General features: G+C 46.3%; 44 protein-coding genes. 20 read left to right on the top strand and 24 right to left on the bottom strand.

All coding sequences use genetic code 11. The annotated features are described in order from the left end of the window. Together QUB70_RS13145 and QUB70_RS13140 are read left to right on the top strand one after the other, a co-directional pair. Positions 1-1416 (top strand): leucine-rich repeat domain-containing protein (locus QUB70_RS13145; protein ID WP_332980893.1); only part of this gene is annotated, 1416 nt, incomplete at its 5' end. Between the two features lie 70 nt (positions 1417-1486). After that, positions 1487-2050 (top strand): Uma2 family endonuclease, encoded by a 564-nt coding sequence (locus QUB70_RS13140; RefSeq protein ID WP_332980892.1) that lies wholly within the window; start codon positions 1487-1489, stop codon positions 2048-2050. A 778-nt stretch (positions 2051-2828) separates the two neighbouring features. On the opposite strand, the gene QUB70_RS13135 is transcribed toward QUB70_RS13140, so the two are convergent. From QUB70_RS13135 to QUB70_RS13110, 6 genes are all read right to left on the bottom strand, one after another. Beyond that, the gene (locus tag QUB70_RS13135; RefSeq protein WP_332980890.1) at positions 2829-3674 is read right to left on the bottom strand and encodes a nitrate ABC transporter ATP-binding protein; all 846 of its coding nucleotides are present in this window, start codon (positions 3672-3674) and stop codon (positions 2829-2831) included. Between the two features lie 138 nt (positions 3675-3812). Next, positions 3813-5813, bottom strand: a complete 2001-nt coding sequence (locus QUB70_RS13130; protein WP_332980889.1) for an ABC transporter ATP-binding/substrate-binding protein — start codon at positions 5811-5813, stop codon at positions 3813-3815. Between the two features lie 239 nt (positions 5814-6052). Continuing rightward, the gene (gene ntrB, locus QUB70_RS13125) at positions 6053-6898 is read right to left on the bottom strand and encodes a nitrate ABC transporter permease (RefSeq protein ID WP_332980886.1); all 846 of its coding nucleotides are present in this window, start codon (positions 6896-6898) and stop codon (positions 6053-6055) included. A 64-nt stretch (positions 6899-6962) separates the two neighbouring features. Then, entirely contained in the window at positions 6963-8348 is a 1386-nt protein-coding gene (locus QUB70_RS13120; RefSeq protein WP_332980884.1) for a CmpA/NrtA family ABC transporter substrate-binding protein, read from the bottom strand. A 981-nt stretch (positions 8349-9329) separates the two neighbouring features. Further along, entirely contained in the window at positions 9330-9608 is a 279-nt protein-coding gene (locus QUB70_RS13115; RefSeq protein ID WP_332980883.1) for a hypothetical protein, read from the bottom strand. Positions 9609-10126: 518 nt separating this feature from the next. Beyond that, positions 10127-12892, bottom strand: coding sequence for an HAD-IC family P-type ATPase (locus QUB70_RS13110; protein WP_332980882.1), 2766 nt, complete (start codon positions 12890-12892; stop codon positions 10127-10129). Positions 12893-13403: 511 nt separating this feature from the next. Here QUB70_RS13110 and QUB70_RS13105 point away from each other — a divergent pair. Then, positions 13404-14426, top strand: coding sequence for a cysteine peptidase family C39 domain-containing protein (locus QUB70_RS13105; protein ID WP_332980881.1), 1023 nt, complete (start codon positions 13404-13406; stop codon positions 14424-14426). A gap of 354 nt (positions 14427-14780) precedes the next feature. Here the strand turns inward: QUB70_RS13105 and QUB70_RS13100 are convergent, their stop codons facing one another. Further along, complete coding sequence (locus QUB70_RS13100; protein ID WP_332980879.1) at positions 14781-15824, bottom strand: isochorismatase; 1044 nt, start codon at positions 15822-15824, stop codon at positions 14781-14783. Positions 15825-15901: 77 nt separating this feature from the next. On the opposite strand from QUB70_RS13100, the gene QUB70_RS13095 reads away from it, so the two are divergent. Together QUB70_RS13095 and QUB70_RS13090 are read left to right on the top strand one after the other, a co-directional pair. Beyond that, complete coding sequence (locus QUB70_RS13095; protein ID WP_332980876.1) at positions 15902-16633, top strand: TVP38/TMEM64 family protein; 732 nt, start codon at positions 15902-15904, stop codon at positions 16631-16633. A 16-nt stretch (positions 16634-16649) separates the two neighbouring features. Further along, complete coding sequence (locus QUB70_RS13090; RefSeq protein WP_332980873.1) at positions 16650-18185, top strand: mercuric reductase; 1536 nt, start codon at positions 16650-16652, stop codon at positions 18183-18185. A gap of 274 nt (positions 18186-18459) precedes the next feature. Here the strand turns inward: QUB70_RS13090 and QUB70_RS13085 are convergent, their stop codons facing one another. From QUB70_RS13085 to QUB70_RS13070, 4 genes are all read right to left on the bottom strand, one after another. Next, the gene (locus tag QUB70_RS13085) at positions 18460-19050 is read right to left on the bottom strand and encodes a Uma2 family endonuclease (protein ID WP_332980872.1); all 591 of its coding nucleotides are present in this window, start codon (positions 19048-19050) and stop codon (positions 18460-18462) included. A 71-nt stretch (positions 19051-19121) separates the two neighbouring features. Next, positions 19122-19499, bottom strand: coding sequence for a hypothetical protein (locus tag QUB70_RS13080; protein ID WP_332980871.1), 378 nt, complete (start codon positions 19497-19499; stop codon positions 19122-19124). A gap of 4 nt (positions 19500-19503) precedes the next feature. Beyond that, positions 19504-20352, bottom strand: a complete 849-nt coding sequence (locus QUB70_RS13075; RefSeq protein WP_332980869.1) for a phosphatase domain-containing protein — start codon at positions 20350-20352, stop codon at positions 19504-19506. A gap of 221 nt (positions 20353-20573) precedes the next feature. Continuing rightward, on the bottom strand, positions 20574-21659 hold the full coding sequence (locus QUB70_RS13070) for a T4 RnlA family RNA ligase (RefSeq protein WP_332980867.1): 1086 nt from the start codon (positions 21657-21659) through the stop codon (positions 20574-20576). Between the two features lie 192 nt (positions 21660-21851). On the opposite strand from QUB70_RS13070, the gene QUB70_RS13065 reads away from it, so the two are divergent. The 3 genes from QUB70_RS13065 (at position 21852) to QUB70_RS13055 (ending at position 23937) form a co-directional block, all read left to right on the top strand. Continuing rightward, positions 21852-22415 carry a hypothetical protein gene (locus QUB70_RS13065; protein WP_332980865.1) on the top strand — a complete coding sequence of 188 codons (564 nt, stop codon included), beginning with the start codon at positions 21852-21854 and terminating at the stop codon, positions 22413-22415. A gap of 158 nt (positions 22416-22573) precedes the next feature. Then, on the top strand, positions 22574-23623 hold the full coding sequence (locus QUB70_RS13060) for a hypothetical protein (RefSeq protein WP_332980864.1): 1050 nt from the start codon (positions 22574-22576) through the stop codon (positions 23621-23623). A gap of 77 nt (positions 23624-23700) precedes the next feature. After that, positions 23701-23937 carry a type II toxin-antitoxin system Phd/YefM family antitoxin gene (locus QUB70_RS13055; RefSeq protein ID WP_332980862.1) on the top strand — a complete coding sequence of 79 codons (237 nt, stop codon included), beginning with the start codon at positions 23701-23703 and terminating at the stop codon, positions 23935-23937. Positions 23938-23973: 36 nt separating this feature from the next. Here the strand turns inward: QUB70_RS13055 and QUB70_RS13050 are convergent, their stop codons facing one another. Further along, positions 23974-24414 carry an MAG6450 family protein gene (locus QUB70_RS13050; protein WP_332980860.1) on the bottom strand — a complete coding sequence of 147 codons (441 nt, stop codon included), beginning with the start codon at positions 24412-24414 and terminating at the stop codon, positions 23974-23976. After that, on the bottom strand, positions 24415-24870 hold the full coding sequence (locus QUB70_RS13045) for a Panacea domain-containing protein (protein WP_332980858.1): 456 nt from the start codon (positions 24868-24870) through the stop codon (positions 24415-24417). Between the two features lie 318 nt (positions 24871-25188). On the opposite strand from QUB70_RS13045, the gene QUB70_RS13040 reads away from it, so the two are divergent. From QUB70_RS13040 to QUB70_RS13030, 3 genes are all read left to right on the top strand, one after another. Continuing rightward, complete coding sequence (locus QUB70_RS13040; RefSeq protein ID WP_332980856.1) at positions 25189-25341, top strand: hypothetical protein; 153 nt, start codon at positions 25189-25191, stop codon at positions 25339-25341. 193 nt (positions 25342-25534) lie between these two features. Further along, the gene (gene hemC, locus QUB70_RS13035) at positions 25535-26506 is read left to right on the top strand and encodes a hydroxymethylbilane synthase (protein ID WP_332980854.1); all 972 of its coding nucleotides are present in this window, start codon (positions 25535-25537) and stop codon (positions 26504-26506) included. A gap of 359 nt (positions 26507-26865) precedes the next feature. Next, positions 26866-27693, top strand: a complete 828-nt coding sequence (locus QUB70_RS13030) for a S1C family serine protease (RefSeq protein WP_332980853.1) — start codon at positions 26866-26868, stop codon at positions 27691-27693. Positions 27694-27775: 82 nt separating this feature from the next. On the opposite strand, the gene QUB70_RS13025 is transcribed toward QUB70_RS13030, so the two are convergent. The 4 genes from QUB70_RS13025 to QUB70_RS13010 form a co-directional block, all read right to left on the bottom strand. Further along, a complete protein-coding gene (locus tag QUB70_RS13025) occupies positions 27776-28153 on the bottom strand; it encodes a DUF2283 domain-containing protein (protein ID WP_332980852.1) in 378 nt (125 codons plus the stop codon). Positions 28154-28157: 4 nt separating this feature from the next. After that, positions 28158-28487, bottom strand: coding sequence for a hypothetical protein (locus tag QUB70_RS13020; RefSeq protein ID WP_332980850.1), 330 nt, complete (start codon positions 28485-28487; stop codon positions 28158-28160). A gap of 504 nt (positions 28488-28991) precedes the next feature. Further along, positions 28992-35747 carry an RHS repeat-associated core domain-containing protein gene (locus QUB70_RS13015; protein ID WP_332980847.1) on the bottom strand — a complete coding sequence of 2252 codons (6756 nt, stop codon included), beginning with the start codon at positions 35745-35747 and terminating at the stop codon, positions 28992-28994. Between the two features lie 467 nt (positions 35748-36214). Beyond that, positions 36215-36538 (bottom strand): hypothetical protein, encoded by a 324-nt coding sequence (locus QUB70_RS13010; RefSeq protein WP_332980845.1) that lies wholly within the window; start codon positions 36536-36538, stop codon positions 36215-36217. 209 nt (positions 36539-36747) lie between these two features. Between QUB70_RS13010 and QUB70_RS32705 the strand changes: the two genes are divergently transcribed. Then, positions 36748-36927 (top strand): DUF6888 family protein, encoded by a 180-nt coding sequence (locus QUB70_RS32705; RefSeq protein ID WP_442927783.1) that lies wholly within the window; start codon positions 36748-36750, stop codon positions 36925-36927. Positions 36928-36929: 2 nt separating this feature from the next. After that, complete coding sequence (locus tag QUB70_RS13005; protein WP_332980844.1) at positions 36930-37148, top strand: DUF6887 family protein; 219 nt, start codon at positions 36930-36932, stop codon at positions 37146-37148. A 286-nt stretch (positions 37149-37434) separates the two neighbouring features. On the opposite strand, the gene bchM is transcribed toward QUB70_RS13005, so the two are convergent. Then, positions 37435-38121 (bottom strand): magnesium protoporphyrin IX methyltransferase, encoded by a 687-nt coding sequence (gene bchM / locus QUB70_RS13000; protein ID WP_332980842.1) that lies wholly within the window; start codon positions 38119-38121, stop codon positions 37435-37437. A 72-nt stretch (positions 38122-38193) separates the two neighbouring features. On the opposite strand from bchM, the gene QUB70_RS12995 reads away from it, so the two are divergent. After that, a complete protein-coding gene (locus QUB70_RS12995) occupies positions 38194-38904 on the top strand; it encodes a DUF4058 family protein (RefSeq protein WP_332980839.1) in 711 nt (236 codons plus the stop codon). 231 nt (positions 38905-39135) lie between these two features. On the opposite strand, the gene nagA is transcribed toward QUB70_RS12995, so the two are convergent. After that, complete coding sequence (gene nagA, locus QUB70_RS12990; RefSeq protein ID WP_332980837.1) at positions 39136-40365, bottom strand: N-acetylglucosamine-6-phosphate deacetylase; 1230 nt, start codon at positions 40363-40365, stop codon at positions 39136-39138. 85 nt (positions 40366-40450) lie between these two features. On the opposite strand from nagA, the gene purE reads away from it, so the two are divergent. Together purE and QUB70_RS12980 are read left to right on the top strand one after the other, a co-directional pair. Further along, positions 40451-40972 (top strand): 5-(carboxyamino)imidazole ribonucleotide mutase, encoded by a 522-nt coding sequence (gene purE / locus QUB70_RS12985; protein ID WP_332980834.1) that lies wholly within the window; start codon positions 40451-40453, stop codon positions 40970-40972. An 83-nt stretch (positions 40973-41055) separates the two neighbouring features. After that, positions 41056-42654 (top strand): ammonium transporter, encoded by a 1599-nt coding sequence (locus tag QUB70_RS12980; RefSeq protein WP_332980833.1) that lies wholly within the window; start codon positions 41056-41058, stop codon positions 42652-42654. A gap of 200 nt (positions 42655-42854) precedes the next feature. Here QUB70_RS12980 and QUB70_RS12975 read toward each other — a convergent pair whose 3' ends face one another. Further along, positions 42855-43595: a DUF1868 domain-containing protein gene (locus QUB70_RS12975; RefSeq protein ID WP_332980895.1), complete on the bottom strand. Its 741-nt coding sequence runs from the start codon at positions 43593-43595 to the stop codon at positions 42855-42857. Between the two features lie 176 nt (positions 43596-43771). Here QUB70_RS12975 and holA point away from each other — a divergent pair, with 176 nt between their 5' ends. The 4 genes from holA (at position 43772) to QUB70_RS12955 (ending at position 47723) form a co-directional block, all read left to right on the top strand. After that, positions 43772-44791, top strand: coding sequence for a DNA polymerase III subunit delta (gene holA / locus QUB70_RS12970; RefSeq protein ID WP_332980831.1), 1020 nt, complete (start codon positions 43772-43774; stop codon positions 44789-44791). A 63-nt stretch (positions 44792-44854) separates the two neighbouring features. Further along, positions 44855-45055: a hypothetical protein gene (locus QUB70_RS12965; RefSeq protein ID WP_332980827.1), complete on the top strand. Its 201-nt coding sequence runs from the start codon at positions 44855-44857 to the stop codon at positions 45053-45055. Further along, positions 44994-46061: a hypothetical protein gene (locus tag QUB70_RS12960; RefSeq protein ID WP_332980825.1), complete on the top strand. Its 1068-nt coding sequence runs from the start codon at positions 44994-44996 to the stop codon at positions 46059-46061. The genes QUB70_RS12965 and QUB70_RS12960 overlap by 62 nt, the downstream gene beginning before the upstream one ends. A 402-nt stretch (positions 46062-46463) precedes the next feature. After that, complete coding sequence (locus QUB70_RS12955; protein ID WP_332980823.1) at positions 46464-47723, top strand: RNA-guided endonuclease InsQ/TnpB family protein; 1260 nt, start codon at positions 46464-46466, stop codon at positions 47721-47723. Positions 47724-48547: 824 nt separating this feature from the next. On the opposite strand, the gene QUB70_RS12950 is transcribed toward QUB70_RS12955, so the two are convergent. The 4 genes from QUB70_RS12950 to QUB70_RS12935 all read right to left on the bottom strand — a co-directional run. Then, a complete protein-coding gene (locus QUB70_RS12950) occupies positions 48548-50743 on the bottom strand; it encodes a sensor domain-containing diguanylate cyclase (RefSeq protein ID WP_332980821.1) in 2196 nt (731 codons plus the stop codon). Further along, the gene (locus QUB70_RS12945; RefSeq protein WP_332980819.1) at positions 50740-51348 is read right to left on the bottom strand and encodes a chemotaxis protein CheC; all 609 of its coding nucleotides are present in this window, start codon (positions 51346-51348) and stop codon (positions 50740-50742) included. The genes QUB70_RS12950 and QUB70_RS12945 overlap by 4 nt, the downstream gene beginning before the upstream one ends. Next, complete coding sequence (locus QUB70_RS12940) at positions 51345-51722, bottom strand: response regulator (protein WP_332980818.1); 378 nt, start codon at positions 51720-51722, stop codon at positions 51345-51347. Before QUB70_RS12940 ends, QUB70_RS12945 begins: the two co-directional genes overlap by 4 nt. A gap of 371 nt (positions 51723-52093) precedes the next feature. Then, positions 52094-52307: hypothetical protein (locus QUB70_RS12935; RefSeq protein WP_332980816.1), on the bottom strand; the 214-nt coding region annotated here is incomplete at its 5' end.

The following is a 52307-nucleotide window of genomic DNA, read 5'->3' as shown; positions in this document are numbered from 1 at the left end:
GACATCACACCCCTGCAATCTCTGACTAATTTGACTAAGCTGTATCTCTCCAACAATCAAATATCAGACATCACACCACTGCAATCTCTGACTAATTTGACTCATCTGTATCTGTACGGCAATCAAATATCAGACATCACACCCTTGCAATCTCTAACTAATTTGACTGATCTGAATCTGTACGGCAATCAAATATCAGACATCACACCCCTGCAATCTCTGACTAATTTGACTTCTCTGCATCTCTCCAACAATCAAATATCAGACATCACACCCCTGCAATCTCTGACTAATTTGACTTCTCTGCATCTCTCCAACAATCAAATATCAGACATCACACCCCTGCAATCTCTGACTAATTTGGCTTATCTGAATGTAAATTTTAAACCTGAACATAAGGCTCTAATCGAAGCGTGTCGTCAAAAGTGGGGAACTCTCGCCAACTCTACCAAACCCATCTCTAACCCCAAAGCCGCAGCCGCCGTTAAGTCTGTCTGCGAGATCCTGGGTTTAAAAGCCTCTGAAATAACTTTTTGCAGTAGCCCCAACGGCGGGGTAGCACAAATACCGCTGAAAAGATCCAATGACACTGATTTGATAAAGCGACTTACAAAACGGGTAAAAGATGCGCTGCACCCCTTTTTCTTAACAGAATTGCGGCAAGAACTTTCGGAGTTAAGTATATGGGAGGAACAGCTAGAACAACAATTGAATGGAAACTTTTTAGACTATCGGAAATATTCAAAGTCAATATTTACTCCGAAATACTTGGTTGAGGCTCTCGCTGTTGCTGAATTATGTGTTTCTGGCTTCGGTATTGTTCTCAAACCAGAAGCACAGAAAGTTTTTGAATGCCTGAACCAGCTTTTAGCAGAATGCGGCTGGATTATTTTGTTAGATGATACCTGTATTGTGTGTTCGCGCCCAATCAAACTATCCCTCGACAGCGAGTACCGCCTCCATGCAGAAGGGGAACCTGCACTGGAATTTCCCGACGGTTACAAAATCTATTCCTACTACGGTGTAACATTACCTGAAAAATACGGACAAATTCACCCCAATCTGTGGCAAGCACAATGGCTTTTAGCAGAAAAAAATGCTGAATTAAGACGAGTATTAATTCAGGGAATTGGTTATGCTAGAATTTGCTCCGAACTGCAAGCAACAGAGTTAGATTGCTGGAAAGAATACACGCTGCTCAAAATTGATGCTGATATTGATGGCTTCGATCCTGATGATTTCGAGGACGATGATGATGCTCCGAAAAAAGAAGATATTTATTTGTTAAAAATGATTTGTCCGAGCACCGGACACATTCATGCTTTGCGAGTGCCGCCTGATGTGCGATCGGCTAAAGAGGCAATTCGCTGGGTAAATTGGGACATCGATCCAGAGGAGTTTGGAGTGCAAACCTGAAAGCGAAAAAGCAGAAACACGGGAAGCTTAGATTATTTGTTCTTTAGGATTATTTCAGGAGAGATGATTTATGGTAGTAGCAGCAAAGTCAACGATTTCTCTGGCAGAGTTTTTGCAGTTGCCAGAAACTAAACCCGCAAGCGAATACACAGACGGTCAAATCTATCAAAAACCTATGCCGCAAGGAAAACATAGCAAACTTCAAGATGAACTACTGTCAGCAATTAATCAGCTAGGAAAGCCTGCCAAATTAGCTCATGCTTTTCCAGAATTGCGCTGTACGTTTGGGGGGCGATCGATCGTTCCCGATATCGCTGTTTTTGAATGGTCTCGCATTCCCGTTGATGAAGATGGAGAAATTGCCAACCGCTTTGAAATTGCACCGGATTGGATAATTGAAATTATATCACCAGACCAATCTCCAAATAAGGTGATTAAAAAAATACTTTTTTCGATTCAACATGGCACTAAATTGGGTTGGTTTGCAGATCCGAGCGATAAATCAGTCATAGTTTTTCAGCCGAATCAAATACCTGAATTTAAATCTGGCACGGATATTTTACCTGTTCTTGGCGTGTTGGAAGATTGGCAATTATCCGCAGCCGATTTATTTAATTGGTTGAAAATAAGTTGATTGAAAGTTATATCTTGTACTTGTTGCAACAGTGATTAATCCATCAAACACGAATCACTACCCCACCCTGTGCCACTTCAAAAGGTGGAATGCACAAACCATCAATTTAGCAAAAACACTTAATAACATGAAGAAGAAGCCCACCCTCGATCGAAGGTGGGCTCAGTTCATGCCAGCTTACCGACAGCTAGGCAATCGGGTCTCTTCGTTGGTAGACGTAAAAGTTGAGAAAAAGATCCGGATGGTCAGGAAAATTTTATAAAAGGTCGTCGGAAAGCGAAAAACTCAGCGGCTTCAGCCCGCTCGATGAAAGCGACACGGGCGGTTTTAACCGCCGTGAATCTTTCTTAATTCTTAACATTTTTGGTGTTGTAAAAAAGACAAAAGGCTTTATACTAAATATTGGGATGGATACACAGGGGAAACCCTGGGAAGCAAATGCCTACCATTCATTAAAGGTACGCGGGGACTCCACGAAACCAAGGACTAAAAACCCTTAAACGCTTGAGGAGCTAGTTGAAAGACTAGGATAGCAGCCCACCATTTTTTGGCAAAAGGATTGCGCCCAGGAACCCTAGCAATAGGGATATTAAGAACGAAATTTCTTAAGAATCTCAGTCGCTTCAGCGCTGAGAGTGTCAATGCCAACAGTTAAGCTTCAGTTAACCCAAAAACATTAGGGAAACCTTGCGCCCAGCAATATTCCCATAAAAATGGGGAATACTGGAGCTTCAATTGTCCAATATTCCCCATTTTTTAACTCGCATTTCCCAACCGATTAAGCATCGTCATCGTGAGCAAAGCGGCGGAACAGGAAGTCTAGAGCGTAGTTCCGCAAATTGTAGTATTCTGGATCTTCCATGATTTGCACCCGATCGCGCGGGCGAGGAAACGGAATCTCCAAAACTTCGCCGACAGTCGCCGACGGGCCGTTAGTCATCATCACCAGGCGATCGGCCAAAAACAGCGCTTCATCAATATCGTGAGTAATCATCAACACCGTACAGCGGTGATCGTTCCAGATTTTCAGCAATTCTTCCTGCAATTCCTCCTTAGTAATTGCGTCGAGAGCACCGAAAGGTTCGTCTAAAATCAGCACTTTCGGGCGAATTGCCAAAGCGCGGGCGATCGAAACCCGCTGCTTCATCCCCCCAGAAATTTGGGGAGGTCTTTTCTCAGCAGCTTCAGTCAATCCCACCATCGCCAAATGCTCGTTGACGATCGCATTTTTTTCGACCTTCGACTTATTCGGAAATACAGCATTCACAGCTATATAAACATTTTCAAACACCGTCCGCCAAGGCAGCAAAGCATAGCCCTGAAACACTACCATGCGATCGGGGCCCGGCTTCGTAATCCGCTGCCCGTTAATCGTCACGGTGCCTTCAGTCGGATGGCTAAAACCGGACACCATATTTAACAGTGTTGACTTGCCACAACCCGAGTGTCCGATCAGAGTAATAAACTCTCCCTCAGCTACAGTCAAGTTAACGTTTTCTAAAGCTCTGTAACCGTTTGGGTATGATTTATAAACATTGTCAATTACCAAAAAAGGTTTCCGGCGATCCTTTCCTTTGTTGTCTTGCTTTTTGGTATCAGTCTGGTTAGTAGTGGTTTTGAGCATGATTTTGGAACTTGTTAGTGGGTTATTGGCGAAGGAAGTTCGGCAACGGATTCTGTAACGGATGTAACGGATGTAACGGATGGAATCAGGAAGTTAGCAATTAGCAATTACCCTGTTTTCATGCAACTAAAAATCGGTCTAAGCAGCTCTGCGGCCGGAATCGAGGATAACTTCTGCCATCGTGAAATCGCGTTTAATTTCCAGATTGTTGAGATAGCCGATCGGATCGTCAGCATTAAACACCGAACCGTCAAACAAGCGGAGAGAACCGCGATTGTAAGTAATATCCGACATCCCCAACTCTCGCGCCGCCGTGCTGAACGCGCCGACTCGCACCACCCGTTCCAGAATTTCCACCCAGTTGCGCGGGAACACAGTATCGCCCCAGCGCGCCATCTGCACCATGTGCCAAAGTTGTTCGGTGCGGCTCGGACGGTTCACCCCGTCTCCGCAGAACAAGTGGTGGGCGTATTCCCGCATCGGAGTATCCAGGTTGCAAGCAGAAGAACTGGGATCGCCGAGTTGGATGTAACTCTTGTCGGTGGCGACATACTCCCGTCCCGCGACAATTTCCGAAACTTCTTCGGCGTGATTTGGATCGGCGCAATAGTGAGAAGCTTCTAGCAAAGCTTTGACCAGAGCAATGTGAGTGTTGGGATAAGCATTTGCCCAGTCTTCCCGAACCCCCAGAATTTTCGCGGGGTGTCCCGGCCACAGTTCCAAATCTGTAGCCACCGTAAAGCCGACTCCTTCCATCGAGGCCCGCAAATTCCAAGGCTCGCCGACGCAGAAACCGTCAATAGTGCCGCCCTGCAAGTCCACGATCATCTGAGCCGGTGGGATATTTTTCAGGGAGACATCGCGATCGGGGTCAATGCCGCCGGAAGCCAGCCAGTAGCGCAGCAGCAGGTTGTGCATCGAAGAAGGGTGAACGATGCCCATACGGTGCGTTTGCGCGGGCGTTCTCTGGAGCATTTTTTTAAAGTCTGCCAGAGTGTAGATCCCTTGGTCGTAAAAGCGCCTCGCGAGGGTAATTCCGTTGCCGTTGCGGCTCATGGTGAGGGCTGTAACCGTCGGTATCGGCTTCTCTTGGTGGCCCCCCAAGCTCAACCACATCGCCATTCCAGAAGGCATTTGAGCTGCGTCTAAGTAACCTGCGGCGATGCCGTCTACGATGCCGCGCCAGCTTGTTTCCCGCACGAGGTGCACTTCATCGAGGCCGTGCTTGGCAAACAAGCCTTTTTCTTTGGCGATGGCTAGGGGAGCGCAGGCTGCTAGGGGAATAAAGCCGAGTTCGAGGTTGACTTTTTCTAGGCCGTGGCGGGCGATCGCGGGTACTTTCCGCGCCCGCAGTTTTTTCACCCGTTTCTGCTGGTTGAGGAAGTAAATCATTTCGCTCCGCAGAGCGTAGTAGCTGGGGTGCGAGACTACTTCCATCCGCTTGCGGGGGCGGGGGATGTCTACTTCGAGAATCCCGCCAATCTTCGATTCCGGGCCGTTGGTGAGCATGACGATGCGATCGCTCAGCAGCACGGCCTCATCCACGTCGTGAGTTACCATCAGGGCGCTGATTTCGTACTCTTGGCAAATTTCCATCAACTTCTCTTGCAAGTTGCCGCGAGTCAGAGCGTCCAAAGCGCCGAAGGGTTCGTCTAAGAGTAACAGTTTGGGACGCAGGGCGAGAGCGCGGGCGATCGCCACGCGCTGTTTTTGTCCCCCCGATAGCAGTGCGGGCTGTTTCTCCGAGTGAGGGCCCAAGCCTACCATGTCGATGTGTTTTTGAATGATTTCGAGCCGATCGGCTTTGGGTAAGCCTTTCATCACCGAGTCTACAGCTAGAGTAATGTTTTCCCTCACCGTCCGCCAAGGCAGCAGCGAATAGTTTTGGAACACTACCATGCGATCGGGCCCGGGTTTGGTGATTCTTTGTCCTTCGATCGTCACCAACCCTTCTGTCGGCAAATCCAAACCTGCGACCATATTTAGCAGCGTAGATTTGCCGCAGCCGGAGTGTCCGATTAAGGAGATAAATTCGCCTTTTTTTATTTCTAGATCGATGCCTTTGAGGGCAACATATTTGCCACCGTCGGATAGATTAAAGACTTTTTCGAGTTGTTCTACTGCAATCAAAACAGACATGATTTTCTTGCCTTTTTTGTAGGTTTGTTATTTCGATAGATAATGTCGCTTTTACTCAAATCTCGATCCCCCTGGCATCCCCCTTAATAATAAGGGGGACTTTGACTGCACTCTTGTCCCCCCCTTATTAAGGGGGGTTAGGGGGGATCGAGACTTGGCTGCAAACAAGAGAGACGATCGGGTTTAATGCTAAGTTGTCACGCCTTGGGCAGAGCCTGGAAGTAACTCACAAATCAAAACTACTTTCCTTGACTAGGAGCAATCTTTTGCTGCAACCAAGCCATCAGCCGATCGAGCAGCAAACCAACGGCCCCTATGTAAACTACAGCTAACAAAATTTCGCTGATGTAGTTTTGCTGGTAAGCATTCCAAATAAAGAAGCCGATACCCGTAATCCCCGACATCACAATTTCCGCTGCAATAATCGCCAGCCAAGCTAGCCCGATCGCAATTCTCAATCCTGTGAAGATGTAAGGCAGCGCCGAGGGGAACAAGATATTGAGGTAGTATTCCTTCCGAGAAAGTTGCAGCACTTTTGCAACGTTGTTATAGTCGTCAGGAATTTGGCGCACACCTTCAGCCGTGTTGATTAAAATCGGCCAAACTGAAGTAATAAAAATCACGAACAAAGCAGCAGGTTCGTTTTGTTGCAGTGCAGCCAGGGCGATCGGCACCCAAGCCAAAGGCGCCACCATCCGCAAAAACTGAAAAATCGGGTCTAAAGCCTTATTTAGAAAAGGATTTGTACCTACCACAACCCCCATGCTAATTCCCACGATCGCGGCGAGAGTGTAGCCTTTTGCCACCCGTTCCAAACTAGCCAAAGTCTGCCAAAATAAGCCGACTCCGTAGGTTTTGGAGTTCATGAAAGGATACATCAACAAGATCCGCGTCCGTTCATCAGTCCAAACGCTAGTCGGCCCCGGCAATTTGATAATTCCAGAACTCGACAAAAATTGCCAAACTAACAGAAATCCAATTAATCCCAAGATTGGCGGCAAGATATTTTGGGAATTTTTCTTCCAAAATTCGCCAAAAGCTCCTTGGACATCGACTCCGCCTCTCCGACTTGTACTTACAGCCATCCTGCTAATTTCCTATGTTTCTGCTGTTTATTTTCGAGACTAAATTATGGGAAGGTAAGACCCATCACACTTTTTTAATTGCCAAACTCTTGAGATAAGCTTCTGGCTGTTCCGGGTTGAATTCTGTGCCATCAAAGAACTTCTCAACGCCGCGAGACGTACTTGCGGGAATGTCAGCATCAGAAACTCCGGCTAATTTAGCTGCTTTCTTCCAGATATCTTCGCGGTTGACTTTATCGATAATTTCTTTCTTATCTGCCAAGGTTTTTGTCGGCAAGAAACCCCAGCGCACGCTTTCGGTTAAGAACCATAAATCGTGACTCTTGTAGGGATAGGAAACGTTGCCAATGGCGTCTTTCCAGTACAGCGGACTACTCTTGAAGTCGTTGATGTCTGGTTTGCCGTCGCCCATGACATACTTGCCTTCATAGGGAGGCGTCAAAACGGTGGGAGATACGTCAAAGAAATTTTTGCCAGAAACAATGGCGACCAATTCGGCTCGATGTTCGGGCTTGTCGCACCACTGCTGGGCTTCAATTAGTCCTGCGAGTAAGGCTTCGGTGGCTTTGGGGTGTTTGTCTACCCAGTCGCCGCGAATTGCTAGATATTCCTCTGGGTGATCTTTCCAGATTTCGGCAGTCAGGGCGGACATGAAGCCGATGTTTTCTTTGACAATCCGCAGCGGCCAGGGGTCGCCGGTGCTGAAACCGTCCATGCTTCCGGTTTTCATGTTGGCGACAGTTTGGGCGGCCGGTACTGTTAGCAGTTCGACATCTGCGTCGGGATTGATGCCGTTAGCTGCCAGCCAGTAGCGAATCCACAAGTCTTGGTTAACTTTGGGAAAAGTGTAGGCTGCTTTGAAGGGCGTGCCTGCTTGTTTGAGGCCTTTGATGTAGTCTTGGGCCGCTCGATCTAGTTTAAGTCCGAGGCCTTTGCCTTGGTGTTTGCCCGCGATCGCAATTCCATTTCCCTGAGTGTTCAACTGCGCGAGAACATACATCGGGATTTGGACGCTGTTTTTGGTAATTAGGCCTTTACTTATTAGATAAGGCATCGGCATTTGCCACTGGCCGCCGTCAATGCCGCCGCCGGCCGATCCGATTTCTACGTTATCTCGGGCCGAGCCCCAGTTTGCTTGCTTGGCAACTGTTACCTCTGTCATGCCGTATTTGGCAAAAAAGCCTTTTTCTTGGGCAATGATTAAAGGTGCTGCTTCGACGATCGGGATGTATCCCAAGGTGATTTTGGTGCTTTCAATTCCTTCGACTCTTTTCTCGTTGGCAACAGCCATTACTGAGGTAGCGGCGGGTATTGCGCCGTCAGCACCGGCAGTTGCACCGGGTTCTGGGGGATTTCCCAAACAGCCTTTTAGCAGTATTGAACTGACAGCAGATGCACCTGCTGTAACGATAAATTTGCGCCGGGAAAATCGATCGGAAAATTTTGTCATAGTCTAGCCTCGCTGCAATTCATAATCTTCTGTAACGACATCACTGAAGTTTATCAATGCGCTTTTTTGCTGTTCGCTAATGGGGTTTAGCGAACTGTTTTGAGCGCAGGTTGGCAGGAGGGAGCAAAAGATTTATCGCTAGCATAAGTCTTTAAACTATCCCTGCTGATTTGACTTTTTTGATTAAATCGATCTTGCGATCGACCGAGTTGTGTGAACTCACTTTTTGCGAGCCGCACGTTTCCTTGACTTGATAATTAACTCTACCGTACTCTTGCGGAAATTCTAAAACAATTATTAAATTTGATTGATAAGTAAATCTTTTAGGAGGACGCTATCGATAACGAACCGTTGGGAAGGGCGATCGGGTTTGCTTATCAAAACAGGTTCAAACCAAGACTTCCTGGGTAAGGCTTGTAGCGAATGGCGATCGGGGGCAAGCCCAATCTATTGTCAATAAGCTGCAAATATCGCAGCCACCTCACATTTACTTTGTTAATATATGTCTATTTTTTTAAGGTCGGGGGTAATTAGGGCCTAATATGCACAAACAATTACTATGTGGTGATTTTGCCGTTTTCAGATGGGTAGTATTGAAATAGGAAATTGATACTCTTGGCTCTCTCATAGACGAGGATGCTTGAAGAGTGAGGGAAGTGACGGCAAAAGATCCGGATCGAAGCGGTTGGGCCTGCACACAAGATGCGGTTGCTGCGCCCATAGGAGTGTTTGACGGGTTAACTAAGTGAGGCGATCGCAGGTGATGCAAGTAGATAAGCTGTGTTGCATCTAGATTGCCTATGGTATTAGAGAGGGAGAGGGGGAGAAGGGGATCGGGGGAGAGGATTTGACGATTTTCGATCGGGACTCGAAATATACAATTTAAATGCACAACAGCTTACAAGAAAAGGGAAGGATAAACACTTCCCTTTTCGATCATTACCGGCGATCGCGAAAATTATGCTTGGAGACACAGAATGACTACCAGATTTTTGACCCGATCGCAGCAACAAGCACGCAGAAACCGAGCGCTCTGCGAAAATAATTAACGCCTTCAAATATTTCCAGCCACGCCCAGGTAAACAAGGAGCCAAAAGCTACTGCGTCTAACCCTGTATGGATTTTGCCTGTTGTGAAAATCAGTTCGAGTAAACTCGCTGCAAACCAGAGAATAAGCGGTGGGTTTGGTGGCTCAGCTAAAACGATTTCGCCATCGCTGTCGCGGAAGATTTTATCAAATGCTGTTGCTGTATTTGTCATTACTTTAAATAGTTCGTGCTTTTTACTTTAGTTTAATAAGCCCAACATTCTCTCTATCTTTTTGTTGATTAACTAAAACTTATACAACACGCGCGCGATCGCGAACCGTGGCGAAAACATAATTGCTAGAAATGGGCAACGGTTAGTGCATCACTCACCAATTGCGATCGTCCGTGCTGGCTATGTATGCGATCGCTCCCCACTGTGCACCAGCCAATCTCGTACTACCGTCGCCACGCCTTGGTAGAAGGGACTTGTACCGCTGCCCTGGAACCCGATCGCGAGTTGAAGACGACCTCAGTTATACAATTCCCATGCACCCGCATTTGATATAAAACAGAGAAACCCGGTTTCTTCAAGAAACCGGGTTTCTGAACAGCCGAAATTATACCATTTCTCTAAAATCGTGCAACACTCTTCGACCCCCCTAGCCCCCCGCTGCATTGCGGGGGGAACAAGAATACTGTTGCATTCTTTTTTAAAATTGGTATTGCTAATGGCAGTACCTACAAGTTCGATTAGTTGGGCGGGTCAAAGCGGTTGACCCAGAGAGCAACACCGATCATCGGTAGCGCAACTCCGAAACAAATCAGCCACTGATCCAGATTCATCGGAGCCGTCTCAAATATGCGATTGACAAACGGAGAATTAGCAAAGATGATCTGCAAAATCACCGCCAGGACAATTCCCACACCGAGGGCGGGAGCGCCGCTCACTTCTTCCTTAGAACCGCTAAACTTAGCAATCAAAGAAGGCAACAACTGGCTGAGACTCAACAGGTAAAAAATTCTCCCCATTACCAAAGCTTGAATCGCCATCGTGCGGGCCAGTGCCAAAGTTCCCCAATCTGCTTGGCGCACCCATTCAAACATTCCGAAAATCAGAGTCCAGTTGTAAAGAGAAATAGCGATGATCCGCTTGATCCGATTTCCGGTGAGAAAAGGTTCGTTTACCGGTCGGGGCTGCTGTTTCATGACTCCCGCTGACTTGGGCTCAAAAGCCAACGGTACAGTCATGGTGATCGAGTTGAGCATATTCAGCCAGAGAATTTGTAGCGACAAAATCGGCAATTCTCTGCCCAACAAAGTGCTGAGCAAAATTGTCATCGATTCTCCGCCGTTGACTGGGAGAATGAAGCTGATTGCTTTGAGCAGATTTTTGTAAACAGATCGCCCTTCTTCGACAGCAGATTCGATCGACGCAAAGTTATCATCAGTCAGAATCATGTCCGCGGCTTCCTTAGAAACCTCCGTACCGCTGCCCATCGCAATCCCGATATCCGCTTGTTTCAGCGCCGGCGCGTCGTTAACGCCGTCTCCCGTCATCGCCACAATTTCGCCTTTTTGCTGCAAAGCTTCTACGAGGCGGAGTTTTTGTTCTGGGGCGACGCGGGCAAAAACTGAGCCGGCTTCTACAGCTTCGCCGAGTTCCTGCTTGCTCATGGAGGCGAGCTCGGCGCCGGTGTAGGCTACAAGTTCTCTGTTATGTTTAGTTTTGCGGAATCCCATGCGGCGGGCGATCGCCTTGGCTGTAGCAATGTGGTCGCCGGTAATCATTTTGACTTGGATGCCGGCGGTTTGACAAGCTTGGACGGCTGCGATCGCTTCTGCCCGCGGCGGGTCAATCATGCCTTGCAGTCCCAAGAAAATCAGCCCCGACTCCAAATCCGAGTGATCGACGGAATTTTGGCTTTGGGGTACTGGCTTTTTCGCTAAAGCCAAGACGCGCAAGCCTTGCTTTGCCATTTCATCAACTTGATGGTGAATTTGTTCGCGATCAACTTCTACCGGATTTCCTTGGGTATCGAGACTGGAACCGCAGCGACTCAAAACTGATTCTACGGAACCTTTGACGTACAAAATTTTGCCAGTGGGAGTTCGGTGCAGCGTTGCCATGTATTGAAACTGAGATTCAAAGGGAATTGAATCCAGCCGCTGCATTGACTCGGACAAAACTTGCTGGCTCAATTCAGCTTTTTTGCCAACAGCAATTAACGCTCCTTCTGTCGGATCTCCGACGACTATCCAATTATCGTCTTTGAATTCCAAGTGAGAGTCGTTGCAAAGGAGTCCAGCTTGCAAACATTCTTGCAAAGTTGGAGTTTGGCTGACAGTAATTGGCAGTTGGTTGAGTTGAATTTCACCTTCGGGGCTGTATCCCGTACCCGTAACCGAGTAGGATTCGCCGCCAGAATAGATTTCTTGCACCGTCATTTGGTTTTCCGTCAAAGTTCCGGTTTTGTCGGAACAGATGACTGTAGCGCCGCCGAGGGTTTCTACTGCGGGCAATTTGCGGACGATCGCGTGGCGATTTGCCATCCGGGAAACGCCTACGGCTAGGGTGACGGTGATGACGGCGGGTAAGCCTTCGGGAATTGCGCCGACAATCAGGGCGACTGCGGGTTCGACTGCTTCTTTAAAGGCTGAAACTCCCCCAGGGACTGGCCGCCCCAATCTCACTGCGAAGGTCAAGGTTGCCATTCCCAGCACGAATAACAGCCAGTTTTGACTGAATTGGTTGAATTTGCGGGTGAGGGGGGTGGTGAGGTCGATGTGGCGATCTAATAGTTGGGAGATTTTGCCGGTTTCGGTTTTATTGGCGATCGCAATTACGATGCCGCTACCTTGGCCAAAAGTGACAAAACTGCCGGCATAGGCCATGTTATCCCGTTCTGCTAGTGGCGTTTCTTGTGGCAGAACCAAGTCTCCCGATTGTCCTAATTCTTTTTCGACAGCAACTGATTCCCCGGTGAGTCCCGATTCGTCGATTTGCAAGTCGCGCACTTTCACTAAGCGCAAGTCTGCGGGTACTTTGTCGCCGGAAGTCAGCATTACTAAGTCGCCGACAACGAGTTCTTTGGAGGGAATTCTTAATTTTTTGCCGCCCCGAATGACTGTGGCTTCGGTGGTGACAGCTTGGGCTAGGGCTTCAATTTTTTTCTCGGCTCCAGCTTCTTGGATGAAACTAATAGTAGCGTTGGTGGTTGTTACGCCCCAAATTACGCTAGCGTTTAGCCATTCTCCGATCGCTGCTTTGATTAAACCTGCACTCAGCAAGATGATCAGGAGGGGTTGGTTAAATTGCAGGATGAATTTTAACCAGGCTGGTTTCCCTGCTTTAACCGTTAGTTCGTTGGGCCCGAATTTCTGTTGGCGATGGTTGGCTTCTGTCGGTTCTAAACCGCTTTCCAGGTTGGTTTCTAAGATAGTTGCAACCTTGGATATTTCTAGGTAGTGCCAATATTGCTCTGCTACGTCTACATCGTTGGCGGATCTTGATGGCATGATTCTTCCTGAATATTGGGGGTGTGTGAGGAGCTTCGATCGCTCCTTAATAGGCACGCTCAATACAACTCATCGCTCGTTGGAGCGTGAATATATTGAGCGGCTTAATTGTTTGTTGATTACTTTAAGCTGTTCTGCATTTAAATTGTATGTGAAAAAACAATCAAACTCTTGTGGGGAGTAGGGGTTGGGCGTCTCACCCGCCCTGAATATACAATTTAAATGCGCGACAGCTTAACGGGGTGTGACTTACGTCTATATTACAACGGATGTGGCCGTTTGTGGCAAGAGATGTGGGGAATTTTTTCCGGCGCTAAATTTTTGTTTGGGACTTGGTGGCTAAGGTGGGGAAAGGTCGATCGAATCCCTTGACATTTGGCAAATTTTAGGTGTGGTTAAAGAAAGGTACGACACGGAAGTCACGGATACACGGATTCATTATTGAGCAGGAGTCAGGAGTTATCGATCGCATAAATGTTACAACCTAGTTAAGCAACAAAATTCTGAGCCTATGGAAATACTTGTGACGCTGGTGCTGGGTTCGGTGCTGTTTGTCTGGGGAATGCGCGGAGGAAAGGTGTTAGTTCGATCGGGAGTGACGGCTAACGATTTGTTTAAGGGCAGAAATTCGATCGCCCTGCTGTTTTTGGGTTTTTATATTGGCTTGCTGCTACTGGCTCTAAATCTGCCTCAAATGCCGGCTTTGCCGATCGAGTGGCGCTTTCACGGGATGCAAGTGACTTGGACTTTGCTCAGAGTGATGCTGATGGGAATCTGCGGTATTGGCTTTACTGTAAGCTGGCAGACGGCGCGATCGCAAGTAATTGCAGTAATCTTAATCGGCTTGCTGGGATTGGGCGGATTTACCGGCGCTGAAGCCTATTTTCTGGCACCAATTTACGCTGATTTAGTTGACAATTTGCAGCCAAACGGTGTTTTTCGGCAAACTTCTAACAGTAGCTGTGCGCCGGCTGCGCTAGCAACAGCATTGAGGCGTTGGGGAATGGATGCGACGGAATCGAGTGTAGCGCGTTTAGCGGGCACGAGTCGTTTGGGAACTTCGATGCCGCAGTTAATTGTAGCAGCAAGAGCTTTGGGAGTCAATGCAGCAGAACTGGCGCCGACTTGGGAGCAAATTCAGCAAATTAATCGCCCCGGAGTGCTAGCAGTTTGGCTGTTTGACGGCCCTCGGAAGCTACCGCACGCGGTGGCTTTGCTGGGAATGAATGACAGTATTGCTGCAATTGGAGACCCGGCGCGGGGCAGGATTTTCTATTTAGACAGGGCAACTTTTGCCCAGATTTGGCGGGAGGAATACGTGCCGATTTTCCGTTCAGCGGATATCTTGTTAAGCGATCGGCAAGCGATTGATTATTTGAGTAAGTTGGGATATAATTCTGGTAATTTGCAAGCAGATACCGAGCGCTTTCAAAAAGATAAAAAAGTAAAAGTCAGTGGTAAGTTAGACCGGATGACTGAGTTGATGTTGAGCGGCCCTTTCTTGGAGGGCGTACCGAGATTAGATGGGAAATAAGCAAGGAAACGTAGGGCGGGTTTTACCAACCATAAAAGCCAAAAATTGCTCGTCTCAAAAACCCGCCCCCACCAAACCGAAAAATCAAAATGTAAATTTAAAAAACCGTAGTAGCGGGTTTTACCAACCATAAAAGCCAAAAATTGCTCGTCTCAAAAACCCGCCCCACCCAACCGAAAATCAAAATGTATATTCTTTGCATTTAATCAGGTCAATGTTGATATAGATTTTTGGTGGAGGGCGGGTTTGTTGAGATTTTGGACACGCATTAAATATTATTCGTAAAACCCGCCCCTACGAAATTTTATATTTTATATTTGATAATTTTCTGTAAGGCGCGCAATCCGCACCATACTACTTAGAAATATCGGGCAAAATATCCATTAACTGAGTAGATTTAACAACATTCATTCCCGCCGCCGCAAATCTTTGAAAAGCCGCATCTGCTTGTTCCGTAAAATCAACAACACCCGGAACAACGACAGGCGAAGTACAATCTTCCAACAAATAAACCTTCTTGGCCAACTGCGAATCTCGCGCCAAAATTTCCGTTAGCAAATCATCAATCGTCCAAGCAACGCAGTGACTTTTGGCTTGTCCGGCAATAATTACTGCATCAAATTCGAGCAATTTATCAATAAACTTAGCATTCTTTTGAGCAATAGAAACCCCATCAGGTCCATCTAAGACTTCGGGCCGCAAAACAGAATAGTTTTCTGTTAGTGGATTACCACCTTTGATTTCAAAAAGTGCTTGGCTGTTGCGGGCGATGCCGTGGAAAAATATTGCTTCTTCAACAGCGGAAACTAGGGCGTGTCCGATGCCACCTAACATTGAGTGATACGGCCAAATTGTCAGGGGATATTTGCCATTTTCACTAAGTTTATTGACGTAGTGGAGGCTGTGTTTTTCCAGTGCTGAAAAGTTGCCGCCGGCGATGCTATCGGCAACGGCTGGATTAACTTTCCATAGGCCTTTTTGTACATCTTCTAGTGTAATGGAAGTTGCGGCCGGTTGCGGGTGTTCGCCTGCTTCGTTTATCCAAAAGATTGGATGAAAAATTTGCATGGCGGTGTGGGTGTCCATTGTGGGCGCAATGGCTGTAATTAAGTTTAAATTGCGGTAGATAAATTCGCACAGCCGCAGGTTGTCGTCTACTGCACCGCTACCGGAACGCCCGCCGACAAATAGTTCAAATTCTGGCAGGCAAAAGGTATTTTGAGCGTCGATTATCATCAAACAAATGCGGTTTTTGTCGCTTGCGGCTGGCTGGATACTGTGCTGTTTAGCCCAGTTTTTAGCCTCGGTAGCGCGTTCTTGGTAGGGTACTCGCCAGACTTCGCCTACTTTTTTGGTGTCGAAATGATTGGGGAGTGGAAGTTGGGTTTTTGGTGTCATGACGATAGCTTTTGGGTTAGTTTACAGTAATATTTTAAGTTTGGAGTATAATGCTGATAAATATTTGCGAGTAAATCATGACCAAAGAACGAATCCAAGATTATGCTAAGGTAAAATTTAAACGCATAGTGTTGTTTTTTTCGATCGCACTTTTGCTCGCTCTCTTAATTGTAGCAACTAGATCTGCCTACGTTCAAGATGTTTTGAGAACTCTGTTAATGCGGATCGAGGATTTAGGGTGGTGGGGGCCAGTGGCTTTTGTAGCTACTTACAACTTGGCTACTGTGCTGTTTGTACCGGGTTCGGTACTGACGCTGGGAGGGGGGGCGATTTTTGGTTTGTGGTGGGGTTCGGTTTACGTCTTTGCGGCTTCCACTTTAGGTGCTGTATTTGCTTTTGCGATCGGGCGCTATTTGTGCCGCGATCGCGTGGTAAAATATATGGAAACTTACCCAAAGTTTAAAACGCTCGATCGCGCAGTTTCCCAACAAGGATTAAAAATAGTTTTTTTGACCCGCCTCTGTCCTTTATTTCCTTTCAATTTATTGAATTACGCTTTGGGAATTACTCAGGTTTCTTTAAAAGATTACGTGTTAGGTTCCTCGGGCATGATACCGGGAATTGTTATGTACGTTTACTCAGGTTCTTTGGTGGGAAATATTGCTGCGATCTGTACAATAAATCAGCCGGCAAATCCGCAAGCAGAAGCAGTAAAATGGTTGATTAATATCATCAGTTTGACGGCGGCTGTCGCCGTCACTTTCTTGCTCTCTAGTATTGCTCGCAAGGCTTTAGATGAAACTATTTAATTAGGATAATTTTCTAATGTCGCACTCAAAAGTCGATCGCGTAACTGTCCCCCCGATGGACGAACACAACCAAAAATTAGTCTCCTATTTACATCCGCCCGATTGGGTGAATCCGCAGCCGGCTAACAGTTATAATTTAGTAGTAATTGGCGCCGGGCCAGCCGGATTAATTGTGGCTGCGGGTGCGGCAGGTTTGGGCGCAAAAGTTGCTTTAATTGAAAAACATTTAATGGGCGGCGACTGTTTGAATGTCGGTTGCGTACCCTCAAAAGCTTTAATTCGATCTGCCCGCGCTGTCGGCGATATTTGGAAGGCTAGTAAATTTGGCGTTAATGTTTCTAACGGTGTAGAAGTTGATTTCCCCGCAGTTATGGAAAGAATGCGCCGCATCAGGGCGGGAATCAGCGATGTTGATTCTGTTCAACGCTACCAGCACAAATTAGGAGTCGATGTTTTCTTAGGTTCCGGTTGTTTTACTAGCAATAATACCATAGAAGTTGCAGGTCAAACTCTCCGCTTTAAAAAAGCAGTAATCGCCACAGGTGCAAGGGCGCTACAACCGCAAATTACCGGTTTACAAGAAGCTGGATATCTGACAAACGAAACTGTATTTAATCTGACAGAAAGACCGCAACGTTTGGCAGTAATTGGCGCAGGGCCGATCGGCTGCGAATTGGCTCAAGCCTTTCGGCGGCTGGGTTCGGAAGTCGTGTTGCTGCACAAAAATGCTCAGATTTTGGACAAGGAAGATGTCGATGCTGCTAAAATCGTGCAGCAGGCTTTTGTACGCGAAGAAATTCAACTAATACTAGAATCCCAAATAGAGCGCGTTGAGAAAACAAATTTAGGCAAAGTAATTTATTATAAATCTCAAGGTAAGGAAGCATCGGTAACAGTAGATGAAATTATTGTGAGTACAGGCCGATCGCCCAACGTGGAAGGATTGAATCTGGAGGCGATCGGCGTAGAATACGATACACAAAAAGGCGTATTTGTCAACGACAACTTACAAACTACTAATCCCCGCATTTATGCCGCCGGCGATATCTGCATGACCCACAAATTTACTCACGCTGCTGATTTTGCCGCGAGGATGGTTATTCAAAACACTCTATTTTTCGGGCGCAAAAAGCTCAGCGCTTTGACGATACCTTGGTGTACTTACACAGATCCGGAAATTGCGCGCGTCGGATTGGGCGATCGCGAGGCTAAGGAAAAAGGCATTGATATCGATACATTTTTAATTCCTTTCAGTCAGGTCGATCGGGCAATTATTGACGGCAAAGAGGAAGGATTTGTAAAAATTCACGTCAAGAAAGGCAGCGACAAAATATTAGGTGCAACTATTGTAGCGCGACACGCTGGGGAGATGATAAGCGAGATTAGTTTGGCAATGGTTAACAATATTGGTTTGGGAAAGATTGCTAGCACAATTCACCCGTATCCGACGCAAGCTGAGGCAATTCGGAAAGCGGGAGATGCTTACAATCGCACTCGTTTGACTCCGTTTGTGAAAAATTTGTTTAACCGCTGGCTGGCTTGGACGCGATAAGTAAATAATTAATTGTGGAACAGGCATCTTGCCGGTTCATTAGACCTCTTGCAAAAATAACTAGGACGGGCAAGATGCCCATCCCACAAAATTTTTTTTCTTGTGGAATGGGCCGGAGAGCCCGTTCCAGAATTTGATTAAAAGGATTTTTGCAAGAGGTCTATTATCGGCTTTTATGGGCGGCGTCGAAGCAACGGCCCACAATAAAATTCACTCTTTGTGGAACAGGCATCTTGCCTGTTCATAAAAAAGCTGCAAAATGAGGTGTGTTTTTTTATGCTTCTGTTTCTGTTTCTGTTTCCAATCCAACATTTTCATACAAAAGTGCGATCGGCAAATCAAACCCAATACTTGATAAAGTTACAATCTCCCCAGCAGTGTAAGAATAGTAAAGCCACATTCTGCCCTCTCCCCGACAGTAACGCTCAACAAAAATCTTTTGTGAATCAATCAAGATATACTCTTGCAAAGTCGGAATTTTCAGGTAACAAGTGAATTTTTCATCCCGATCTTTAGCACTTGTACTGGGGGAAAGAACTTCCACAATGATTTTAGGATTCTGAATGAATGTGCGGGAATTTATGTCTTGAGGGTCGCAACTGACTATCACATCAGGGTAGTAGTAACGGCTTTGAAAACTGACTTGCAATTTCACGTCTGACACGTTCATCCGACAGCCTGTGGAACGCAGATGCGGGTACAAGTTCCTGTAAAAGTTGAGTGCAAGATCGTTATGAGGAATTGTACTGCCTGTCATGGCAAAAACTTCGCCGTTGACATATTCGTGGCGAATCTCTTGTTGAGCTTCCCATTCGAGATATTCCTCAACGGTCATTTTTTGGGGTGTTTGGGGAATGGCTATCATAACAAAATGTTTGTCAATGTTACTTTGATTATAGCATTAGAGCTAGTGCAGCCTCACCGGCACTCAATTGACTAATCAATTAAATTCAATCTATCTTCATAACCCCGCATTATCTTCTGTAATACGTGCCTTAACCTTTCAAAATCAGCGTCTTCTAAGGAGAAAGTAATTGCAACCTCATCGCATTCTAGAAGAGTTATAGTATCGGAACCAAAGCGAACAGTAAATCGAGCGCGACTAAGAGTAACAAAATCGATGCCTGCATCTTCTGTCCAGTATTCATCGTCCAATTCTGCATAGATGTTTTTTCTGTTAGGAACAGTCTCTGCTTCCGAGCCTTCTTTTCGTGTCAGGATGAAATAATGTTCGCCCCCTTCTGCTTCAGAAAAAGCGATGTATAAGTTGTCTTCAATAGCCTCAAAGCAAGGAGCAAAAAAATCAGTTTTCATAATTTTAAAAATCCCCTTCATCTACTTGGAATACCGTCAATCCCAACGACCGCCACATATCAACAACTTGCTGGCGATCGTCCAACACAAACTTAACATTATATTTCCCTGCAATATGCCGCCGATAGATTTCATCTTTAATAATCGAATCCTTCCTCATATCTCCGGTTTTCCGCATATAAAGGCTGGCATAATTAACCTCGTACTGCTGCAACCATTTTTTAGTTTGAGGCTGACAGTCATCTGTTCGGCCCGACACTACAATAATATGGGCGCTAGACTGCCACTTGCGGACAGTATCTAAGACGGGCTGATTCGGTAAATCGCGATCGCACGTAGAAGCATCAAAAGGATTTCTGCCGTTGAGAAGCGCTAATGTACCGTCCATATCCACAAGAATTGCATCCGGCAAATCAGGATTATATTCCGGTGGCTGAACGGGAACACGTACATACTTATTGTACATCTTCATTATCACATCTTTGCCCACCGAATTAAGTCTTTTTAAATCCCGTTTAATACACTCCTCAACCGGAACTTCCAGGAAAGAATCATTAACTTCAACGATAGCTTTACCCTTAACCAACTCCTTGATATGCTGGATGTGAGGACCGAAATTAGTATCGTCAACAATGACGTGCTTGCCGCTTTCCAAAGCCATCAAAATAATCGTATCTCTCAACTGCAAAATAAACTTTTCATTCGCGGGCGACCAATGAGAAGCATGAGCCATTTCTCTGAGCAAATCTTTATTGCTCCGCACCCACTTTGCAGGTTCAGACAGCAGCAATTCCCTAGCAAATTGAGATTTTCCAGAAGCAGGTAAACCGACAAGTACAATAACTCTTTTCATGGTAATTGGTAATGACTAATGGGGGAATTGGTAATTGGACATTGGTAATTGGGCATTGGGCATTGTTTAAATACTTACCTTTTCATTCCATCCGTTACATCCGTTACATCCGTTACATCCCGTACATTGCTCGTTGCCGAACTTCCCTCTTCCTTAAACATCTGCCTCACGCTCGATAATTAATCCGTGTATCCGTGTCAAAATCCGTGTAGTGCCTTCTTCTACAATCCTAAATGGATGTAATCTAAACCCAACAACTCCTCTATTTTATGAATAGTAACATCGCGGAGAGCTTCTTTCACTCCCGCAACTCTTCGGCCCCGCAAAGAAAACAAAATCCCCGAATACGGCAAATGTTTCACAGCTAAAGCAAAATCTTTCTGCACTTCGATATGTTCGTGCTGTCGGTAAACCTCCTCGATTTCTTGAACCAAAGATTGATATTTGTCCTTAACTTTTTGATACAACTCACTCCACTCAGGAAAATAAGCTAAAAACTCTTCTCCTTCATTAGTCAAAACAATCTCGATCATCCTGCGCGTAGAAAACCCTTCGCGGAGGTGGGAAATCGCGACATATTGCGGAGACTTTACTTTAACTCGGTTGAAATTAGCATCGCAGATAATATACCCTTCCGAATCCATCGGCTCTAAATGCTGAGCGGCTTCGATAACTTCTTTCCAGCTAGTTAAAGCATAGGATGCGACCAATTCCCATCCGTATTTATTTGCCCAAATACTCGGGTCGGTTTCTAGCAGCGTTTGAGTGTTGCGAACCCCGTGCAGCACGATTTGATTGTTTTGTTGCTGGACAACTATTCTATTGTAAGGCGTCATCAACTCAAAAATAAAACACTGGTCGGTTTCTTGTGGTAATTGATATCCCAATTCTTGCCAGACTTTCCAAAAAAGTTCGGCAAAGCTGAATCCAAAACCGTTAACTTCGCCCGCGGCATCGGGAGTGCCGCTAGATTGCACTCTCCATTCTCCCTTGTAAAAATACAGTACAGTCAGAGAACCGTCTAGTTTTTCGTAGACTTTGGCATGACTCCAATCAATTGCAGCGGCGTGGCCTTCTCCGTAATTAAAAAATTTGTCGTAGGGATAAGAAACTATCTGCCAATCTTGAGATGAATCTAAAATAATGCCTCGGCACTGCTGGACTATTTTTTCGCCCAGCGGGGATTCTATCTGCGAGTATTTCAGACATACTAGATCGGGATATTGGCGGTGGCGGGTAACTTTGATATGATAAGTTTCGGATAAAGTTTCCAATCCCTGCTGGCGTAAATACTCTTGCAGTTCCACGTTATATTCCTAAATTTGTCTCTTTTTCTATTTTATCTGTAACTGCATATTTTAGGGATTTTGTAAACAAAAAGTTAAAGTTGCTTTTTTGCGGAATGCCTATTGGGAGTTTTGTATTTTCGAGTATCGTTGTAAATAGGTGAATGTGCTTCAACGTAAAACTGGACTGTTTCGACAGCAAGGAAAAACACAGTGAACAATAAATTATTACTTTTGGCGGCTTCGGCGTGTGTATTGACTGCTTTAGTACCTGTATCGCGAGTTTTTGGTGCGTGCGAATTGTCGCAGCTACCGCCGGAAACAAAATCTGTTGCTGTAGCGGGTACGGCTGTTCCGGTAAGTCAAATCTTGCAGCAGTTAAAAGGCAAAACACAAGTACCAATTTTTATCCCCAGCCGGCTTCCTATTCCGCCGCAAAAGCTTTACTATCAAAGCCAAGCGACAGCGGACAGCTATACTATTTCTATGGAGTATACAGCAGATTGTCGAGGTGCGGGAGCTTGCACTTTTGGGGAAATTCGAGGTCAGAAAGGGGGTGAGTTTTCTACCAAAGTAGAAGGGGTAACTAAGACCTTAAAAAATGTTCAACTGGCTGACCGAGTGAAAGGTGTTTTTCACAATGGTTGCGGGGCTTACTGCACAGCAACTCTTGAGTGGAAAAGTCAGAATTTTATGTATACCGTAGCAATTAAGAATGGACGAGAATCGGATTTAATTTTAATAGCAAATTCTGCTATTTTAGCTCGGAAACGTTAAGCTTTGTAGTCGGGAACGCACAACTTCTATCGGTAGGGTGTGCAGGGCGCACCTTACCGTTATTGTTTGAGAGATTTGTATGAGAGATATTAACTCGCACTCGCCCTTTACAAGATGCTATGGTTTTTTTGCACTTATCTACTTCGGGGGAAATCACGATGAGGGGAAGATGGCTATTTGCGGCGATTTTTGCTGGTGTGGTGACTGCTTTTACGATTCCCTACCCTTCGGGAACCCCTGCGGGGAACGGGATAGCTTCGCTTCACGCACATTTGATACCAAACTCAGCGTTAGCAAGGACTGAACTCCCGATTACAGAAATCCGCTGGTTTAATTTTTCCCCTGAAGATAGCTGGCAACCGATACAATTTATTGTACCCGATCGCAATACTGCAAAATCTACAGGCAGCCGCAAGTTGCGGTTGTACGATGTTCATATTGCCAAGATGTTTGAGATTTCTCATTTTTTGTGCGATCGCGATCGCCCTTCAGAAGGTTACAATTGGTCTTATCAAGCGGAAAATGGCAATATTGAGATGGGACGCTTCAAAATTAGCTGCAATCTCGCCCGTTCCATCGCCACAGCTTACGGCCTAGGGAAACCAGAAATTACAGTGATTCGCCGCAACTTCAACCTGAAAAACAGCCGCCCTTCTTTTGCGCTAGAAAAATACTCGATTCCCACTTTGAACATTGCTAAAAATAGAGTTGTGCAGTGGAGGAATTTTGTGCAAAAGTTTCCTTCAATCCCCGATAATTCAGCAAACCAAGCTAACAGTCGTTTTCCTGCGAGTAACATTTTTCGGCAAATCAAAGGCAAAACGCGAGTGCCTGTTTTTCTTCCGAGTATACTTCCTTTATCTGATATTCAGCAACTTGAATTTGACGTGCAAGCAGGTTCCCACGGTTACATTGTGGGAATGTATTTAGGCAAAGGATGCCGCATCGGAACCTGTTATTTCGGCACAATCGAAGCTAAAAGAAATGAACCGTTTTCGCCTCCTTCGCAATTGCCGCAGGATACTTACAGAAGCGTTGAATTGGCGGGCGGATTCAGGGGGCTTTATTTCAATAATTGCGGTGCTTACTGCACTGCTTTTGTTGAGTGGCAAAGGCTGGGAGTGCTGTACCGAGTCACAAGGAAAAACGCACGGCAGCAAGAAGTTGTTCAGATAGCAAATTCTGCACTTCAAGCAGGGCAACGTTAATATGATTTTAGATTTGAGATGCTAGATTTTAGATTCGCGTTGATGTACAATTAAACTATACCTAAAAAACTAATAAGATGCCTGCGATTAGTGTTGAAGAAGCCAAGCAGAATCTGCAAGCTATCTTGGAAAAGGTGGCGAAAGGAGAAGAAGTGACAATCGTACAGGAGGGCAAAGTAGTAGCTCGCGTAGTCCCGCCCCTATCAAAGGAGCAGCGGTTAGCTAGGCGTAAAGCATTCCGAAACTCCATTAATGTCAAGGGCGAACCCCTAAGTGCAACCGTCATTAGGCTAAGGGAGGAAGCACGGTATTGATTTATATAATAACTTTCACATCTATAACAAATATTTTTATTCGGGACAAACTGAATGATTGCGGTCAAACCAAATGATGTAGTAAACAAACTGAATGCGAAACCCAAATATCCTTTTTTTCTCATCAATTCGCATTTCTGATAATCTCTCATCTTCAGGAATATTGTCAGGCAAAGTCGGATGAATGTTAATCAACTTATAACCCGTTCCCACTGATTCACCTCGTTTTTTTGAGCCGTGACCTTTGATTTGACCCCAAGTATATTTCTCAATTTTCTTTAGTCCTTCAATTAGGTCATTGATTTCTGATGATGTCCAGTCAGACAAAAGCCAACGATTTTTATCTGCATAGGTAAATCTGAAGCTAGGATGCTCGTCATCTGTACTGCTTGGTCGATTTAACTGAGTTGCTTGCTCTGGAATTCTTCTTTGTTGCTTGTTTTGAGGTGGCTTTGGTATTTGACTTTTTTTACCCACTTAGGCCTCCACCAAAGGTGCATAGCAGGATTTCATATCCTCGTGGGAGATGATTTTAGTTGATGTTTCCGCAGGTTCTAATCCCTGGCGGGCGTTGAGCCAAGGTGTCTCTGATTGCGTCAATTCTGCAAGATGTTTAGCACTTAATTCTCCATAAGCATTCCAAACTTCTTCGAGAACCTCGATTTCATCTTCATCAAATTCTTCTTCACAATTATCGGGAGCGGGAATATCGCTATATTTGTAAGCTTTGTACTCATCCCAAACATCGCGGACAATGGGGCCGGAAACCCAAGCTTCAATATCTCGATCAAATAGCGGCTGGCTTCTAAAGACTAAACTCCAAGCTTGTGCATAATACACGAGCTTTTGCAGTTTCAGCCCAGAAATGGTATCGCCTGCTTCTCGATCGACACGGCATAAAAAGTAACGAGCTACATCAAGAGCACTTTTCATAGTTTTAGGATTTGAGTAATTTGACAAATTCACTTTTGATGCTAAACTATTTGGTGGCTTGAGAAGTACGATCGCAATTACGATCGCCCTTTTCCCCTAGCCACTACATTTTTCTATCCAAATCCCCCAACCTTTGAGCTAATTCTTTCTGGCTGCTGCTAAGCTAACTCCTCATCCCAACCAGGTTCATCCGGCTCCACCCTAGGTAAATCCTACATTTTGCACCATTCTCAAGAACAGGCAAGATGCCTGTTCCACAAAGAGTAGATTTTCTTGTCGAACGGGCACCAGAGCCCGTTCCTAAAAGGCTTATTGACAATGGTGCAACATCTCAGTAAATCATACATCGCCAGCAGCCTTTGCTTCGGAATGTCGATCGCCCCCATGCCAGCGACGCGCAATGCTGGATGGGAAACATCATCAAGACTCGCAGCCGCAGCCGGTCATACGATTTTAGATTTTAGATTTTAGATTGGCAAGGGCTTATTATGTAAAGGTTTGGAGCTTGCCTACCGTTGCATCCTTTTTTTAAAGTGGCGCTCAAAATCTGGTATTTCTATTTTATCGCCCGAATTATCCCAACCAGCAATTAAAGTCCCCACCTGCGGTACGCTAGATCAGGTGAATATATTGGCTGATTTCAAGCTATCCTCCGATCGATCTTATGTCCCCAACCACATCTGCCCCCTCCCGAACCGTTCGCATCGGTTCCCGCAAAAGCCAACTCGCTCTCGTGCAAACCCACTGGGTGCAAGAACAGCTACAGAAACACTTCCCGGAACACACTTTTGAAGTCCACACCATGTCCACCCAAGGGGACATAATTCTTGATGTCGCCCTCGCTAAAATTGGCGATAAAGGACTTTTCACCAAAGAATTAGAAACGGGGATGATTAACAATGAAACGGACTTTGCCGTTCATTCCCTCAAAGATTTGCCTACCAATTTGCCCGAAGGTTTAATTTTAGGATGCGTCACCGAACGGGAAAATCCCGCTGACGCCTTGGTAGTTCACTCCAAGCACAAAGACAAGCAACTCGACACCCTCCCAGAAGGTTCAGTAATCGGCACTTCTTCCCTGCGGCGGCTGGCTCAACTGCGACACCATTTCCCTCATTTTGAATTCAAAGATATTCGCGGCAATCTCAATACTCGACTCGCTAAATTAGATGAGGGCGGTTACGACGCGATTATTCTAGCAGTTGCGGGATTGGAAAGATTGGGAATGGGCGATCGCATCCACCAAATTATCCCTGCTGAAATCTCCCTTCACGCCGTCGGACAAGGTGCTTTGGGCATCGAATGCCGCGCCGGAGATACAGAAATCATGGCAGTGATCAAAGCTCTCGAACATACGGAAACCGCCCAAAGATGTTATGCCGAACGCGCATTTCTGCGGGAATTAGAAGGCGGATGTCAAGTGCCGATCGGCGTCAATACCAAAATAGAAAACGGTCAATTAACCTTAACCGGAATGGTATCGAGTCTCGACGGCAAGCGATTCGTCAAAGATACTGTTTCCGGCGCCGCCGAGACTGCTGAAATGCTGGGAATTGACCTCGCTCACCGCCTGCGCCAACAGGGTGCTAGTGAAATTTTGGAGGAAATATTTGTCCAAGTTCAGCGCGGTTCTTAAACCAAATTGGCATCTATTTGTCAATGCTTTTAAACGCGAGATATCGCCTTTTGTAAAATAAAAATAATCGGCGGTTCGCTTTTGCTTTCACAGGTACAGTAACAGTATGTTTGTAGATTTTTGATGGTAATTTTCGATAGAATTGCCGATCGCTTTCAAAAATATCTGACTAATTTAGGACGCTCCGCACGGGTGTTGAAAAACCCGGTTTATGGATGGATGCCTTGCTGTAAAGCCCAGGATTTTCGTAGAAACCGGGTTTCTTTGGCCTTCGTCCTAAAACTATCAACATCCCAATCCAAAATCTACAATCAAACATCCCAAATAAATCAGCAACCTATTTCAGGGAAAGGCAAAATATGAGCGCTCCGGAAACTCAATTAAAGCTAGAATTGGCAAAAGTTCAGCAACTTTATCGCAAAATGCAGGCAGACCAAAAAGCTTTGCAGCAGCAATTGAAAGAGTTTAAAACCCAGACGGGAAACTTTTCCGATGTCGTCGAGCAAGTCTTGCCCTCTGTAGTTTCAGTTTACGTGATGGATTGGGATACAGGAGAAGAAATTTCTTCCGGTAGTGGCTTTTTTGTATCGCCTGACATAATTGTCACCAACTATCACGTTGTCGAAGATATTGCCGATGAAGATTATTTCTATGAAGAAGATGAAGTCGAACAGGTTTTAGTGGAAACTCACGACGGAAAGTTGAGAATGGCAGAGGTGGTATTTACTGGCAATGCGGAAGAAGATTTAGCATTGCTTTTGATTACTGGTTTTATGCTCGACCCGGCAACAGGGGAACAAGTAGAATCTCCCGAAGAATATCCTCCTTTAGAGTTGTCTTTTGATGTGAAAGTGGGCGATCGGGTAATTGCGGTGGGTAATCCTTTGGGACAGTTTGCTGCAACTGTAACTCAAGGTATTATTAGTGCAATTCGCGAACCCGAGGAATATGAAGAAGGCGATGAGGACGAAGATGATGTGGGTGAGGTGAAGGTGTTGCAAACTGATGCGGCGATTAATCCGGGAAATTCTGGCGGGCCGTTGATTAATATGGCCGGTCAAGTGGTTGGGGTGAATACCTGGGGGTGGGAAGATGCTGATAGTATTAATTTGGCGATCGCCTCTGAAGCTTTGGATGACTTTTTAGCTGGATTTGAGGAAACTTTCGAGGAAGATTCTCAGAATTAGTCGGGAATTGTTGCTAATCTGTCAAGAGGGCGATCGCACTTTTTCTGAGACGGGATGAAAAGGGCGATCGCACTTTCCTCAATTACACTTCACTCATAGCAACAGGGATGGGTTGCAGAGAAACGATCGGAATTGTTTCAACCAGTGACAGCGTGTAAGCTGAGAGATGCAAAAAATCAGATACTGGTTTTTGCAGCAATATCTCAAAAACGATTTCTCGCAATTCGCTTGATAGCTGCGATAATCCTGCTGCGATGGGAAAACTTCGGGTTCCCATATCTGTTTTTTGGGCTAATACAGAGTAGTCAAACACAACTATGCTGATGGCTTTGCGTTCTGTTTTACTAATCCGTAATAGGATATGCTCTGTTAATTCTATCCCTGTTGCGGGTACTCCTGGTTCAATGGAAATTGTCAGAGTATCGCTGATTTCATCATATTTGATATTTGGCTTGTTCATAAAGTTAACCCATTATTTTTTGATAAGCTGTAACAATATAGTTGTTTGGTATTAGTTGACCCTTTTCACTTGGACGATACCGACAGAGGACAATTGCAACAATATGGGTATTGTTCTCTACTAAATTGTCAAATTCTTTAATATAACGGTACTTTTGTGGATTTAATGAATCTTGTGTCCTACGACCTGAACGAACTGTTTGCTGGAGATTTTCTTCGCAATTTTCCATTTCGGGGTGATTGTCAGGGTCGATGATGTGTTCCCACCGTTCCTCGGTTAAATAAATATCATTGCCGTAGCGATCGCGAACTGTCCAGCGTTTATCAAACTGCATACCATTTTTTATGTTTACTGTCAATGGAAAACTTACAGATAGAGTTAATTATACCATTAAAATTTTCAAGGTAGGAGAGGTAGGGGCGATTTTCTACGAGATAGCTGCGCTTGACGCTCTTTTTTTCACCGCAGATTAACGCAGATGGACGCGGATCGATGCAAAGGGCGATCGGTATCTCATCTATTATTTTATCATTCATGTAGGGGCATTTTTGGCAAAATCTTTGAGAGCGATCGACAAATAATAAAAAACCGTCCCCACCCAGAAATTAAGAATTAATTGAATTTTGTAAACAATACAACATCATAATTCTATGGCCTGTAGGGGCGGGTTCACCCAAATATTTGACACCGATCGACAAATTATGTAAACCCGCCCCCACCCCACCCAGAAATTAACAATTAATTGAATTTAACGGTTATTCGGTGATAGTTGTTCGGGGTTATTGGTTGGGTGGGGGCGGGCTTATCAAGATTATTGGTGGGTGGCGAAATCGATCGGTTAACCCGCCCCTACAAAGTTGAAATAATTACCGCTTAAACTCAAATTTGCACCTCCTTCGAGAATACTAATTAATTCATTTTGAGCCGCCTTGCGGTAAATTGCCGTACCAGTTTGGTTAGCTTGCGAGAAAGGAACTAACAGATAATCATCAGCTTTACCGTGCAATTGGATACTATCTTCACCGGCATTAAAATCAGTAATCAGCGCGTAATCGCTATCCAGGTTATCGTAGTAAGTGTTATTGACATCTCCCAAGACGAAAATATCGCTACCACCTCCACCAGTTAAAGTGTCAATTTCCTCAATTCCAGGGTTAATGGCATTGATGTCAACTCCGGTGAGGAGATCGTTACCACTATCGCCTTTAATCGCATCATTACCAAGTCCACCAACTAGGCTATCATTGCCATCTCCACCTATTAAGATATCTTGACCTTTCTCACCATCTAAGTAGTCATCATTGAGATTTCCTGATAACACATCTTGACCTGAGTTGCCAAAGATTTTATCATTTCCTTGGCGGCCGGAAATTGTATCATCGGCATCTGTGCCATTGAGAATGTCATCTTGTACAGTGCCTTGCAAGCCATTATTCGGATTAGCAAAACCGAAACCTCGGCTACCAAAAATGGCATAACTTTTGCCGGGAGAATCGTTAAATAAACTGCCAGGTGCGCCAACTATTATATCGTCAATGCCGTCGCCGTTAATGTCTCCGCCACCGCTGACAGCAGTGCCAGCTAAACCATCGGTTTCTACCCCATTTAAAACTAAGGCATTGTTACCGTCGGCTGCTGCTAAGCTGAAATTAGCGGGAAATTCCTTTTTACCAAAAACAATAAAGGTTTTGCCTGCATTGTTTTTATCGTCAGAGTTGGCGCTGGAAGCTCCTATTAATAAATCGTCAAAGCCATCTTTATTAATGTCTCCGGCATAGCTAACTGCATTTCCTGCCGAACCTTCGGCATCGAAACCGAAGATTGTAAAGCCGTTACTACCGTTCAAGTCAGCCGGGTTGACAATGACAGGAAATGCCTCTTTTTTGCCAAAAATTACGGAGGTTTTGCCTGCGTTAATCTGATCGCCAACTGTTGCACCAGGTGCGCCAATTACGATATCTTTATTGCCGTCACCGTTGATATCGCCCTCTGCGGTAATAGCGATACCGGAACGTTCTTCAGCATTGAGGCCGGCGATGACAAATCCTGTTGTACCATTTAATTCTGGGACGTTGACGCTGCCAGTAAATCCCCCTGGTAGACCGAAGATAACGTAAGTTTTGCCTGCATTAATGCCGCCGCTGGTGTTGCCTCCATCTGCACCAATTACGAGGTCGGTAATGCCATCGCCGTTGATGTCACCGCTGCTGGCAGTGCCGCTAGAATTGCCGTCGATGCCGTTAATTACAAAGCCGGTATTGCCGTTAATTTCTGCTAGATTTAAGCTGGGAGAGAAACCAGTTGAACGGCCATAAATGACGTAACTTTTGCCCGGAGTGCCGCCGAGGGGGCCGGGTGCGCTGACGAGTAAATCGTCAATGTTATCGCCGTTGATATCTCCAATTCCGCTAGAATAGAGGCCGGCGTAGTCGAAGGCGTTTGTACCGGCAATGGCAAAGCCGTTATTGCCGTTTAAAGTTGACAGGTTGAAGTTAGCAGGAAATCCTCGGTTGCTGCCAAAGACAATGTAAGCTTTGCCTGCGTTATTTTGTCCGTTAACTGCTGCACCGAAGGCACCAATAATAAAGTCTTTGATGCCGTCGCCGTTGATATCCCCCGCACTGCTGACATTGCCACCGCTGAAACCTTCGGCATCGGTGCCATTGAGGGTGAAACCATTTTGTCCGTTGAGTTGAGAAAGGTCGATGGTGGCGGGGAATTTTTGAGTGCCAAAGACGACTTGACTTTTGCCTGCGGCGTTGATGTTATTGGGGTCGGCACCAAAAGATCCTATGGCAATATCGCCAATTTGATCGCCGTTAATATCGCCTGTTTTGCTGACAGCAACTCCTGAGAAGTTACCTGCTTCTGTGCCGTTGAGGGTGAAGCCATTTTCGCCGTTGAGGTTAGCGAGTTTGAGGTTATTAATGTTGACGGTAACGGTGGCGGCTTGTATTTGTTTGCCGTCTGTTAGGAGGTAGTTAAATTTGTCATTCCCTGTGAAGTTTGGCGGCGGGGTGTAGGTGAATTGGTCATCGGTTTTATCGTCGGGGGTGTTGTTGTCGTCGAGGGTGATGGTGCCGCCTGCGACTGATTTTGGGTTGAATTCTTTGATGGAGAGGGGGTCTTTTTCGGTGCTATCGTTGGCTAAGATATCGATGTTTGTTGCTGTGTTGACGGTGGTGGTGGTAGAGTCGCTGTTGGCGGTGAATGGGAGGGCGATCGCAAGTACGCTATCTGGATTAGGTGCGTTGATTGCTGCTTCAAGAATCTCAGGGTCAAAATCCGTCAGCACTAAATCAATAATAGTAGCTTCCCGAATCGTGGGATTGGTAATACTATCGCCTATTAATTGTTCGGCTTTTGCAACATCGGCGGGGGTTAAGTCAGAGATTTTAACTTTCTGGCGTGGGTAATTTTGCAGGGTAAAGGTGTTGGTGTTTTCGCCGGGATTGTAGTCGAATAAGGATTCTGCTTGATTGACTCGCCAGCTATCAGCATATTCGCCATAAAGTTGACTGGTAGCAACGGGTTCTGTCAATACAGTTCCGTCGCGTTTAATCAGGTCATCTTTGGGGTTTTTGTTGAAGTTGCCGAGTAGTCCAGTAATTTGACCTTCTCGTTCATTGGTTAGGAAAACATCAATGTTGACGCGACTTGTACTTACCTTAGCAACGAGTTGATCTCCTGTAGGATAAACAACAGTATAAGTTTTGCCTTCGCGGTAGATGCGACCATCTCCGACAGCGAGGGAGTCAAGGTCGGGTATTTCGGTGGGAACTCCATCTACGACAAGTCCTCGATCTAAGTAAATTCCGATGCGTTTTCCACCGATAATTGTACTTACGGCGGTGTTGTCGGAAACGTTATTGCGCGGGTCGTTACCAACAGGTTGTTGTCGAACTTGGATTTTTAGGTCGCCACTTGTTGACTCGATTAATGTGAATTCTCCGGCGGCTTGGAAGTCGTGATATTGTTTGTCGAAAGTTACGATGCGGGGGTCATTGTAGGTACTGGCGCTGTTTTCTGGGTGAGGTGGAGGGGGTGGGAATATGTTGGTGAGATGATTCGAGAGAATTACGTTTGGAAGAGATCTTAATATGTCTAATATGTCCGACGCTGTTAGCGGACCAAAATCCCAAGTGTATGTTAGAAAACCACTTGCCGATGATGAAGATATTCCATCGATAATAGACTGACCGTATGACAGGCTTGTGCCACTGTATCCATCTCCTTCAATATAACTTAAACCCACATCCCCAGTCACCTCCCCAGGTGCAGCACTCAGTTCATAACCCGAACCTGTGAGGCTAGTATAATTCCCTGTGGGATCATAAGCTCTGTCAGCATTGGTATATGTAGCGCTATAAGCCTTTGATGCGGCTGGCCCTAGATAACCACCTACACCTACAGTAATCTGTTTCCGGGGTATAGGACTGGTACCATCCCAAACAAGTGATCTCTGTACTGAGACGCCGAGTCCAGCGCCTGCTGTATAGCTTTCGCCAACTGCGGCCGTCCATAAACCGAGTGGGTCAATGAACTGCGCTGAATTGTTGTTGGCATAACTATATGTATTGCTTCCAGGTTGCAGAATAGGATCTACGGACAGAAATTTGCCTGTTTCTGAGTCATAGTATCTTCTTCGCATAAAATCAAGACCATTTCCCTCATCTATCACCCCAAACTGCCCAACAAACTCAAAGGGGTTTGAAACTGCCTCGATTTTGTTTAAATCTTCACCAAAAGGCAGATAGCTATAACGGTTAACATAACTGCCATTTCCTCCTGTTAATCCAGCCGTTGAACCGATCGCGTCAAAATCGTAATAAGCTGTCGTATTAGTAGCATCAACCCGATTTTCCAGCCCTAATCCATGCGTGTAACGAGCAGTTAAATTACCATTGCTGTATTCACCAACCACATCGCCCAAACCACTTGGATCGAGCAAATATTCAGTCCGTTGACCGTTGTGAGTGCTGGCAATACGGTTGCCAAAAGCATCATATTCATAACTCCAAATCCCGTCAGGCGTAACAACACCCACTAGACGATTCTCAACATCATAAGTGTAAGTCGAAGTCTTACCACCCTCAGTCTTAGAAATCAAATTACCATCAGCATCATAGGTGTAGTTTCCCTTCCCCACCGCCGTGTACTGATTCAGACTGTTGGTTTCATAAGACGTAGCAACCCCATTATCAGTAACCGCAGTCCGATTTCCCGCAGCATCGTATTGATACTGAATGGTTCGATTATCCGGCAAAGTAACAGAAATTAGCTGACCATTGGCATCGTACCCATACTTAGAAGTGCCTTCCAAGGTCGTCATGCTGGTACGCCGACCTAGCTGGTCATAAGTATAGTCAAAACGCGAATTAACTGAAGCATTTGGTGCGTAATTGACAATATTCAGCAGTTGCCCAGCGGCATCATAACCATAAGTAGTGTAAGTGCCATTGCCGTTATCTTCCCGACTCAAACGACCTAAATTGTCATAAGTATAACTAACAGTTTTTTGACCGTTGCTATCAATCAGTCCCGCCAATCTCCCCACTGAATCATAAGCATAGTTAACCGCAAAACCATCTCGATCTACCATGCGAGTGCGACGACCGCCAGCATCGTAGGTGTACTGCAAAAACTGACCATTGGGGTAAGTAATTTTTGTCAGTCGGTCAGCAGAGTCAAACTCTTGACTAATCGTACCTTTAGCATCAGTCGCAGAAATCAGATTGTCACGTTGGTCGTAAGTAAAATTGATTTGGGAGCCATCAGGGTTAGTCTGTTTGATCAGCCGTTCTCGGTCATCATAAGTGTATTCAATTCCCTGACCGCGACGGTTGACATACTTAACTAAATTACCCTGCGGATCGTAATTGAACTGCTCTTTAATGCTCTCGTTAGTATAGGCAACCTTGCTCGTTATTAGCTTGCCATTTTTATCGTAGTAACTGACAGTGGGATTCGTGCCAGTGCTGTTGCTTAAACTATCCAGCCGTCCGAAAGTACGATTGCTGACTAAACCGTTTAAATTACCAACAGGGTAATTCAACTGCTCATCACTGCTGGGAACATACTCGATTTCTACCAAATTCCCTTTATCATCATAGTTGTAACCAGTAACATTACCTCGCTGGTCGCTGACGCTCTGCACTTGGTTAAAGGTAGGCTCGTAAGTAAATTTAACTTGATTGCCCTGGGGGTCAACTTGATTGAGGAGATTGCTTTGCTCATCGTAGGTAAAATTAGAGCTAATATTCCCTGGTGCAATCTGCTGAATTAGGTTGCCATCGGCATCATATTTAAACTGTAAGTTACGACCGAGAGCATCTTGTAACTGACCAATTTGACCCAAATCATTTAACTGTAGTTTTGTCTTAGCTCCTGTGGTATCACTTGCCGTGACTCCACCCGCAGAATCATACTCAAAAGTAATCGCTTCAGCACCACCATTCAGACTTTGTTTGATAACCCGTCCTTGAGCATCATAATCATAAAATGTTTGCGTACCATCGGCAAAAGTCACAGAGGTAAGAGCTTTAGCCGCATTGTAGGTATAGCTAGTTGTGCCTTGAGGATCGGTGATGCTGAGAAGTAGTTCACCAGCGGGATCGTAGCTGTAGGTTGTGTTTCTCCCCGCTTGGTCAACAATTTGGCTAATTCGACCTTGAGAATTGTAGCTAAAACTGAGATTGTCGCCGTTAGTAGAATTAATCCGAGTTAACTGGTTTCCCGTGTAAGTCGCTGTAAGGCGATTACTGTTAGTATCTTCAATAAAATCGAACTTGCCATCGGGTCGAAAGGCAAGGAGAGTTCCCCCTTGATCCCGTATTTGAAAAGCATTTTCTACCTTAGTTAAAGTTGCCTTATCTCCCGGTTGATTCAAATAATTTCCATCGGCTTGCTTGCGAAATAATCGTAAACTACCAGAAGATTTGACTGTTACGTTGCCATCACTATCTTCTCTTGCCGTAATTTCATAAGGAAACGTCGAACCACGACCAAGGGAACCCAAATCGTAGCGTTGAGGTATGCTCCCATAGTTAGTAGATTGTTGTAATTCAAATGCCAGTAACCGAGAAACATCGTTACTATATTCCCCTAACTGACTGAGATGGGTAGCGTTATCAGCTAGAACTGCCTGATATTGACCCGCTGTATTGCCAACTGAACCTGTAAAGTTATTCCAAATAACATCCCAAGCATCGGCGGGTACGCTATCAGGACGAGCATCATTTTTGATACTATTCCAATCGATCGGCGCATTTTCTGCTACAATCCCGGCACTAAAGTTAATATCAGTATTTGCCTCTCCCGTTGGTTGGAAAGATACCTTAAAACTACTACTAGCTCCCGGTGGCAAGATGCCAGCAGCACCTTGGTTGTTGATGCCTAAAAACTGTACGTTTTCCGCAAATTCGCCACTAGCCGACTGTAATAGCGCTCCTGTCGCTGACAATGAAATTAAAGGAGCAACTGCATCTGTTTGACCCGCATTGGTGTAGGTGATAGTTACTTCGCCTATCCGATTCGGGCGGATGCCGCGTGGGGCATTTACAGATACTTGGATGTTGTTATTGGTGTTAGCCATAATCCGAATCTCCTCAAAAACGCTAATTGTTGCCAAAAAACACGAGGGGCCTGAGAAGGGGCGATCGCACAAAATGCGAAGTCACCACTTCACCAGCCCCGCGAACATCACACCCGTCTCGGACTGCAAATATTCAATTGTTTGAAATTACGATGCTTGAAAAAACGATACTGCCGACCATTGAAGCCGTACAGACTATATCATTGCGGGTACTTTTTCCCGACGTAGAAATAATTTACACGATTTAATTTAACCTGTCAATACTCCAGTTATCTTTTTTTAGTAAGTTTCATGGTGGGGTGGGGGCGGGTTTATAAAGTTTATCTGTGGGTGACGAAAATCATCGGTGAACCCGCCCCTACAAATTTATAGGAATATTTTACCAAACCTGTAGGGGCGGGCGATGCCTAAATATTTGAGAGCGATCGACAAATTATAAAAACCCGCCCCCACCCAACCGATCGCACCTATTCCTTTGAATTCCACTCCCGAACATCTTCCTCAGAAACGTGATACCGATAAAAAGTTGAACCCTTCACAGTTACGTGAATTTTACCTTTACCCCTTTCCGCCTTCTCACTCTCAATAGTCACCTGTCCAAACCCTGTTTCTGCCCAAGTTTGACACAAAATGTCCTCGATTTTATCCAAAACCTGATTAATCGGATTCTCTTTGCTTTCTGGCGCTGATGGCATATCTGTTTCCACCTTCTGAGTTGACTTAGCTTTGCTGTTACTGCCGCCTGCTTTGTTAGTCCGATCGCCTGCTGCATCCTCTGATACAAACCTCATAGCTTCTGACTCCCTAAATTTGTGCCTCTATATAGATTTCGGAAATAGCCCTATGTTTTTACGCATAGTTCCAGCTTTTGTAACAAACATTTACACGATCGCTCCCAAAGCCACAAAATAGCGATCGCACCGATTACCCGCGATCGCCCAATCCAGGCATTACCCCAGAACCCAAGAACCTATAAAATGAAAAGTGGTGAGTTTCAGGAGTGCAAGCTATTCCCACAACAGCACAGATATGGCAAACCTTCGTTATTTGTTGCTGGGCAACAAAATTATATCGGAGTGTTAACATAGTCCGTATAGATGAGCGGACAGGAAATGTGTTCATCTTAGTTGGTGAAGAAATCGAAATGGAAATTAAACCCAACGGAGAATGGATTGAGTAAATATGAAACCCAACTTCAATGAAATGAGCAAGAAAGAGTTACGCACTTATGTACTCGCTCATCGAGATGATAATGAGGCATTCTATGCCTATATTGATAAAATCAATGCTGAAGGGAACCGGGTAACACATCCACCCCTAAAATCTTTAGAAGATATCGAAAATTATCCAGAGTTTCTGGAAAAACTGCGCCGCGATCCGGGCCACCAAGAATCAGCTTAGATGTAGTGGGGTAGGTTTATTAGGATTATCTGTGGGTGGAATAATTTATTGGTGAACCTGCCCCTTGTATCTTCAAAGAGGTAGATTGGGATTTACCGTTGGGTGGGGGCGGGTTTACGAGATTATGAGTTTTAGGCAATTATTTTTGGTAAAACCCGCCCCTACACATTTGTCCCCAATTTTACCATGTAGGGGCGGGTTCGCCTAGATATTTGACACCCCTCAAAAATTATAAAAACCCGCCCCCACCTCACCAACTGGTCTCAGAATTTGCAGATATTTTACCCTATTTCCGCACAGCTTCCAGCAAGCGGGAATAGTAAAAGCTAGTGCTATTCATGGCTGTTCTGTTAACAACAAAACCGTTGTTTTCTAGGATTTTGATAATATCTGCTTCGCGGTGCTGGTAAGCGCGGGTAGTTTTGCTCGGGCCGGGGAAAAGTTCGCCAAATTTTTTGAGGGCGGTGAGTGCTAAAGTTTTTGGGGCAAAACTGAGAATTAGTCGCGATTGGGCGATCGAACTTAGGTGAGCGATCATTTCCGCAGCCTTACTCTGAGGATAGTGGATCAGCACGTCCAAACAAATCACCGTGTGAAATTTGCCCGTTAAAGCTTCCAAATCTTGGGCCGCGAAGGAGATGTTGTAGAGCTTGCCCGGAACGGCTGTAGATCGATCGTAGGCCTCTGCTACCATCTTTTCAGAGATATCGCTAGCGCAAACAATTGCCCCAGCCTCAGCTAGGGGAATGCTGAGAGATCCCACACCGCAGCCGGCATCGCAGACTGAAAGCCCGCGCAAATTGCCGTCAGCTTCCAGCCAACCGAGCACTGTATCCACCGTTTTCTGGTGCCCGGTGCGGATGTCTAGCTGCACTTTATTGACTTTGCCGTCGCCGTAAATTCGCTGCCAGCGATCGAATCCCGTCGAGTTAAAATACTGTTTGACAATATCCTTGTCGTTTGCCAAATTCATCTTTCTGCCTGCTACTGAGTTATTGCCAACGGTTAAATATTATAATTTTAATTAGCCCTAAGTTTAAAAAATATGGTGCTACAAGACCATTTCCGCCCGCCGCTGTCGGTGCGCCGTCACTGGCACGCCTTTCACAATGCCTGGGCGACTTACATTGCATCAGATTTGAATGCCAAATTACCAGAAGGTTACTTTGCCGAACCCAACGTGCAGTTTGGGATTGAAATTGATGTAGCAGCTTTTGAGGAACCTCTACCGGACTTTGATTGTCCAGAGACGGTAATTCGTTTGCCAATAGATTTCCCAAACAATTGGTTGCAACCCCCAGCCCAAAGCGTGCCTTTTCTAACTGCGGCGGAAACCGTGCAAGTCAGTATTTTTAACACAGAAGCCGGCCCGGTATTAGCCGGTGCAATTGAATTAGTAAGTCCTGCCAACAAAGATCGTTCTACTCATCGCGGTGCTTTTGTTTCTAAGTGCGAGACGTATTTGCGCCAGGGAATTGGGTTGGTAATAGTTGATGTTGTGACAGGAAGGAAGGCAAATCTTCACAATGAATTGTTAGCCCGTCTGGCGGGAGGAAGTGCTTCGCTCTTCGATGCTGAACTCTATGCTACAGCTTATCGACCGATCGAGCTTCACGGCAACCAATGCCTCGATATTTGGCAGGAAAAACTGGCTGTGGGCTGCGAGCTCCCTGTTTTACCGCTGTGGCTGCGGGGCGAGATTTGCTTAGCTGTGGAATTCAATCATATTTACGATCGAACTTGCCGAGAACACTGAATCATATCGTTTTCGGTTGCATCGGAATGATTTAACCACAGAGGCCACAGAGAACGCAGAGGGAGATAAGAGAAATGAATAATTCTGATGCTATCGTTCGTGATAAGCTGTTCTGCATTTAAATTGGCTGTCAAAAAACAATCAAACTCTTGTGGGGTGGGCTTCTAGCCCGCCCCGAATATGTAATTTAAATGCGCGACAGCTTATAACCAATAACTAATAACTAATAACTTAAAACAACCGATGCCAAGTCAATTCTTTTGTCGGTTCATCCAAATGCCACCGCAATAATTGAGTGGCAGATTTGCCGATAATTCCAGAAAGTCCTATCGCCTTTCTGGGAGAATCAGTCGCCAGGGCGATCGCACTTTCGACATCGCAAATCCCCCACTCCACCAAATTCTGCACTCCCGCCAACAGCGGCAGAGTTGTACCTGCCAAAGTAGCAGATTCCAGGGGCGAGTGATAATCCAATCTTACCCAAGCCGTACCTTTTCTGACTTCAATTTGTCGGGAATCCCAAGGATAAACACCGTCAGGCAAACCCAAAGGAGCCAAAGCATCGCTTACTAAAAAAACGCCTTTTTCATACCTGCCAGCGCGCAGCAAAAAATCGATCATTGTCCCAGAAACGTGCTTCCCGTCAGCAATTAAACCGCATTTTACGCCCGGATAAACGATCGCCGCTCCCAACAAACCCGGTTCTCTGTGGTGCAAACTCGGCATCGCATTAAAAGCGTGAGTTACCATTGAAGCTCCTCGGGCAAATGCTTGTTGGGCTTGCTCGGCAGTAGCTTGCGAGTGTCCCAGACTGACGGTAATTCCTAAACTTTGCAAATAGGGAATAACTTCGCCAGTGCTGTCTAACTCTGGCGCTAAAGTGATTATTTTGACAATATCGGCACAATCTCCTAAAACTTGCTTGACATTTTCTATAGTTAGCGGTAATAAAAACTCCACTGGGTGAGCTCCTCGCTTCTGCGGGTTGAGAAAAGGGCCTTCGAGGTGAACGCCGAGAATTTCCGCTGTTTTGGGTTTATTGGTTGCGGGAGCAGCGGTTTTTGCAGTGCGGATATAATCAGCTATCGTCGAGAGCGATCGCCTAAACTTATCCAGCGAAGTTGTCACTAAAGTCGGCAAAAAAGCATCGACTCCCTGATACCATAAAAACTGACAAATTTTCGGTAAAACTTCAATATGCTTGCTTTCTAAATCGGGGAAAGCCCAACCGAGGGCCCCGTTAATCTGTAAATCTACACCGCCCAGAGAAAGCCAATCGCCTGCAACATCAAGCACTTGCAAATCGGGAGGAGAAATTCGTTTAAATATTTTGTCCATCGGGCAAACTTCTTGAATGATGCCCGTTTCGTCAACAGCAAGCATCTGCAAATCCTTGCAGCCCGGGAGGCGAGCATTCAGAATATCTATGGGGGTGGCAGTTGGGGTTGTGGCTTTATTCATCACTATTACGGGAAAATTTATAAATTTGAGGGAATACAATAATTTACAATTAGCATCTATCTGAAGTCTTAAATCTTAAAATTGCATGAATCAACCGACAGTTGGGATTATTATGGGCAGCGATTCTGATTTGCCAACCATGTCTGAAGCGATCGCAGTTTGCGAAGAATTCAATATACCTTGCTCCGTGGCGATCGTCTCGGCGCACCGCACGCCGGAGCGCATGGTGGAATACGCCCAAACCGCGCACCAACGGGGCTTGAAAGTCATTATCGCAGGTGCCGGGGGAGCGGCGCACCTCCCGGGTATGGTAGCATCTTTAACGCCCTTGCCAGTAATAGGGGTGCCGGTACCGAGCCGCCACCTACAAGGCATAGATTCGCTGTACTCGATCGTGCAAATGCCAGCGGGAATACCCGTAGCCACAGTGGGGATCGGCAACGCTAAGAATGCTGGCTTGCTGGCAGTTCAGATACTGGCAGCTCATCAGCCGGAATTGCTAGAGCGAGTCCTGCATTACCGCAAAAATTTGTCCGAATCTGTACTGAAAAAACAAAATCAGCTAGAAGAGCTAGGCTATCAAAACTATCTCAATCTGAACAAATAATCTCTAAACTTTTGTAGTAAAATTGGGAAGTTTTCCGAATATTGCTGAGCTTACTAGCCGTAAAGAGGGTAAAAGTGATTAAAATGACTGTCGGAAAGAAAAAGTCGAAACAAGTCAGGCGGGATGCTTTAAATTTGCCATCCGCTAAACTTTTTACGAAAGTTAACAGGTTGAAGAAGTTACCGCGGACGATCGCCCGCCTCACTCCAAGTTGGCAAGCCTGCATACCTTTAGCAGCAATCATCGTCTTGGTGTGGGGATATGCGGCGGTAGCCCAAACAGCTCCCGCGCCAACCACTGAGGAACAATTAGCCAGCCTTAAGGTGGGCATGGATACCATGTGGGTCATGGTGGCGGGGATGCTAGTGTTCTTTATGAACGCTGGTTTCGGTATGTTGGAAACCGGTTTTTGCCGCCAAAAAAATGCAGTCAACGTGCTGTCCAAAAACTTGATTGTTTTTGCGCTTTCTACGATCGCATTTTGGGCGATCGGCTTTGCCTTAATGTTCAGCAACGGCAACGGTTTTATCGGCAGCAGCGGCGGATTTTTCCTGTGGAATGTGGTTGACAACAGCCCCGCCACAGGAGATGCCTATCAAGGCATCTTCACCGCATTAAACTGGACGGGAGTGCCCCTCAACGCTAAATTCTTTTTCCAATTAGTTTTTGCGGGAACTGCTGCCACGATCGTTTCTGGGGCAGTTGCAGAGCGAATTAAATTCCTGGAATTCTTAATTTTCTGCTTGCTGTTAGTAGGCATTGCTTACCCGATTACCGGACACTGGATTTGGGGCGGCGGCTGGCTGGCAACAGCCGGATTCTGGGATTTTGCCGGTTCGACAGTGGTTCACTCGGTAGGCGGTTGGGCTGCTTTGATGGGAGCGGCATTTTTGGGGCCGCGGAACGGCAAGTACCGCAACGGCGATACCGTGGCGATGCCGGGACACAATATGAGCATTGCCACCCTGGGCTGTTTGATTTTGTGGTTGGGTTGGTTCGGGTTCAATCCCGGTTCGACAATGGCAGTCGATCCAAATGCGATCGCCCACATTGCCATCACCACCAACACCGCCGGCGCATTCGGGGGAGTTGCTGCAACCATTACTGCTTGGCTGTACCTGGGCAAACCAGACCTTTCGATGATTATCAACGGCATCCTCGCCGGCTTAGTCGGGGTAACAGCTAGCTGTGCTTGGATCAACGTGCCAAACTCTGCCATAATCGGCACTGTCGCCGGTATCATGGTAGTTTTCGCAGTAACTTTATTCGACAACTTGAAAATTGACGACCCTGTAGGAGCAACTTCAGTTCACTTAGTCTGCGGCGTCTGGGGAACTCTGGCAGTTGGGCTGTTTGCTGACGGGCCTACAACTGGACTTTATACCGCAGGCCCGGCAGCCGGATTGCTTTTGGGCGGAGGTTTCGGTCAACTTTGGGCTCAGTTGGTCGGCATTATCTCTGTAGGCGGGATGACCGTGCTGCTGAGTACGATTTTTTGGATGGCACTCAAAGCTTTGCTGGGTATCCGCGTTTCTGCTTTAGAGGAGGCTGAAGGTTTGGATATCGGCGAACACGGGATGGAAGCTTACACGGGGTTTGTGAAGGAAACTAGCTTGGAGAACAGAAGTGAGAGCGGCTACGGCGGCTATGCTGATTCTGCCGAGAAGAGTAGCAAACTGTAGAGCGCGGGATCGATCGACTTTCTTCAGCTTGCGTGCGCTATATTACAATACGGTTGACTTAAGAACAATCTGACTTTCAAGAAATGTCTGTATTACCTATAAAACCGTGAGATGACATTCGTCAAAAAGTGTTAAGTCAACCGTATTGCGTTATATCCGTTAAATCCGTTACGTAATCCGTTGCCGAACTTCCCCCTTCGTTAAAACTCAAAAACAGGCCAATCCGGTTCCCGGACGTAGCTGGTCATGTCTTCAAACTTCCGCAGTTCGGCTCGGTGCACGCGGAGTTCTTGGGGCGTGTCGAGCCATTGCTCGTTTAACTCAGACATGAGGGCGCACAAACGAGCGCGGTCTAGGTGCGGCCCGGTGTCCCCAAAATAAGCCAGAGTAATGTGTGCCGTAAAATGATATTGCTGTTCAATTCCCAAAGCAATTAAATCGGGATTTTGATATATCGATCGGCGAAACTCCAGAATTTGCTTGTAAGAGTTTTCGTCAGTCGGTGCCAAACACACACCCACAGCTCTAGTCATCAACATCAACCCCAGCACTATCCAGCGAATGGGAGGGCCGCCCGCTAAGGGTTTGCAGGCAGAAAAACCATCTTTCATGCGCTCGCGCAGTTGCCCCTCAAATTCTGGATTTTGAGCGGAGGCATCTCGAAAAGCGCTGTTCCAAATCAAATCAGCCACGGTTACATGGAAGCTATCAGGAGGCAGTGCCACGATCGCACCGTCCGCGATTTCCTGCAATAGCCGTTGTTGGATCGAGTGCAAATTATTATAAAGTGCAGCATTTTCTGCATCTTCCCCCGCAGGCGGCGTAATCACCGAATAACCCGGAAAAGGTACAGGAACTCTGTTGCCGGCTTCGTCGGGATTAAATTTAGGAGATTCCTGAATGTGTTCCACCTGGGACTTGTAGGAGTCCAGCAGCGTCATTCGCGCCACCCGATTTACGTAAGCTTGATAAGTATCATCCAATCTTGATTTCCTCGCGGTGACAAACTCCCACACCAAATTTTATATTATGCTGCGGGCCAACAACAGTCCGATTCAGGATATGTTGGACAAGCCTCGCGTGCAACTCGGATTTTTTCGGCTACTGAGCGTTTTTTATGCAAATTTACCTTTTTTGGGGGGAAGACGACTTTGCGATCGCCCAAGCTGTGACAAGTTTGCGATCGTCAGTCCTCGACCCCAACTGGGCTAGTTTTAACTATGACAAGATTGCGGCCGATCGAGCCGATGCTGTGGTCGAAGGACTCGATCGAGCCTTAACGCCCCCCTTCGGTACCGGCAGCCGTTTTGTCTGGCTGGCAAATACGACTCTAACGCAGCAGTGTTCTCCAGAACTGTTGGCCCAATTGGAACGGACGCTGCCGGTGATTCCCCCTACCACCGTCCTGCTGCTGACATCCGTCAAAAAACCCGACAGCCGGCTCAAGTCTACCAAGTTACTCGTCAAGTCCGCCGCCGAAGTTCGGGAATTTTCACCGATTCCGCCTTGGAATGATAAAGAATTAGCCCAGCGGGTGCGCCAAGTCGCCGCCGAAAAGAATGTCAAATTGACTGCCACAGCGATCGAACTTTTGGCCGAATCCATTGGCAGCGATACCCGCCAGCTATACAGCGAACTCGAAAAATTGCTGCTGTTTGCCGGCAACCGCAGCCAACCTCTCAACCCCGAGGAAGTGGCAGCACTGGTGCACTGTCACGCCCAGAATACCTTCCAACTAGCCGATGCGATTCGGGAGGGCAATACCTCTGTCGCTTTGGAGTTATTGGCTGGCTTAACGGCCCGCAGCGAGCCTGGTTTGAGGATTGTGGCGGGCTTGACTGGTAAGTTTCGGATTTGGTTGTGGGTAAAGGCGATGATCCAAGCGGGCGATCGCGATGATAAAATTGCTCGAGCTCTAGACCTCGGCAATCCCAAACGAGTATACTATTTTCGCCAAGAAGTCAAGAACGCCAGCTTAGAAAAATTGCAAAAAAGTTTGCCCTTGCTCCTAGAGTTAGAAGCTTCTTTAAAGCGGGGCCGGGAAGAGATATCAACCCTGCAAACCAAAGTTATAGAACTTTCTAGCTTGTTTCGCGCTCTGTCCGATCCTGGCAGCAGGAGCGGGCCGTCACTGTAAATTTTTACAACAAATTTCGAGCGCGGGTATGCGGTCTCCGGCCCGATGGCGGGCAAAAAAATCTTGAATAGATACGAGAAATACTCTCAGAATGCCACAGTAGAAGTTAATGTGGTAAATAAATATTGTCCGCCGCCGAACGCCGATCGGTTAATATTATTTGCCGGCTCTCCACCCCCCCCAAAAAAAAAGAGCGCTACCCATGACACAACAGAACCTGCGGGAACTGCTCAAGCAGGGCGATCCACAAGCGATCGCATCTAGCATCAACCGTACACTCAAACCCAAAGGCATCAACGCCGATGTGACGCGGGACAACGGCTGCCTCCACATAATTCTGGAGTCAGACAAAGTACCGGATCAAATGGTATTGGTCGATTTCATCCGCACCGGCATGACGAAGCTGGGACTCGAATCAATTCACACTGTCAAGGTTTACGGGCGTCGAACAGGTGACGGCTCGCCTGCGTGGGAAGATGAAATAGATCTGATGCCCGCAGAGCCAATGCTTTACGCCTCGGAGAGTCGAATGCCTGACGACTCTGTAGGTTTAGAGGATGTCGAACCCGAAGGCCAAGACTATTATCAAGAGGGAGAATTCGATCGAGATGACGACGATGAGGATGAGGAAGACGAAGACGAAGATGAAGCCCCGCCTCCGAAAAAAAAATTTCCCAAATGGTTAATACCTGTGGGTATCTTAGTGCCTCTGGGGGCGATCGCAGGGCTTTTCCTTACCGGAAATTTCCCCTTCGGCTCGAACCCAGAACCGAGCGCCCCCGAAGCTGCTTCCCCCTCCCCCAAAGCCTCATCTGGCGCGCCTAAAGCCGCCGCATCATCTCCAGGCGCATCTGGGGGGGGCTCGCAGGCAGCCTCTCCTGCACCAAAAGCCGCTCCCAATACTGCTGCGGCATCGGCAAGCCCAAGTCCGGCGGGCAAATCTCCGGCACCCAAGGCAGCCTCTCCCTCACCCCAAGCTGCACCAGTATCTCCCGCGCCCAAGGCAGCATCTCCCTCACCCCAAGCCGCCGCGGCTAAGCCTGACTCTTGGAGGGAAGCCGTTAACCAAGCTCAGAAGGCAGCAATTTCGGCCCAGACAGCTCAGTCTCAAAATGAGTGGATCGCAGTAGCAAGCGAGTGGCAGAAAGCGGTTGGGCTCATGAGATCCGTGCCGTCAACTAGCCCCAACTATCAAAAGGCTCAGCAAAAAGCGGCAGAGTATCAGGCTAATCTGATTGTTGCCAACCGCAGGGCGGCGGCGGCGCCTTAAGAGTTTTGAATTTTGCGGTTGACCTCATCACTTAATAGTTTGCTTAACTTGCTCGTGGCTACTTATGGTGAGGGTATTGACAGGGGTTCCGTTTTGTGAATTATTTTGAAAATAATACCAAAAACCAAAACCCAAATTTTCACCAAAGAACGAGACGGAAGCCCCTGGCTTTAGACAAGGGGAGGAAGTCGGTGGCGGTTTCAACCGCCTTCAATATTCTTTTCTTTAATCATAAGTTTGATGGCTAGTGACAGACTACATCGACCATTGGCAGTAATTCTAACTATTTTTTCCAATTCGAGATCGTAAGATATGCTGGCATTGATTTTTTGTAGACCTACTTGAAATTCAAATCAAGAAGACTATGTTAATATAAACCAAGGAGGAAAACAGAATGTATGGATGCCAGCCAAATCTAATTATCCAGACAAAGACTTAAAAGCAGTCCTAGAATTCTTGTGCAGTGAAGCCTCAAAATTAATGAATTGTGGGATTTACTATGCCCGACAACTATTTTTAAAAACAGGAAGGATACCGAGTAGAGCCAAGCTACATAAAGTTCTAGGGACAGACAATCAAAACATTCATTACAAAGCTTTTTATTCAGATACCGCACAGCAGATATTGACTAGCGTTGCTGAATCTTTCAATTCCTATTTGGGCTTACTGACTGGACTCAAAGAAGGGACGGTGACGCAACATCCAAGACTTCCTGGATACAGACAAGGCGGATTAGCAGTGGTTACATTTACAGGTAGATCGGTCAAATTTAAAAATGGAATGTTACGATTTCCTTTAGGAAAGCAAGTTAAAGCTTGGTTTGGCATAGATGCGTTTTATCTGCCCATGCCATCTAATTTAGAGCATTCTTGTATTCGAGAGTACAGGATTTTACCCAGAAACGGATGTTTCTATCTGGAATTGGTGTATCAGAAAGAAACTGTCCAATCCGACGTGAACTTTGATTCTGTATTGATGATAGATCATGGGATGGATAACTGGATAACTTGTGTCAGCAATATTGGCACTTCATTCATCGTAGACGGAAGGCATCTAAAGTCGATCAACCAAGGTTATAACAAACGAGTTGCAACCTTGATGTCGGGTCAGGACAACGGATTATGGTCGAAGAGATTGGAACGGCTAACCGAAAACAGAAATAGAACCATGCGGGATGCGGTTAATAAAGCTGCTCGTAAAGTCATCAATCATTGTGTATCATCCAAGATTGGTACAGTCATATTTGGATGGAACAAAAATCAGAAAAATGCCATCAATCTGGGTACAAAGACTAATCAAAAATTTGTTCAGATTCCCACAGGTCGGTTAAAAGATAGAATTGCTCAATTGTGCGAACAGTACGGAATCAAATTCGTAGAAACCGAAGAATCATATACCTCAAAAACTTCTTTTCTTGATGGTGATGAACTGCCTACAATCGGTGCGAAACCCGAAGGGTGGAAAGCTTCTGGAACCAGAATTAAACGTGGATTATATCGGACAGTAAATGGGTGGCTAATTAATGCAGATTGCAATGGATGTGCAAATATTGGTCGTAAAGTAGCAACAATACTTGGACTCGATCTAAGTGGAGTTGGTAGGGGTGATTTGTCAGCACCCGTAAGACTTAAATTATGGTCTTATGAATCCCCGTCCCTTTAGGGCTGGGGAGATGTCAAAGAGAGTAAGCCACAGTCGATTTAAAACTGACCAGCCTATAAAAAGGTCGAACGGGATACCGCGATTCGTTAAATTGGTTAAAAATAATGGTTAAACAATGGCTAGAAGCTTCAAAAGAAATAGTTCGATCCGCTGTCAAAATAGGGTGTTGGTCTACCCAAATTTACGCCCGCAGACGAATAGGAACCGAGATCGTGGAGGTGGAAGCAGGAAGCAGACCCCAACCGAAATTACTTCGAGTTGAATGGTTAAGCAAAGATTAAGTTTAGCCAAGTTTTGTATAGCAGTTGAATACTCGATTTGCTCAAAGTCAAAAGTCAAAAGTAAAAAATTTTGTTTTTACTGAAACCTTTCTTGCTTTTGACTTTGAGCAATTTTATCGCAGATGGCATTCGGCAGAAGCAATCGACCGCATAGATTTGTGCAATTAAACACGTCCTCACCGTGGGGTACAGTTGCTATAGCTGCCAATTCGCGACGTGGATGGAGGGAAGGCACAAGCGGCGCGCAATTTTCTTGATTTTTATGACTCAAAAAACCCAGCAAGAAATATTTGTTAAATATGGCTTTCGGCCTGTTATTAATAACATGGATTTGAAATCTGTACCGACAGTCCTTGGAGTGAAAATATCCGGGTGCCAAAGTTATACCATTTTCGATTTTAGATTAAAAAATTGAAGAGTTGGGAATGACTGATGACTATTAAGGTTTGGATCGCGGGCCTACAGTTGCATTCTTTTTTTGAACTGGTATTACTCCGGCATTCGGGCCTGTGTCTAACCCGAATTCACAAATATTGGAAAAAGTCAAGCGCTTGTGGGTGAGGGCAAATTAGTATTGGGTAGGGAAAAGTCAACCGGGCGCACGGGAGCGGCTGTGCCGCTGGCATTGGCGATCGCAGGGTCGGGCTGATAAAGTTGGATACGATCGCGCCCAAGTCGTTTAGCTTGATACAGCGCTTGGTCGGCTGCTGCAATCAGAATTTCGAAGCCAGATTCAGATGCAGGAACAATACTCGCTACGCCGAGACTTACAGTGACGTACTCGCTCACCTGAGAAACAGCGTGAGGAAGCTGCAAAGCTGCGATTTTGATCTGTATGTGTTCGGCTACCAGCACGGCCCCTTGCATCGAGGTATTCGGCAAAATCACGGCAAATTCTTCGCCTCCGTACCGAGCTACTAAATCGCCGGGGCGATCGACTGCATTGCCGATCGCCCCGGCGACTTGCCGCAAACATTCGTCTCCCCCTGGATGCCCGTAGGTATCGTTGTAACTTTTAAAAGAATCAATATCGCACAGAATCAGGGACAGAGGCGTTTGTTCCCGCGCTTGTCTGCGCCACTCCATTTCTAAATACTGATCGAACCGGCGGCGGTTTGCTAGCTGCGTGAGTTCGTCTAAAGTTGCCAAGCGCTCTAACTTGAGGTTGGCTGCTTGCAACTGCTGGTAGAGTTCTGCTTGCTTGATGGCGATCGCTAACTGTGTTGCCAAAGAAGACAGCAACTGTACTTCCAACTGCATCCACTGCCGGGGACTGCACTGGTGGGCCATCAGCAGCCCCCACAACTGGTCTCCTTGCACTAGCGGTACCACCAAATAAGCTCTCACCTCAAATTGTGCGAGCAAGTCAATTTGATATTGCGGCAAATCGGCGGCCCAGACATCAGCGATCGGTCGGATCGCCCGATGTTGGTACGCTTCGAGATAGAACTCGTCAAAACAGAAATTTTCCAGGGTTTCTCCCAGCATCGGCCGGCAGTTGGGAGCTACAGATTCCACCGTCACCGCCCCCGTCGCGTGTGCAGCGCAGAGACAGCCCTTACAGAAGTTGAAGCGGACGATCATCACTCGATCGGCCTGAAGAAACTGTCGCACTTCCGTGACAGTCGTGCTGAGCACTTCGCCTAAATCCAGAGACTGACGGATGTGCTGAGTAATCGTCGCCATCAACAGTTCCCGTTCGTTCTGCTGCCACAGCGCCTCTTGTGCCCGCTTGTAGTCTGTAATATCTTGAGCAGTACCAAAAATTTGTTTGGGCACGCCAGAGGGCGTGCGGGCGAAAACTTGGTCGCGGAAGCGAAACCAGCGCCATTGGCCCGATCGATGTTTCAGTCGGTACTCCACCTCCAAAATGCTGCCGTCCTCGGCCAATGGAAATTTTTGCAGGTGCGATCGCACCCTCTCCAAATCATTTGGGTACACCAAACTGGAAAACAAAGCCATTTTCATCTGTAAAATTTCTTGGGGAGTGTAGCCCAGCAGCTTAGAAGCTTGACCGTTGACGTAGACGTTGCGCTGTTCGGTCAAGTCGTAGATATATAGCAAATAAGGCGCTGCGTCAGCAATCTGCTGGATGAAATGCTGGCTCGATCGCAATTCCTCCTCTACCCGCTGGCGCACTTTCACTTCCTCTAAAGCTTGATCCCGCAGTGTTCGGTAAGCTTGGATGCGGTGCGTGAGGTCGGTCACGTCCTGAATCACCAGCAGCGCGTAGAACGATGGGGAATTAACCCCCGGCCATATTGATGACGAAACGGAGGGTCGAGATTCCCTAGATAAAAAAGCACTTGTTGGTTCTGGGACTCCGACAGCACTGTCTGGTTCCAACTCAAGAGTCTGGAGAACCCAGCCTCTAATCTCCTGTTCTGCAACGCCAGCCTCCAGGGCCGGCACAGCAGTCACATTAGTTTGCTGAATTCGGTGCTGGCCGTCTTGGCAAGTTGCCGGAATCAGGTGCTTGTGAATTTGAGAAGAAAAAATGGTTGGCGGGCCTCCTGCAAAAATTTGCTTGAAGCGAGTAGCATACTTTAACTGACTCAGGTGAGGAAAATGGGTTGTGATCTTTGTTCCCAATATTTGGCTGCGGGGAATTTTTGTCCACTCTTCCAGACAAATGTTCCAAAACAGCACCACAAAATCATCTCGCAGCAAGCAGGCGCCGACTGGTACGCTGTCGAGAACTCCAAACTTTTGCTCAATAGTTTTGCTCTCCTCGATCATAGACCCCCGGCAAGTTGATTGATAGCAGCCAACAAAGTGTCAAAGGAACTGACATTGAAAATGAGGATGATATCTCCTTCAATGTGAAGCCTTTCAATAATGAAACGGGTCTGGGCTAATAAAACAACTGTATCAGTAGCTAAACCGCCAGATGTCAGCAAAGTAGCGATCGTCCCTTCCATGTAATTGGGAATTGAGTAGTTCAGACGCTGCTGAAGTACGTTGCTGATTGCACCCATAACCCCGTTGATTACAATATTCCCCACTTCACTCAGCGTACCAATTTTGACTGAATCCAGGTCGTGAGATCCGATTTCTTCCCCAGTCAGCATCGTCACCAGCAGCGCTGCGCTATTGGTGGGAAAGACTAGCTGGGCAATGCCTGCAAAGGAACCTGTGAATTTGAGCTGGACGGCGGCGATTTGCTCGCCGTTGAGGTGGCTCTGTAACTCTTCTTGCACATCGGTGGGAGAGAGGATTTGGAGGTAGGGGATTTGCAAGCGAATGGGGGAGTCGATCATGTCGTTCAAGACTCCTGCCGCTTGACCGATCCCTATGTTGACGAGTTCCTGCAAAGCATCGAGCTGTCGAACGGTCAATATCATGGGGCGCTATCCTCGCTAGCACTGAGAGCTTTTTTAATCCATCCTATTAGTTCGTCTGAGTTGGGCATTTTGTGAATGACTGCTAAGGCTCCGAGTTCCATGCACTCTTGGTGAGTGGTGGATTGGATGTCTGCGGTAATGACGATTACAGGAACTTTAATCCCTCGATCTCGCATGGCTTGCAGGACTTGCCGACCTTCCATTTCCGGCATCAGCAGATCTAAGAGCATACAGTTTGGGGTTTTAGTGCCCAGCAGTTCTAGAGCTTCCGGGCCGCTCGATGCTTCCCAACTCTCGTATCCTTCTGCTCGCAGGATTTTGCAGATTACCCTGCGAGTCAACCACGAATCTTCGACAACGAGAATTGATGTCACTACGTTCTCCTCCTTCAATTGTTTAGGACTGACCGACGTTGCAGGTACTGCTTTTATATTGATAGTAGTTTAAACGGCTGGGATGGTGTGCGATCGAGATCAAGCGAAATTCCTGTTCTTAAAAACTAACGCATTAAGGCGATCGATAGTTTAGTATCTTTGACTGTGGGAATAAAAAACCCGGTTTCCGAAGGAAACCAGGTTTGCGGGTGCTGTATTGCTAACAGTAAGTAAATACTTCTAGATCAATACGGTTCAGTTAGCGCTAAAAAAACCGATCGTGCGTATGTGGAGCCCGAGTGAACAAACCCTCCGTTTCACGCCGCCCAACATTTTCGCTACAATTTTCCTTAACTTAACCGTATTGACTTCTAGATATAGTCGAATTCTCTGCCATCTATATCTTTGACACTCCCCGCGCGATCGCGACGGGGATTCTTAAGACATTTCGGTCTTAATATCCCTATTAATAGGGTTTCCGGGCGCAATCCTTTTGCCAAAAATGGCTGTCTGCTATCAAGCGTCTTACAACTAGCTCCTCGGTCGTGACTTTCCTCCAGTCCGGGGGTAGGTTTTAACGTCTTT

This window comes from Microcoleus sp. A003_D6, assembly GCF_036702825.1.
GTDB lineage: Bacteria > Cyanobacteriota > Cyanobacteriia > Cyanobacteriales > Microcoleaceae > Microcoleus.
This window is presented reverse-complemented; position numbering and strand designations above follow the sequence as displayed.

Excerpts from the sequence above, each read along its gene's own strand:
- QUB70_RS13140 (WP_332980892.1), top strand. The coding sequence starts at position 1,487 with ATGGTAGTAGCAGCAAAGTCAACGATTTCTCTGGCAGAGTTTTTGCAG.
- QUB70_RS13135 (WP_332980890.1), bottom strand. The coding sequence starts at position 3,674 with ATGCTCAAAACCACTACTAACCAGACTGATACCAAAAAGCAAGACAAC.
- QUB70_RS13130 (WP_332980889.1), bottom strand. The coding sequence starts at position 5,813 with ATGTCTGTTTTGATTGCAGTAGAACAACTCGAAAAAGTCTTTAATCTA.
- ntrB (WP_332980886.1), bottom strand. The coding sequence starts at position 6,898 with ATGGCTGTAAGTACAAGTCGGAGAGGCGGAGTCGATGTCCAAGGAGCT.
- QUB70_RS13120 (WP_332980884.1), bottom strand. The coding sequence starts at position 8,348 with ATGACAAAATTTTCCGATCGATTTTCCCGGCGCAAATTTATCGTTACA.
- QUB70_RS13115 (WP_332980883.1), bottom strand. The coding sequence starts at position 9,608 with ATGACAAATACAGCAACAGCATTTGATAAAATCTTCCGCGACAGCGAT.
- QUB70_RS13110 (WP_332980882.1), bottom strand. The coding sequence starts at position 12,892 with ATGCCATCAAGATCCGCCAACGATGTAGACGTAGCAGAGCAATATTGG.
- QUB70_RS13105 (WP_332980881.1), top strand. The coding sequence starts at position 13,404 with ATGGAAATACTTGTGACGCTGGTGCTGGGTTCGGTGCTGTTTGTCTGG.
- QUB70_RS13100 (WP_332980879.1), bottom strand. The coding sequence starts at position 15,824 with ATGACACCAAAAACCCAACTTCCACTCCCCAATCATTTCGACACCAAA.
- QUB70_RS13095 (WP_332980876.1), top strand. The coding sequence starts at position 15,902 with ATGACCAAAGAACGAATCCAAGATTATGCTAAGGTAAAATTTAAACGC.
- QUB70_RS13090 (WP_332980873.1), top strand. The coding sequence starts at position 16,650 with ATGTCGCACTCAAAAGTCGATCGCGTAACTGTCCCCCCGATGGACGAA.
- QUB70_RS13085 (WP_332980872.1), bottom strand. The coding sequence starts at position 19,050 with ATGATAGCCATTCCCCAAACACCCCAAAAAATGACCGTTGAGGAATAT.
- QUB70_RS13080 (WP_332980871.1), bottom strand. The coding sequence starts at position 19,499 with ATGAAAACTGATTTTTTTGCTCCTTGCTTTGAGGCTATTGAAGACAAC.
- QUB70_RS13075 (WP_332980869.1), bottom strand. The coding sequence starts at position 20,352 with ATGAAAAGAGTTATTGTACTTGTCGGTTTACCTGCTTCTGGAAAATCT.
- QUB70_RS13060 (WP_332980864.1), top strand. The coding sequence starts at position 22,574 with ATGAGGGGAAGATGGCTATTTGCGGCGATTTTTGCTGGTGTGGTGACT.
- QUB70_RS13055 (WP_332980862.1), top strand. The coding sequence starts at position 23,701 with ATGCCTGCGATTAGTGTTGAAGAAGCCAAGCAGAATCTGCAAGCTATC.
- QUB70_RS13045 (WP_332980858.1), bottom strand. The coding sequence starts at position 24,870 with ATGAAAAGTGCTCTTGATGTAGCTCGTTACTTTTTATGCCGTGTCGAT.
- QUB70_RS13040 (WP_332980856.1), top strand. The coding sequence starts at position 25,189 with ATGGTGCAACATCTCAGTAAATCATACATCGCCAGCAGCCTTTGCTTC.
- hemC (WP_332980854.1), top strand. The coding sequence starts at position 25,535 with ATGTCCCCAACCACATCTGCCCCCTCCCGAACCGTTCGCATCGGTTCC.
- QUB70_RS13030 (WP_332980853.1), top strand. The coding sequence starts at position 26,866 with ATGAGCGCTCCGGAAACTCAATTAAAGCTAGAATTGGCAAAAGTTCAG.
- QUB70_RS13025 (WP_332980852.1), bottom strand. The coding sequence starts at position 28,153 with ATGAACAAGCCAAATATCAAATATGATGAAATCAGCGATACTCTGACA.
- QUB70_RS13020 (WP_332980850.1), bottom strand. The coding sequence starts at position 28,487 with ATGCAGTTTGATAAACGCTGGACAGTTCGCGATCGCTACGGCAATGAT.
- QUB70_RS13015 (WP_332980847.1), bottom strand. The coding sequence starts at position 35,747 with ATGGCTAACACCAATAACAACATCCAAGTATCTGTAAATGCCCCACGC.
- QUB70_RS13010 (WP_332980845.1), bottom strand. The coding sequence starts at position 36,538 with ATGAGGTTTGTATCAGAGGATGCAGCAGGCGATCGGACTAACAAAGCA.
- QUB70_RS13005 (WP_332980844.1), top strand. The coding sequence starts at position 36,930 with ATGAAACCCAACTTCAATGAAATGAGCAAGAAAGAGTTACGCACTTAT.
- bchM (WP_332980842.1), bottom strand. The coding sequence starts at position 38,121 with ATGAATTTGGCAAACGACAAGGATATTGTCAAACAGTATTTTAACTCG.
- QUB70_RS12995 (WP_332980839.1), top strand. The coding sequence starts at position 38,194 with ATGGTGCTACAAGACCATTTCCGCCCGCCGCTGTCGGTGCGCCGTCAC.
- nagA (WP_332980837.1), bottom strand. The coding sequence starts at position 40,365 with ATGAATAAAGCCACAACCCCAACTGCCACCCCCATAGATATTCTGAAT.
- purE (WP_332980834.1), top strand. The coding sequence starts at position 40,451 with ATGAATCAACCGACAGTTGGGATTATTATGGGCAGCGATTCTGATTTG.
- QUB70_RS12980 (WP_332980833.1), top strand. The coding sequence starts at position 41,056 with ATGACTGTCGGAAAGAAAAAGTCGAAACAAGTCAGGCGGGATGCTTTA.
- QUB70_RS12975 (WP_332980895.1), bottom strand. The coding sequence starts at position 43,595 with ATGACGCTGCTGGACTCCTACAAGTCCCAGGTGGAACACATTCAGGAA.
- holA (WP_332980831.1), top strand. The coding sequence starts at position 43,772 with ATGCAAATTTACCTTTTTTGGGGGGAAGACGACTTTGCGATCGCCCAA.
- QUB70_RS12960 (WP_332980825.1), top strand. The coding sequence starts at position 44,994 with ATGACACAACAGAACCTGCGGGAACTGCTCAAGCAGGGCGATCCACAA.
- QUB70_RS12955 (WP_332980823.1), top strand. The coding sequence starts at position 46,464 with ATGCCAGCCAAATCTAATTATCCAGACAAAGACTTAAAAGCAGTCCTA.
- QUB70_RS12950 (WP_332980821.1), bottom strand. The coding sequence starts at position 50,743 with ATGATCGAGGAGAGCAAAACTATTGAGCAAAAGTTTGGAGTTCTCGAC.
- QUB70_RS12945 (WP_332980819.1), bottom strand. The coding sequence starts at position 51,348 with ATGATATTGACCGTTCGACAGCTCGATGCTTTGCAGGAACTCGTCAAC.